The following is a 56,989-nucleotide window of genomic DNA, read 5'->3' as shown; positions in this document are numbered from 1 at the left end:
TTATACCCAATTGCATCGCAGTTAAGAGAACCGCCGTATGCCGAACGGCACGTACGGTGGTGTGAGAGGTCGGAAAACGAAAGTAGGAGGAAAACTTCTACTTCGTTTTCCTCCTACTCGATTTCTGTCATTTAGGCTGGATAGTGGCTAATCCGCATTCTTTATCTTTCTGTTTTCCATGTGCCGATAGTTCTTGTCGCACTATCAAAGTTTACCCCCACTTTTATTATTTTCCAGTCTCCTACCTGATAGGGAATGGCATACTCCTTACTATTAATCTGCGCCAATGCTTCTTCTGGTGTACCGTCCACTTTAAATTCAAAGACATAAAGGGTATCTTGTAATTTTACGATGGCGTCAGCCCTTCCGATAGCTGTATCTACTTCCACATCTATATATTGTCCCATCAGCCTGAAAAATAGATAAAAGATGGTTTGGTAATGTTTCTCTTCCTTATTATTTAACTTATTAGGGATAGAAGCGAAGAAGGACTTCAGTCTTTCCAAACATTCATCCAAATTTCCGGCACGTAAGTCTTTAATAAATGATACTATATAAAATGTATTCTCTCGTGCGGGTAAATGCACATAAGCAGGCATAAGAGATTCGAGAAATCCTTTCCTGACCTCCTTGTTGGGGTAAGCTAGTGTATAGAGCTGAAAACTCGGGTCATATCCTTTAATAGTGAGATAGCCGCTTTGATAAAGTACTGGAAGAGGGTCGGTAATTCTATTAGTGGGAGCATCAAATTGTTCTGCTGTTGCAGTAGTGTCATCCAACTCACGGATATCAAAGTTACTTTCTTGCAGGAGATCTATCAAAAAAGTGGGAGTACCGGTAGAAAACCAAAAATTGGAATACTTCTTTTGTGCGAAAGCATTGAACAGGCTGAATGGATTATAAATATCCTCGCTATTTTCACTAAAATGATATCCGTCATATTGTTGTTTCAGATGAGTACAAGCTTCTTCATATGTTTCGTTATTGGCTTGAGCCATCTGTTCAATATCGATTTGCAGTGTGTGTACCTCTTGTTCGGTAATGCCGCATATAGCGCTATATTCATCCCACATACTGATATTTTGCAAGTTGTTCAGTTCGCTAAAGATACTCATTTGACTGAATTTGCTGATACCTGTGATAAAAAGAAAACGGATATATTGGCCTTGCGCTTTCAAAGGGCTGAAGAAATCGCGCATAATATCACGAATTTCCATTTGCAATTCTGTATTGTTATTACTGTCCAGCATGGGAGCATCATATTCATCTACAAGTATCACAACCGGCTTGCCGGTCTGTGTATATGCGCGTTGTATAATCCCCTTTAAGCGAAGGCTGAAAGTCGTTTCTCCTTCTTCGCGTCCATATAATTTCTCCCATTGCAGTAACTGGTAATTAATGACGGCTGCTAACGCTTCGGCAGTCATATATTTACTCACACTGAAATCAATATGTAGCACCGGATAAACCGCCCATTCTTTTTCCAGAGTTTCCATTGCCAATCCGTCGAACAAGTCTTTCTTTCCGGAAAAATAAGCTTCGAGTGTAGACACTAGCAGACTTTTCCCGAATCGTCGGGGACGGCTTAAAAAATAAACCTTATTTGTGTTTGTCAAACGGTAAATTAACTCCGTTTTATCAACATACACATAACCATTATTTCGCAAATCTTCGAAATTCTGTATTCCTATCGGGTATCGTCTGAATCTCTCGTCCATCTAAATTACATTTTTATATGAAACATAGACAAAGATAGAACTAAATAGGGGAAAATCAAAGATCAAAAAGTATATTGTTGTTTTCTTCCATTTTTATTTTCGTATTTCTTTTCACATAACATATTCTTGGTATCTTCCCATATTAGGATACGTTCTTTTAGCTCCTCACCTGTTTTATTTCTATTTGTGTATATATCGGTCTTATGGTGAAAAAAGGATCTTCTTTAAAAAAAGAATATTTAAGCAGTCAGGAAGACGCTAATGCCAACATCATATAAATATAGAATGAAAAAGCTTCGGCATTTGTAACTATGATATTTACTCTTTTTATGAATTGGATGGTTTTGTGATTAAATTGAAGCTGTCTTGATCTTAAACTGGTTATTTGGTAACTTTATTGAAATTTGATGATTCATTATGCTATTGTTATCATGTTTGTTATTGTCGATAAACTAGAGAAAAATAGCCTCCCGATGCCTCTTTTATTACTTTTTTGCCGGTGATAAATAAGTTCCTCGGTGAGGAAAGAGTCGTTGGTTTAAAAGGAACATCCCGTTGGTTTTAAACCAACGAAGGTTTTGTTGGTAAGAAAAGATGCATATTTCACGTACCTTTATGTAATATTAGTCTATGTTTCTGCATATTATTACACTTATTTATGCGAATTATTTGCTGGTTCACTATTTTTTGATCAACTGAATTTCTAATATAATCTTAAAAATCGAACATTGCTGTCTCTTTTTCAAATTTGGTATCAGATGAAATAAGACAATTATTGAAAATTAATTGAAAAAGAATAAATCTTTAAACTTTTATTCCTTACTTTGTTATTTATACAGATATATATCAAACTTAAACTGGAAAGATTATGAAAATAAGGCAGATTTGTATGCTGGTGCTGTTATGTCTGGGAGTGATTCCGGCAGTGCAGGCACAAACTTACGACAAATTATGGAAACAAGTGGAGCAGGCAGAAAAGAAGAGCCTGCCTGAGACTGTGATAAAACTGACTGGCGAGATTTATCAGAAAGGGGAGAAAGAAAAGAACTCTCCACAAATGCTGAAAGCGTATATGTGGCGGATGAGATACCGGGATATGCTGACCCCAGATAGCCTGTATACGAACCTGAATGGTTTGGAACTGTGGGCAAAGCAAACTGACCAACCCATGGACCGAGCTGTATTACATTCGCTGATAGCCGAGATTTATTCAATGTATGCTTTTAACAATCAATGGCAACTCCGGCAACGGACAGAGATTGTAGGTGAAGCTCCTTCGGCAGATATGAGGGAGTGGACAGCAAACATGTTTGTAGAGAAAGTGAGAACAAACGTAAGGGAAGCAATGGCGGATTCCGTACTATTGCTTAACACATCTTCACGTACTTATATTCCTTTTGTTGAGTTGGGCGAAACAAGTGAATACTATCATCATGATATGTATCATCTGCTGGCTACCCGCAGTATTGTAGCTTTGCAGCAGGTAGCGGGATTGGATCGTGCCACTCCGGTGGAAGATATTTCGGAAGATTCGTCTGCTGAAAAAGAATCTTCGGTGAAACAGGATATTATAGCAATTTATGGAAATATGATTGCTGCTTATAAAGCATCCGGTTTGAAAGAAGGCTATGTGTTGACAGCGCTCAGCTATTTAGAGTGGAGACGGGATTCAGATAGAAACATCCGGTCTTTCGAACTGAAGAAAGGATTGTCGGGATTAACAGAAGATACCTACGTTACTGCACTGAATGAACTGAAAAGCAGATTTAAATCAGAGAGTATTTGTGCTGAAGTTTATTTGGCCCAGGCTCGCTATGCGATTGAAAAAGAACAGCAAACGTCAGCTTTGCAGCTTTGTGATGAGGCCATCCGTTTATACCCCGGTTATCGTAGAATTAATGCTCTGAAGAATTTGCGCGAAGACATCCTGTCACCGTTTCTGAATGTAACTGCGGCTGCAACAGCTTTCCCTGGTGAGGAAATCGAAATAAGAGCTTCGCACAAGAATCTGGATGGATTTACACTTCGTCTTTATCAGGCAAAGAAGTTGATAAAGGAACAGCACTTTGCAGTTCTTCGTCCCGAAGACTACCGGACGCAGGATACGGTATTTACCTTTAAAGCGCCGGAAGTCGGACAATATGTAATGCGTATCGTTCCGGATATTCGTGCCAAGAGAGACAGTGAAAGCAAATTCAATGTGACACGTTTCAAAGTATTGACCTGCCGTTTGCCGGGAAATCAATATGAGGTAGTGACGCTGGACGGGCAAACGGGACACCCTATACCGAACGCGAAAATAACTCTTTATACGAATGACGAAAAAGTATTGCAGGAATATACAACCGGGGCAGATGGCAAAGTTGTCTTCCCCTGGAAATCCGAATACAGATATTTGAAAGCTGCTAAAGGTATCGATACCGGTATGCCGTTTCAAAGCATTTACGGTGGAAGTTATGGATATTACGGAGATGAAAACAAGGTCTCCGAAGGAATGACTTTGTTGACGGACCGTTCTTTGTACCGTCCCGGTCAGACCGTATATGTGAAAGGAATTGCCTATGTACAGAAATCTGATACGGCAGATGTACTTCCGAACAAGAACTATACTGTTGTTTTGATGGATGCAAATAATCAGGAAGTTGGACAGAAAGCGGTTCGTACCAATGAATTCGGCTCGTTTACCGTCGATTTTGCATTGCCATTCGCTTGTCTGAATGGGATGTTTTCGTTGAAAGCCGGCGAGGGAAGAACGAATATTCGCGTGGAGGACTATAAACGTCCGACGTTTGATATTACTTTCGACAAGCAGCAGGGCAGTTATCAATTGGGCGATAAGGTAGAGGTGAAAGGTAAGATACAGTCTTATAGCGGTGTGTTGCTGCAAGACCTTCCGGTAAAATATACAGTGAAGCGTTCTGTTGTCGATCTTTGGAGACTGGCGGAAAGTACGCAGATTGCTTCCGGTGAGGTAATTGCCAATGAGGACGGGGAATTTACGATTCCGGTTTTTTTGGAAGAAAATAACGCCTATAAGAATAATACCAGAATCTATTACCGCTACTCGATAGAGGCTACTGCAACCAATGTAGCAGGTGAAACACAGTCGTCTACAGATGTGATAGCAGCAGGTAACCGTTCACTGATTCTACAAACAGAATTAAAAGAGAAGACCTGTAAGAATCAACCGTTTAACACAGTATTCAAGGTACAAAATCTGAATGGGCAGCCTGTTGAAGTGAAGGGCACATTCTCCCTCTATCAGGCGAAAGATGCGGACTTCAAGCAACTGGACGAGAATCCGGCTGCAACAGGTACATTTACTTCCAACGAAGAAATGACGATTGAGTGGGGAAACCTTCCTTCCGGACCGTATGTGTTGAAAGCAGTCGTAAAAGATGGACAGGGCAAAGAAGTGACGGCTGAGGCCAACACCATTCTTTTCTCCCGCGAAGATAACCGTCCGCCGGTAGAAACGACCGTTTGGTTCTATGAGGCAAATACGGAATTTGATGCAACGCATCCGGCCGTGTTCTGCTTCGGAACTTCGAAAAAAGATGCTTATGTGATGATGAATGTATTTTCCGGTAATAAGTTGCTGGAAAGCAAGACTATGAATCTGTCCGACACAATTGTACATTTTAAATATCCATATCAGGAAAGCTATGGTGACGGAGTACTGGTAAGTTTCTGTATGGTAAGAGACGGACAAGTCTATCAGGAACAGGCAAGGCTGAAAAAGCGTCTGCCGGACAAGACATTGACCATGAAATGGGAAGTATTCCGTGATAAGCTGCGTCCCGGACAGAAAGAAGAATGGAAACTGACTATTAAGACACCGCAGGGACAGGCTGCCGAGGCAGAAATGCTAGCAACTATGTACGATGCTTCGCTGGATAAGATATGGAATAGAAAACAGAATTTTAGTATTTACTATAATCAGATCATCCCTTATTCCAATTGGATGAGCGGATATTTCGGTAATAACTCCTTCAACTACTGGTGGAATCATAAATACCTTAAAGTGCCGGCAATGGAATTTGACCATTTTGTGACGCAGGGAACGATGTCGATGGACCAGGCGTTGAATGGAATGGTGCCGGGAGTGATGGTCAGAGGATATGGTGTGCAAAAGCAGGCCTCAATGACGGGCAGTATGATGATACGGGGCGTTTCGAGAAGTAAGGCGGAAGCAAAATATGTACCTGGTTTGGCTGGAAGTGTTGCTGAGGATGCAGTATTTGAATCAGAGCTGGTATCAGTAGAGGCAGGCAAGCCGGACGGCGCATCCGAGGAAGAAACCCTTCCCGAAGCTCCCGCCGACCTGCGTACGAACCTTGCGGAAACAGCCTTCTTCTACCCGCAACTTCGTACCAATGAACAAGGCGAAGTTTCCTTCTCCTTCACTATGCCCGAAAGCCTGACCCGCTGGAACTTCCGCGGTTACTCTCATACCAAAGGTATGTTGATGGGCACACTGGACGGTGAAGCCACTACAAGCAAAGAATTTATGCTGACTCCTAATCTGCCTCGTTTCGTACGTGTCGGAGATAAGACATCTGTTGCCGCCTCCATTTCCAACATGACCGGAAAGCCGCAGGTCGGTACGGTGAGCATGATTCTCTTTGATCCGATGACGGAAAAGGTAATCAGCACACAGAAACAGAAGTTTACCGTAGAGGCCGGAAAGACAATCGGCGTCAGCTTCATGTTTACCGTGAGTGATAAATACGAGATACTGGGATGCCGGATGATAGCCGACAGCGGTACCTTCAGTGATGGCGAACAGCAGTTACTTCCGGTGCTCAGCAATAAAGAGCATCTGGTAGAAACGCTTCCGATGCCTGTCCGTGGAGAAGAAACACGTACTTTCTCTCTCGACAGCCTGTTCAATCATCACAGTAAGACGGCAACCGACCGTAAGCTAACCATTGAATTTACCGGAAATCCTGCCTGGTATGCTATTCAGGCATTGCCTTCATTGAGCCTTCCGGAAAATAATAATGCCATTTCGTGGGCTACCGCTTACTACGCAAATACACTGGCTTCCTACATCATGAACAGCCAGCCACGTATTAAAGCTGTATTCGATAGCTGGAAGCTACAGGGTGGAACAAAGGAAACCTTCCTGAGCAACCTGCAAAAGAACCAGGAAGTGAAGAATATCCTGTTATCCGAATCTCCGTGGGTACTCGAAGCGCAAACGGAAGAACAGCAGAAAGAACGTATCGCCACTCTGTTCGATCTGAACAATATCCGTAGCAACAACATTGCCGCATTGACAAGATTGCAGGAATTGCAGAATTCAAGCGGAGCATGGTCGTGGTATAAAGGTATGACCGGCAGCCGTTACGTCACTACCTACATTGCCGAATTGAATGCCCGTCTGGCTATGATGACGGGTGAACAACCAAGCGGCACGGCGCTTGCCTTGCAGAAGAATGCCTTTACCTATCTCCATCAGGAAGCTCTGAAGGAATATAGAGAAATTCTCAAAGCACAGAAAGACGGTGTGAAGTTTACAGGTGTTTCCGGAAGTATCCTGCAATATCTGTATCTGATCGCTCTGTCCGGCGAACAAGTTCCGGTTTCCAATAAAGCCGCCTATACTTATTATCTGTCCAAGATAGGCGAAATGCTTCCGACCGCTTCGATGGATACGAAAGCGATTGCCGCTATCATTCTGGATAAGGCCGGACGGAAGAAAGAAGCTCAGGAGTTCATCGCTTCACTGAAAGAACATCTGACGAAGACGGACGAACAGGGAATGTTCTTCGCCTTCAATGAAAATCCCTATTCCTGGGGCGGAATGAAAATGCAGGCTCATGTAGACGTAATGGAAGCACTGGAACTGACAGGCGGAAATAACGATACCGTAGAAGAAATGAAACTCTGGCTGCTCAAACAGAAACAGACCCAACAGTGGAATTCTCCGGTAGCTACTGCCGATGCTGTCTATGCCTTACTGATGAAAGGCGTAAACCTGCTCGATAATCAGGGAGACGTGCGTATTGTCATTGCAAAGGAGGTGCTGGAAACTGTCTCTCCAAGCAAGACTACCGTACCGGGACTGGGCTATATCAAACGCTCGTTTACACAGAAGAATGTAGTGGACGCCCGTAAGATAGAAGTCGAAAAGAGAAATCCGGGCATCGCGTGGGGAGCCGTTTACGCGGAATATGAATCACCCATCAAGGATGTGAGACAACAGGGAGGAGAACTGAATGTGCAAAAGCAACTGTATGTGGAACGTATGGTGAACAATGCTCCTCAACTACAGCCTATTACAGAAAAGACCGTTCTTCAGGTAGGCGATAAAGTAGTTTCCCGTTTGAGCATTCGTGCAGACCGTCCGATGGACTTCGTACAGTTGAAAGACCAGCGGGGCGCCTGCTTCGAACCGATCGGCAGCGTATCCGGTTACAACTGGAGTAATGGAATCGGCTATTACGTAGACATCAAGGATGCTTCCACCAATTTCTTCTTTGACCATTTAGGAAAAGGAGTGTATGTGTTGGAACATAGCTATCGTATCAGCAGAGCGGGAACCTATGAGACAGGTTTGGCAACCATGCAATGCGCCTATGCGCCGGAATACGCTTCGCATTCGGCTTCGATGACAATTATTATTAAATAACGCACAGAGAAGATTTCTTCCCCACCGGTGAGCAGGGCACTCGCCACCGATGAGGAAGGTGTTCCCCACCGATGAAGGCTTCCTTCATCGGTGGGGAACTTTTTGTTGATGAATACCGCGTTGCAGGAGTTGTCACTGGGTAAAGTATTTTCTCAAACGGTGTTAATCTATGTAATCTGTGATGAAAAACTCATCTAAAACTCCTACATTTGTGGACCAAAATAAAATATATCACATGAAACGTACTTTACTATTGATATTTGCTCTGCTTACTGTCACTTTGGCGGCTGTTGCCCAACCCCGTATTTCCTCTAACAAGGAGACGCACAACTTTGGACAAATAGAATGGAAAAAGCCGGTAACAGTAGAATATACCATCACTAATACCGGAAACGAGCCGTTGGTGCTGACCAATGTCACGACTTCCTGTGCCTGTGCCGTAGCCGACTGGACAAAGGAACCCATTGCTCCGGGTGCCAAAGGAACTGTGAAAGCCTCTTTTGACGCGAAAGCGCTGGGACGTTTTGACAAGTCGATAGGCATATACAGCAATGCCACTCCGAATCTGGTTTATCTGAAATTCACCGGTGAGGTAGTGCAGGAAATCAAAGATTATTCAAAACTTCTTCCGTATGCCATCGGCAATATCCGCATTGACCGTGACGAGTTCTCCTTCCCCGATGTCTATCGCGGACAGCAACCGTCTATGACGTTCAGCATTGCCAATCTTTCCGACCGCCCGTACGAACCGGTGTTGATGCACCTGCCTCCTTATCTGAAGATGGAAGCGGAACCTAAAGTACTGCTGAAGGGTAAAAAAGGAACGATCAAGCTGACACTGGATGCCAGCCAGCTGCAGGACTTCGGGCTGACACAGACCTCTGTCTACCTGTCCCGTTTCTCCGGTGATAAAGTGAGTGAAGACAATGAGATACCCGTTTCGGCTATTCTTCTTCCCGATTTCTCGCGTATGACGGAGAAAGATTCTTTGAATGCTCCTTCCATCCACATCTCGGAGACGAATATTGACCTGAGTATTCCGTTGATCAAGAAGAATAAAGTCAGCCATGATATATTGATTGCTAATGCGGGCAAGACCCCGTTAGTCATCAGCAAGCTACAGGTATTCAACTCTTCTGTAGGAGTAAGACTGAAAAAGACGGTCATTCCGCCGGACGGAATGACCAAGTTGAAAGTGACGATCCACAAGCGGGATGTAGGTAATAAGAAACATCATTTACGTATCTTGATGATTACAAACGACCCGTTGCGTCCGAAAGTTGAAATAAATATCAAACGCTAACTCTTATTATCATGGAACATCCTGAAAATAACGAAGAATATAAAGGACTCATTGTCAATAAAGGCATCGAACAGCCCTCATCCGTGAATCCTTATTTGAAACGTAAGCCCAAAAAGCGTCAGCTTTCGGTAGCGGAATTTGTAGAAGGTATTGTGAAAGGCGATGTCACTATTCTCAGTCAGGCTGTGACACAGGTAGAGAGCGTGAAGCCCGAACATCAGGCTGTCGCCCAGGAAGTGATCGAGAAATGTCTGCCTTATTCCGGCAATTCCATCCGTGTAGGTATCAGTGGAGTGCCCGGTGCGGGAAAGAGTACCTCGATTGACGTATTCGGTCTGCATGTGCTCGAAAAAGGCGGGAAGTTGGCGGTGCTGGCTATCGACCCGAGCAGTGAGCGCAGTAAAGGCAGTATCCTGGGAGACAAGACACGTATGGAACAACTTTCCGTACATCCCCAATCGTTTATCCGCCCCAGCCCCTCAGCTGGTTCGTTGGGAGGAGTTGCCCGGAAGACCCGTGAAACGATTGTGCTCTGTGAGGCTGCCGGATTCGATAAAATCTTTGTGGAAACCGTCGGAGTGGGACAGAGCGAAACGGCTGTTCATTCTATGGTGGATTTCTTCCTGCTGATTCAGTTGGCAGGTACGGGAGATGAATTGCAAGGCATCAAACGAGGAATCATGGAGATGGCGGACGGTATTGTCATCAACAAAGCCGACGGAGATAATCTGGAACCTGCCAAGTTGGCTGCCAGTCAGTTCCGTAATGCGCTGCATCTGTTTCCGGCTCCCGAATCGGGATGGATTCCGAAGGTGCTGACTTACTCCGGTTTTTATAATATCGGCGTGAAGGAAATCTGGGACATGGTGTATGAATATATCGACTTCGTGAAGAAGAACGGTTATTTTGACTATCGCCGTAATGAACAGAGCAAGTACTGGATGTACGAAACGATCAATGAACAGCTCCGTGATAGCTTCTATCACAATCCTCGGATTGAAGCGATGCTTCAGGAGAAGGAACAACAAGTGCTGCAGGGAAATCTTACTTCGTTTATCGCTGCTAAGAGCCTGCTGGATACCTATTTTGACGAATTAAAACGATGATAAAGCAGAAACAGTGATGGATTAAAACGACCGAACATTTACCCCCGATAACTATACCCTAATTAATAACCAATTGTTAACTTTACACCTAATGAACAAAACCTTATTAACCGGGCTTTTGTGTTGTAGTTTGTCAATACAGAGCTTTGCAGACCAACCGTTAGAAGGATTCACCTATGGTTCGGTGAATGCTCCTACAGGAAAAGAGTGGGAATCTCCCGAAAACCTGGCGCTCAACAAAGAGCAGCCGCATGCTTATTTCTTTCCGTTCCAGCATTTGGATAATGCCCGCAAGGTATTGCCGGAAAACAGTAAGTTCTGGCAGTCACTCGACGGTGACTGGAAGTTCCACTGGGCACCCGACCCCGACTCCCGCCCCAAAGATTTCTATCAGACTGAGTATGATGTCAGCTCATGGGATGCGATTCCCGTACCTTCAAGCTGGAATATTTATGGCATTCAAAAGGACGGAAGCCAGAAGTACGGAACGCCTATCTACGTCAACCAACCGGTCATCTTCCAGCACAGCGTGAAAGTGGATGACTGGCGCGGAGGTGTGATGCGTACTCCTCCTGCCAACTGGACTACTTACAAGGATCGGAACGAAGTAGGTTCCTTCCGCCGTGATTTCGAAATCCCGCAGGACTGGGACGGACGCGAAGTCTTTATCAGCTTCGTTGGTGTCGATTCATTCTTCTACCTGTGGATCAATGGTCAGTACGTAGGCTTCTCCAAGAACTCGCGTAATACCGCTAATTTCAATATCACTCCCTATTTACAGAAAGGCAAGAATACCGTAGCCGCCGAAGTGTATCGTAGCTCGGACGGTTCCTTCCTCGAAGCGCAGGATATGTTCCGTCTGCCGGGCATCTTCCGTACGGTTGCCTTGTACTCGGTTCCCAAAGTTCATTTCCGTGACTTGGTTGCCACACCCGATTTGGATGCGACTTATACGGACGGTTCGCTGACTGTCAATGCCGAAATCCGTAATCTGGATAAGAAAGCCATCAAAGACTACAAGGTATATTACTCTTTATATGCCAATAAATTGTACTCTGATGAGAATACCTTAGTAGACGGATTCTTATCTCCTGTGATCGACAAAATCGCTCCGAATGAAACCGGTAGTGTTCAGACTGTTCTTAAGGTAAAGGCTCCTAATAAGTGGTCGGCTGAATTTCCTTATCGCTATACGTTGGTAGCCGAACTGAAGGATAAGAAGAACAGAACTGTTGAAATGGTTTCCACCATTGTCGGTTTCCGCAAAGTGGAGATTAAGGATACTCCTGCTTCCGAAGATGAATTCGGACTTGCCGGACGTTATTATTATGTGAACGGAAAGACGGTCAAACTGAAAGGAGTGAACCGCCACGAATCCAATCCGGGAGTAGGGCACGCCATTACCCGTGAGATGATGGAGAAAGAGATTATGCTGATGAAGCGTGCCAACATCAATCATGTACGTAATTCACATTATCCGGATGATCCGTATTGGTATTTCCTGTGCAACAAATACGGTATTTATCTCGAAGATGAGGCGAATATAGAATCGCACGAATATTATTATGGTGCTGCCTCCCTCTCTCATCCGGTGGAATGGAAAAATGCGCACGTGGCACGTGTGATGGAAATGGTGCATGCCAATGTCAACAATCCTTCTATCGTTATCTGGTCGTTGGGCAATGAAGCCGGACCGGGCAAGAACTTTGTGGCGGCTTATGATGCTTTGAAGGAGTTTGATGCTTCCCGCCCTGTGCAATATGAGCGTAATAATGACATTGTAGATATGGGTTCCAACCAATATCCGTCTATCGGCTGGGTACGTGGAGCCGTGCAGGGGAAATATGATATCAAGTATCCGTTCCATATATCCGAATATGCCCATTCAATGGGGAATGCCTGCGGTAATCTGATAGATTACTGGGAAGCTATGGAGTCGACCAATTTCTTCTGTGGCGGTGCCATCTGGGATTGGGTAGACCAGTCTATGTACAATTATGACCCGAAGACAGGTGTCCGTTATCTGGCTTACGGCGGCGACTTTGGCGATACTCCCAACGATGGTCAGTTTGTAATGAACGGCATCGTGTTTGGTGACCTTGAACCGAAGCCTCAGTACTATGAAGTGAAAAAGGTATATCAGCACATCGGCGTAAAGGCGATAGATACTGAAAAGGGTGTGTTTGAGATCTTCAACAAGTACTACTTTAAGAATTTGGCGGAAGATTACCAGTTGGTATATTCGCTTTATGAAGACGGCAAACCGATAATGACCGGTAAACCGATGGATATCAATGTAGCTCCGCGCCAACGCACACAGATCACTCTGCCGTATGATCATGCCTCTCTTAAGAGAGATGCGGAGTACTTTATGAAGCTGCAGTTTATACAGAAAGATCAAAGACCTTGGGCTGCCAAAGGCTTCCCGATGGCAGAGGAACAGATTTTGATAAAGGAGGCTACAGATCGTCCGTCCATCAGTGAAGTAACTGCCAATGCAGCAAAACTGGATGGATTTGTGCTGGACAAGGATACGAAGCACATCCTTATAAAGGGAACTGACTTTGAAGCCATATTTGACCCGCAAACCGGAAGTATCTACAGTCTGAAGTATGGCAACGAGACTGTTATCGCCGATGGCAACGGGCCGAAGCTCGATGCTCTCCGTGCTTTTACAAACAATGATAACTGGTTCTATGCTCCCTGGTTCGAACATGGTCTGCACAATCTGATTCATAAAGCAACTGAATATAAAGTACTGAATAAAGGCAATGGCACTTTGGTGTTGAGCTTTACGGTAGAATCTCAGGCACCGAATGCCGCACGCATTAAGGGCGGTACAAGCTCCGGTAAGAATAGCATCGAAGAACTGACCGACAGAAAATTCGGTAGCAATGACTTTAAATTTGTCACTAACCAGATATGGACAGTGTATCCGGACGGTTCTATCGAATTGCAGTCCAGCATTACTTCCAATCGTTCAAGTTTGGTTCTGCCACGTTTGGGTTATGTGATGAAAGTTCCCCAACAATACAGTAACTTCACTTATTACGGACGCGGACCGATAGATAACTATGCCGACCGTAAGAGCGGACAGTTTATCGAACAGTATACGAATAGCGTAGCAGGTGAGTTCGTAAACTTCCCGAAACCTCAGGATATGGGCAATCACGAAGATGTTCGCTGGTGTGCATTGACCAATCCGGCAGGGAATGGAGCTGTCTTCGTAGCTACCGACCGTCTTTCGGCTTCGGCACTTCAGTATTCGGCTCTCGATCTGATTTTGGCTTCCCATCCTTATCAGTTGCCGAAGGCAGGCGATACCTATCTGCATTTGGATTGTGCAGTGACTGGTTTGGGTGGTAACAGTTGTGGTCAGGGAGGTCCTCTTGTACACGACCGTGTGTTTGCCAATCAGCACAGCATGGGCTTTATCATTCGTCCTGCCGGTAAGGAACTGAGTGTCGTTGCCAATGTTGCTCCTGCGGGAGATCTTCCTCTGTCTATCACACGCACCCCTGCCGGAATGGTCGAATTGACTTCGGCAAAGAAAGATGCTGTCATTTGTTATAGCATTGACGGAAGTAAGAAAGTGCAGGAATACACAGAGCCTGTCCCTATGCGTAACGGAGGTACGATCAAGGCATGGTATAAGGATAGTAAGGATATCAGCAGCACAATGAAATTTGATAAAATAGAAAGCATTCAGACGCAAGTCGTATACGCCAGCAGTCAGGAATCGGGTGAAGGCGATGCTTCTCATCTGACTGATGGTGATCCGAATACCATCTGGCATACCATGTATTCGGTGACAGTTGCCAAATACCCGCATTGGGTAGATCTGGATGCCGGTGAAGTCAAGGAAATCAAAGGCTTTACTTACCTGCCACGACAGAATGGAGGAAACGGTAATATCAAGGATTACTCTATTCAGGTCAGCATGGATGGAAAAGAATGGGGAGAGCCTGTTAATAAAGGAACGTTCGCAAGGGACTCCAAAGAAAAGAGAGTCTTGTTTGACAAACCGGTGAAGGCACGTTATATCCGTTTCACGGCTTTAAGCGAACAGAACGGACAGGATTTTGCGTCTGGTGCGGAGATAACGATTCTGGCTAACTAAGAATTATTGAATATATAGCAGAAAGAGACTGACTCAAAGTCAATAATATCTCAAATGAGGCTGACTAAAAAGTCGGTAGTATCTAAAACTCTCCTCCTTCTGGAAGGAGGAGTACCCGTAGGGGGAGGTGGTAGGTGAATGCATAATCCTGTCATTTACAAAGAAATAGGAACAAACATTATTTCTCCTACCACCTCGGTCTCCTACCACCTCGGTCTTCGACCACTCCTCCTTCCCGAAGGAGGAGATTTGAGATACTACCGACTTTTTAGTCAACCCCATTTTAGATACTATCAACTTTTTAGTCCGCCTCTTTTTTTTAATCGGTATGAGGAAACTCCTACAACTCTTTTCCCGCCTTCTCAAAATCCGCCTTAGACTTACTCTGAGTCACAATATACACACCCAGAAACACAAGTGTAATGGCAATTCCTTTTTCCCAGCCGAAACTCCCGATTCCCATGAGGATTGCTGCAATCGTAGCCACAATCGGCTGCATATAATTATACATGCTAACCACTGTAGGGCGGAGTAATCTCTGAGCTGTCATGATACAGAGATAAGCAAGGAAACTTCCTCCCAGTACGACATACAATACCTGCAAAATGGCAACCGTCGGAATGCTGCCCCATTGAATGACCGAAATATCTTGATAAGAGAAAGGAATATAGCACATCGAAGCATAGATAAACATCCACTTATTGATGGTCACTGCCGAATATCGCTGAGACAACCCCTTGAACACCGTCAGATAGATGGAGAAACTGATTTGCGCAACCAGACAAAGCAAGTCGCCGATCAGACTTCCGTTACCGCTGCTCGCTGCCTGACTGCTCATAATAAGGATAAGCGCTCCCATAGCTCCCACGAAAATACCCAGTACCTTTTTATTCGTAATCGGTTCTTTCAGATAAATAGCTGCCACAATCATGGTGACTATCGGCAGAGTAGTCGTTACGATAGAAGCATCGATAGGCGAAGTCATGGAAAGCCCGAAGATAAATACCCCCTGATTGAAAACCAGAGCAAAGAGGGAAGCGAAGAAAATCTTCAGCATATCACGGTGGTCCACATGCTCCTGTTTGCAGAAGATGGAAAGTATCCAGAATGCCGCTGCCGCACCTACCATACGAAACGTGGTGACGGAGATAGCGGAAAACTCTTGAAGTGCCGATTTGCCGATAGGAGACATCAGTCCCCACATGACATTTGCCGTGAGCGCAAAGAGATGCCCATGCAGATTCTTGTTATTGCCCATAAGTTCGTGTATACCTTTTAATTGTTACAAAGGATGAAAACTGCTGCAAAGGTAACCAATTTGTCGCATGATTTGTTTATATTTGCCTTGATTAAAATTGAATATTATGGAACAACAGGCAGACTATATCCGGCGGATCGAGATCAAAGGACTCTGGGGCCGCTTTAATATACAATGGGATTTGCGTCCGGATGTGAATATCCTTTCTGGCATCAACGGAGTGGGAAAGACCACTATTCTGAACCGTTCGGTGGGATACCTCGAACAGCTTTCCGGCGACATACAGCTCTCCGGTGAAATGAAAAGCGACGCGAAGAACGGAGTACACCTCTTCTTTGATAATCCCGCAGCGACTTATATCCCATACGATGTGATCCGCAGCTACGACCGCCCCTTGATTATGGGTGACTTCACGGCACGCATGGCAGACAAGAACGTGAAGTCCGAACTGGACTGGCAACTGTATCTGTTGCAGCGCCGCTATCTCGATTATCAGGTCAATATCGGCAATAAGATGATCGAAATGCTTTCCAGCAATGACGAGGAACAGCGCAGCAAAGCCGCCACCCTGTCCCTTGCCAAACGTCGTTTTCAGGATATGATTGACGAACTTTTCAGCTACACCCGCAAAAAGATAGACCGCCGTCGGAATGACATAGCCTTCTATCAGGACGGAGAATTGCTGTTTCCATATAAGCTCTCGTCCGGTGAAAAGCAAATGCTCGTGATTCTGCTGACAGTGCTCGTGCAGGACAACAGTCACTGTGTCCTTTTCATGGACGAACCGGAAGCCTCCCTGCACATCGAATGGCAACAGAAACTGATTTCAATGATTCGTGAACTGAATCCCAATGTGCAAATCATTCTGACCACCCATTCGCCTGCCGTCATCATGGAAGGCTGGCTGGATGCAGTGACAGAGGTGAGCGATATTTCCACCGAAGCGGACGGATTCAGACTCACCCCGACTATTAATTGTTAATGACAACTTCTACATGGCAACTTCACTACGCGATAATCTGACTTCTTCTTACTTCAATGCTGCCCACAAGCTGTATTCCAAAAAGGCTCGCCGGCGCATCATTGCTTACGTAGAGAGCTACGATGATGTTGCCTTCTGGCGCACATTACTCGAAGAGTTTGAAAATGACGAGCATTATTTTCAAGTGATGCTCCCTTCGGCCACCTCATTGGCAAAGGGTAAGAAGATGGTACTCATGAACACGCTGAACACCGCCGAACTGGGCAGAAGTCTGATTGCCTGTGTCGACAGTGACTATGATTTCCTGTTGCAGGGAGCCACGAACACTTCCCGAAAGATCAACCGGAACAAATATATATTCCAGACCTACACATACGCCATCGAAAACTATCACTGCTTTGCCGAAAGTCTTCACGAAGTATGTGTGCAGGCCACATTGAACGACCGTTTTATACTGGATTTCAACGCTTATCTGAAACGGTATTCGGAAATTGTATACCCGCTTTTCCTGTGGAACGTGTGGTTTTATCGCCAACGGGATACGTATACTTTCCCGATGTACGACTTCCATACCTATACCTCTTTGCGGGAGATCAGTCTGAAACATCCGGAACACAGCTTGGAAGCATTGCAACACCGGGTTAATCAGAAACTTTCTGAACTGAAGAAACGTTTCCCCGGTTCTGTCAACCAAGTGAACGGATTGCGGTCGGAATTAAAGGAACTGGGGCTCGTCCCCGAAACCACCTATTTATATATGCAGGGACATCACGTGATGGATAATGTCGTGATGAAACTTCTGATTCCCGTCTGTACCGCCCTGCGCCGGGAACGGGAACAGGAAATCAAACGACTGGCGGAACATAATGAACAATTCAGGAATGAATTGACTTGTTATCAGAACAGTCAGGTGAATGTCGAAATCATGTTGAAGAAGAACGTCGCCTATAAGCGACTTTTCCACTATGACTGGCTGAGGCAGGACATTCAGGAATATCTGGGCAAAGGAGAATAAACAAAAGGGAACTAACTAATAAGGGAATAAACTAAAAGAGATACTATTTTATGAAAGAAGTGATTGATACAGTGAGTGTGGCATTGGCAAATGGAGATACGGAGAATGTTGGCAATGCCGTGATGCAGGAGGTCAACCGTACGTTGCTCTCGGCAGGTGTGGATGAAGTATGGGCGGACAAAATAGATAATCTGATCGTATTGCTGTTTATTATCGGAATAGCTTTCTTGGCTAACATAATCTGCCGTAAAATCATATTGCGGGTGGTAGCCAAGCTGGTGAAGCAGACCAAAGCTACTTGGGACGATATTGTATTCAACCATAAAGTGATGGTGAATGTCAGCCGGATGGTAGCGCCTATCCTGATTTATATTGCCATTCCTATCGCATTCCCCGAACACGCGGATTCTGACTTGCTCGATTTCCTGCGGCGTCTCTGTCTGATATATATCATTGCCGTTTTTCTTCGTTTCATCAGCGCTTTGTTTACGGCTGTCTATCAAGTCTACAGTGAGCGGGAGCAGTATCGGGACAAACCGTTGAAAGGACTTTTGCAGACGGCGCAAGTGATTCTTTTCTTTATAGGAGCCATCATTATTATAAGCATTCTGATCAATCAGAGCCCGATGGTCTTGCTGACCGGGTTGGGAGCGTCTGCCGCTATTCTGATGTTGGTTTTCAAAGACAGTATTATGGGATTTGTATCCGGTATTCAGCTTTCTGCCAACAATATGCTGAAGGTGGGCGACTGGATCACCATGCCGAAATATGGTGCGGATGGTACAGTGATAGAAGTTACGCTGAATACCGTTAAGGTGCGTAATTTCGATAATACGATTACGACCATTCCTCCTTACCTGCTGATCAGCGACTCTTTTCAGAACTGGCAGGGAATGCAGGAGTCCGGCGGACGCCGGGTGAAGCGTTCCATTAATATCGATATGACAAGCGTGCGCTTCTGTACTCCCGAAATGCTGGAGAAATATCGCAAGATACAGTTGCTGACAAATTACGTAGATGAAACGGAGAAAGTGGTAGAAGAATATAATAAGGAGCATGATATTGATAATTCCGTGTTAGTGAACGGGCGGAGGCAGACCAATCTGGGAGTTTTCCGTGCCTATCTGACCAGTTATTTGCGGAGCCTGCCCACCGTTAATCAGGACCTGACCTGTATGGTACGCCAGCTTCAGCCTACAGAAACCGGCATTCCGCTGGAACTTTATTTCTTTTCTGCCAACAAAGTATGGGTTGCCTACGAAGGCATACAGGCAGACGTGTTCGACCATGTACTTGCCATTATTCCGGAGTTCGGCCTGCGCGTCTTCCAGAATCCGTCGGGTGAAGACCTGCGGCGGATAGGAGTGAAGATAGAACACTGATTTAAAAGATAGAATACTATATATTTTAAGAACGATACATACTGTTAACCATTATTGATTATGAACACACCTATACCCAACCAGATTATACGTGAAATTACACCTTTGTCCGACAAAGACTGTTTCTATATTGCAGAACGTTATAAGACGGAGTTTACCTATCCGATTCATAATCATTCTGAATTTGAACTGAACTTTACGGAAAAGGCTGCCGGAGTCAGGCGTGTAGTAGGAGATTCCTCCGAAGTGATAGGAGATTATGATCTGGTTCTGATCACGGGCAAAGACCTGGAACATGTATGGGAACAGAATGAATGCCGCTCCAAAGAGATACGGGAGATCACCATCCAGTTCTCTTCCGACCTGTTCTTCAAGAGCTTTATCAATAAGAACCAGTTCGACTCTATCCGCCGGATGCTGGATAAAGCTCAGAAAGGACTTTGTTTCCCGATGTCCGCCATACTTAAGATATATCCGTTGCTGGATACGCTTGCTTCCGAGAAACAAGGGTTTTATGCGGTGATCAAGTTTATGACGATCCTGTATGAACTTTCTCTCTTTGAGGAAGAGGCCCGGACATTATCCAGTTCTTCTTTTGCCAAGATTGATGTTCATTCCGATAGCCGCCGGGTACAGAAGGTGCAGGAATATATCAATCTCCATTATCAGGAAGAAATTCGATTGGGACAGTTGGCAAGCATGGTCGGGATGACTGATGTGTCATTCAGCCGTTTCTTTAAGTTGCGTACAGGGAAGAACCTTTCCGATTATATCATTGACATCCGACTGGGATTCGCTTCGCGGTTACTGGTAGATTCTACCATGTCTATCGCAGAAATCTGTTATGAGTGCGGGTTCAATAACCTGTCTAATTTTAATCGTATCTTTAAGAAGAAAAAGGATTGTTCTCCGAAGGAGTTTCGCGAGAACTACCGGAAGAAAAAGAAACTGATTTAATTTCTCTGTCTCCTCGCATACTTTACTAGTCTGTACCTAAATTGTTTCATTCAGATCCGTGTTGAATTTAGAGTCTTGTTCCCTAAGATTTACTCTTCGGGGGGCTGACATCTATTCTCCGTTAGGCACAAAACTAATCGTCTGACAGTTGTTGTTTTTTCGTCTGACTACTGTCAGACGAAAGTTCAACAGTAGTCAGACGCAAGTTTAACTATAGTCAGACGATTAATTCTGTGCATGACGGGAGATAAATTCTTTCGATATGCGGATTAAATCTTACCTGGAAGAGGACTAAACCTCACCCGAAAGCGGATTGAAACAGTGTGGTAAATCATTGATAACAAGTTTGTAACACGATGTAACAAACCTGAAACGGCTATTTCAAACCATTGTATCTGATTCGTATTCATATTGTAATCTCCCAGGTCTACCTTTGCCGACGTAATAAAAACGTAGAGCGAAGTTCGATGAAAAAACTATTTCTTTTAAGATTTTCAGTTGCAGCCTTCTTTTGTTTGTTGTGTGTTCTTCCTGCATTGGCTGCCAATATTAAGATTAAAGGTGCTGTGAAAGATAAACTTTCCAAAGAGCCTTTGATTGGAGCAACGATACGGTTGGTAGGAACTCCTGCCGGAGCCGTGACCGATATGGACGGTAATTTTGAATTGAACAGTACCGGTGTTTTGGAAGGTTTGTATGATATAGAGATTAAATATGTAGGATATAAGACGGAAGTACGTCGTAAGGTCCGTGTCGAAAACGGAAAACTGGCGATTCTGAATCTGGAATTGGAGACGGATGCGCACGAACTTTCGGACGTTGTGGTGGTAGCAAAGAAGAATCGTGAAAATGAGAATATGTTATTGCTCGAACAGCAGAAAGCGGTCATTGCCGTGCAGGCTGTCAGCGTCAAAGAGCTTTCACGCAAAGGTGTTTCCGATGCGGAAGGGGCTGTAATCAAAGTGGCGGGAGTCTCCAAACAGGATGGAGTGAAGAATGTTTTCGTCCGTGGACTGGGCGACCGCTATAATGCGACTACCTTTAACGGATTTGCCGTTCCTTCGGAAGATCCGGAATATAAGAATATCTCTCTCGACTTCTTCGGAACGGATATTATCCAGTCTGTTGGCGTCAATAAGGCATTTAATGCAGGAGGTATCAGTGATGTCGGCGGTGCGACAATCGACATTGTTTCCAAAGAACTGATTGGCAGCGGAAACCTGAATATCGGCCTTTCCGGAGGACTGAACACGCAGACTGTGACAGCCGACTTTCTGAAACAGGACGGAGTAAACCTTCTGGGCTTCGCCACTACAACAGAACCCGCCGATGAAAACAACTGGGGATTCAAGAATAAGCTGAACCCCTCCAAACAGAGCTTGCAGATAAACCGGAGTTATAGCATTTCCGGCGGAAAGCGGTTTCATATAGGAAAAGACAGGAATCCGCTCTCTTTCTTCCTCACTGCCGGACATACTACTGATTATCAATATACGGATGAAACCATCCGCAACACAACGACGAGCGGTACGATCTACAAAGATATGACAGGCAAGAAGTACACTGAGAATATCAGCCAACTGGCACTGGCCAATGTGGATTATGATATGCAGAACCGTCACCACGTGAGTTATAACTTCATGATGATTCATGCCAATGTACAATCCGTAGGAGACTATACCGGTAAAAACTCCATCTTCAGCGACGATTATGAGAACCAGGGATTTACCCGCCGCCAGCAGGCGAATGACAACTTACTGATCGTTAACCAGCTGATGACTAACTGGGGACTGACCAAAACATTGAGTCTGGATGCCGGTGCTTCTTATAATATCGTGAAAGGCAATGAACCCGACCGCCGAATCAACAATATAACCAAAGCGGAAGAAGGGTATACCTTACTCAGAGGCAACTCCCAGCAACGGTATTTCTCCACTTTGGACGAAGATGACATCAACGTGAGGGCAGGACTCGTCTACCGTCTGAAAGATAACGTAGAAGAAATCTCTAATATACGTTTGGGCTATACAGGCCGATTCGTAGACGACAATTTCAAGGCGACTGAATACAACCTCACAGTAGGACACGCTTCTTCCATCCCCTCATTAGATAATTTCTCACTCGACGATTATTATAATCAGCAGAATCTCTCTTCCGGATGGTTTGCCGTTCAGAAGAACATCGATAAGTATTCGGTCACCAAGAATATCCATTCCGCTTATGCGGAAGCCACCTACCAGTTTACTCCCCGTTGGATTGTAAATGTAGGAATGAAGTATGACAATGTGGATATTCAGGTAGACTACAATGTGAATAAAGGCGGATCGGAAGGAAGTAACACGATTCAAAAGGACTTCTTTCTCCCGAGTCTGAATCTGAAATACAATCTGAGTGAAAAACATTCCTTGCGTCTCGGAGCGAGCAAAACATATACGCTGCCGCAAGCAAAGGAAATTTCTCCTTATCGCTACGTAGGTGTGAATTTCAACAGTCAAGGGAATGCGAACCTGAAGCCTTCGGACAACTATAACGTCGATTTGAAATGGGACTTTAATCCTACCCCCACTGAACTGATCTCTCTGACAGCTTTTTATAAGCTCATCAAGAATCCGATCTCACGCATTGAAGTGGCAAGTGCCGGAGGATACCTTTCGTATGAAAATATAGCCGATAAGGCAACAGTGGCCGGAGTGGAAGTAGAGGTACGTAAGAATCTGTTTGTCCGTCCGCTAAGCAGTGCGGCAAACGGAATGAACAAGCTCTCTTTCGGCTTGAACGGATCGTACATCTATACAAATGCGAAAATGCCTCTGGCAACGGTTACCACCGGATCGCAACTGGAAGGGGCCGCTCCCTGGATCGCCAATTTCGATTTGTCCCACAACTTCACGAAAGGAAATCATAGCTTCATTAATACATTGGTACTCAACTATGTCAGCGATAAGATTTATACCATCGGTACGCAAGGCTACCAAGACATCATGGAGCAGGGAATGATGACGCTTGACTTCGTTTCGCAAGCCAAACTCAACAAGTATGTCTCACTTACGCTGAAAGCCCGCAATCTGCTGAATCCCTCTTATAAGTTGAGCCGTAAAGCCAACGAAAGCGGAGAGAAGGTAGTACTCAGCGATTATAAAAAAGGAATAAATATCAGTCTGGGAGTGTCGTGCACATTTTAAACCGGATAATGAAATAAGATTATTAACTAATTATTAAAGCAAAATGAAAAGATTGTTTGTAAACTTTATGACATTTGCCGCTATGGCAACTGCACTGACATTCACTGCATGTAGTAGTGATAGTGACGGAGATGACAATGGAAACGGTAACGGTGGAAATGGCGGAGGAACAGGTAGCTCTATCGTGGTAGGCGAAAATATCCTGTCCGGTACACTGACCGGTGAACAGACACTGGATGCCAAAGAATACATTCTGAACGGAACGGTTATCATCGCCGACGGCGGTCGCCTGAATATCCCTGCCGGAACTACCATCAAGGCGCGTGAAGGTTTCAGCAGTTATCTGCTGGTAGCGCAGGGAGGTAAACTCTATGCTGACGGTACGGCCGACAAACCAATCGTCTTTACGGCAAATACCACCAGCCCGGTATCCGGATATTGGGGTGGCGTGATCATCAATGGTAAAGCACCTATTTCCGGTTCAAAGACCGACAAGAGCGATACGGCACTGACGGAAATCAACAATGACTATAAATACGGCGGCAGCGCAGCTGATGACAACTCCGGTTCATTGACTTACGTGAAAATCTGCTATGCAGGTGCACGCTCCACAGCAGACATCGAACACAACGGACTGACCTTGAACGGTGTCGGCAACGGAACAAAGATTGAAAATATCTACGTACTGGAAAGTGCCGACGATGCAATCGAGTTCTTTGGCGGAACAGTAAATGTAACCAACCTGCTGGCTGTTAATCCGGATGACGATATGTTCGACTTCACACAAGGCTATTGCGGTACGCTGAAGAACTGCTATGGCGTTTGGGAAAGAGACTACACAAGTACGGAAGCCGATCCTCGCGGCATCGAAGCCGACGGTAACATGGACGGTCTGTATCCGGATCACCTGCGTCAGTCTGACTTTAAGGTAGAAAACATGACTATCGTGAATAATGCTGCCAACACTGCCGATAACGTAGACCGTATGCAAGATGTAATCAAGATTCGTCGCGGAGCAAAAGCTACCATCACCAATGCATTGGTTAAAGGTACAGGTGGAGCTATCGACCTGGTTGATATGAAAGACAGTAAAGGTGCAGGAAACATCGAATCCAGCATTCATATCACCAATACATTGAGTTTCACAGGGTTGAAGCAGAACGGCGAACTGAATACATTTGTCGAATCGGCAGACAATACAGGTGCAGACGCTTCTCTGTTCGGCTGGACAGGCTATAATTTATCAGCATTCTGATGAAGTAGCCAACGGTTCTTTTTCACAGTAGGTATTACTTTTCGGGCACGGATTGCACGAATTGCACGGTTATGATTTACTAAAACCGTGTAATCCGCGTAATCCGTGCCAAATCATATAATAATGAGATGCGTTTATTACGCTTTTACCTCCCTGGCTATCCCTGCTACTATCCTCTCTCTTCTATTATGAATTATTTCAGATATTATATGTTTCGCTGATTTTCTTTTTCGTATATTTGCTATTCATTATTATATGATCAATCACTTATGCAAACAAACTACGAGCGATACTGTAAAATGTCTTCTCTGGCTCAGATAGGATGGTGGGAAGCGGACTTTTTGGCTGGGCATTATGTCTGCTCTGATTTTCTTTGTGATCTTTTGGGACTGGAAGGAGATACCATCTCTTTCATGGATTTCCAGAATTTGATACGTGAGGATTACCGCGAACAGATAGTACAGGAATTTCGTGCTAACGCAAATATTCATAAAGACTTTTATGAGCAAACTTTTCCCATTTGTTTAAAAAATGGTGAAGTTTGGCTGCATACCCGTCTGGCTCTTCGTGAGAAAGGTACCGGAACCAATGGAGGTGACAAATCTTTTGGCGTCATCCAGCGTGTTGAGGCGCCTAAAGAAGTGGAACAGAAAAATACCCTCCGGCGTGTAAACGACCTGTTACGCCGGCAAAACTATATATCACAGTCTTTGCTTCGCTTCCTCCATGATGACGATGTAGATTCTTGTATTATGGAGATATTGAATGACGTGCTGAGCCTCTATCAAGGCGGTCGTGTGTATATCTTTGAGTATAACGAAGACTATACGCATCATAGTTGCACGTATGAAGTCGTTTCGGAAGGTGTTTCCAAAGAGAAAAACAAGCAGCAGTCCATTCCGGTTAATGAAACCCGATGGTGGTGTGAGCAGATTCTATCTGGCAAACCCATCATACTGACTTCCTTGAAACAGTTGCCCGAAGAAGCGGAGGATGAATATAAATTCCTTGACGCTCAAGGCATTTGTTCGTTGATGGTCGCTCCTTTGATGGCAGGTGACCGTGTATGGGGATTTATGGGTATAGATCTGGTCGAATCGTATCGTGAATGGAGCAATGAGGATTTTCAATGGTTCTCTTCATTGGCGAATATCATCAGTATTTGCATCGAATTGCGCAAGGCCAAAGATCGTGTTGTCCGCGAACAGTCTTTTTTAAGCAATCTGTTCCATTTTATGCCGTTAGGTTATATACGGATGTCTGTCGTCCGTGATGAAAACGGTCAGCTTCTTGATTATAAGATAACGGATGTCAACAAGGCCTGTTCCCGCTTCTTTGCCCGACCTGCCGAAACGTATATAGGAGTCTTGGCCTCTGAAATATATCCGGATTTTTCTTCACAGCTCCTCTTTCTGAAAGAAGTGCTGGATAACAATTCATACAGGGAAAAGGATATCTTTTTCCCGCAGACAGAGCTTTATACCCATTGGATAGTTTATTCTCCGGAAAAAGATGAAGTGGTAGGTCTGTTTACAGATTCCACGGAGGCCGTGAAGACCAATAGGGCACTGGACCGTAGTGAGAAGCTTTTTAAGAGTATCTTTGCCAATATCCCGGCAGGAGTGGAAATCTATGATAAGGATGGATTCCTGATTGACCTGAATAATAAGGATCTGGAAATATTCGGTGTAGAAAATAAACAGGATGTGATAGGAGTCAACTTCTTTGAGAATCCGAACGTACCGCAGCATATCCGTGACCGTGTGCGGGATGAAGATTTGGTAGACTTCCGTCTGAATTACTCTTTTGAACGGGCAGAAGGTTATTATCACCCCGATCGTCGGGATACGATAGATATATATACGAAAGTCAGCAAGCTCTATGATAACGAAGGAAACTTTAACGGCTATATCCTGATTAGCATTGATAATACGGAGCAGATTGATGCGATGAACCGTATTCGTGATTTTGAGAATTTCTTCCTGCTCATATCGGATTATGCAAAGGTGGGATATGCCAAGTTGAATCTGCTGAACCGGAAGGGATATGCCATTAAACAATGGTATAAAAATTTAGGTGAAGAAGAGGATACTCCATTGGCGGACGTGGTGGGAGTCTATCGTAATATGCATCCCGAAGACCGTGAACGTATTTTTGATTTCTATCGGGAGGTCAGAAAAGGAAACCGGAAGCACTTTCAGGGAGAAATGCGAATCTACCGTCCCGGCAAGAAGAATGAATGGAACTGGATACGTATGAATGTAGTCGTTACGACATACAATCCGGAGGAAAACGAAGTGGAAATCATCGGTATCAACTATGATATTACCGAACTGAAGGAGACGGAGAAAGAATTGATCCTGGCACGTGACAAAGCCGAAATGATGGACCGTCTCAAAAGTGCTTTCCTTGCTAACATGAGCCACGAAATACGTACTCCTCTGAATGCCATCGTCGGCTTCTCCGACTTGCTCGTCGATACGGAAAATATAGAGGAACGACGGGAGTATATTCAGATTGTGAAGGAGAACAATGACCTGCTTTTACAACTGATTTCGGATATACTCGACCTGTCTAAGATTGAAGCGGGTACATTTGAGTTTACCAACGGAGATGTAGACGTGAATATGCTCTGTGAAGATATTGTCCGCTCCATGCAAATGAAGGTGAAGGAGAATGTCGAACTGATGTTCGATCCGCATCTTGCGGAATGCCGCATTATTAGTGACCGTAACCGACTGCACCAGGTAATCTCCAATTTTGTGAACAATGCGATTAAGTTTACCTCGGAGGGAAGTATCCGTGTGGGATATAAGCAGAAAGGAGAAGAACTGGAGTTCTATGTACAAGATACGGGAGTTGGTATTGACGCAGAGAGTCAGGCACATATTTTTGAACGTTTTGTGAAGTTGAACTCCTTTGTACACGGCACGGGCCTGGGGCTCTCCATCTGCCAAAGTATTGTGGAACAAATGGGCGGAAAGATAGGGGTGGAATCCGAACCGGGAAAGGGTTCGCGTTTTTGGTTTAGCCTTCCCTGTTTTGTGGTGATGTCGGAAGAATAGACAAGAATGATGGGGCTGACTAAAAAGTCAGCCCCAAAGAGTCGGTTTCTTATATTCCGAATGATAGTTTATCGATAGACTGATATACGATACTTGCAATACCCAGTCCGATGATGCCCAGTGTGCAGAGCGCCAGTCCCCACTTCGTACAGCGGTCGCTGCGGAAAGCCGGAATCGGATTATCGGAAGGCGTGATATACATTGCTTTTACAATCAGCAGATAATAGTACAATGAAATCACGGTATTAACCAGTGCAATGAATACCAGCAAGTGGAAACCTGCCTCGAAAGCTGCCATGAAAATAAAGAACTTCGAGAAGAATCCGGCAAACGGAGGAATACCTGCCAGTGAGAACAGGGAGATAGTCATCAGGAAAGCCATTTTCGGGTTCGTCTTATAAAGTCCTGCATAGTCTTCGAGGGTAAACTTCTGACTGCGTAATGCTACGATAGTGATGACGGCAAATACTCCGAGATTGGCAGCGGCATATACAAGTATGTAATATACCAGAGCAGTCATTCCCTGTGCCGTTCCTCCAATCACACCCAGCATGATATATCCTGCCTGCGAAATACTGGAGAACGCCATCAGGCGTTTCAGATTCTGCTGGCGGATAGCGAATATGTTGGCGATGGTGATAGAAGCGATAGTCACCCAGTAGAGTACTTCCTGCCAGTCATGTATCATCGGTGCAAATACTTTGATCAGAATAGCCATCAGCACAAATGCTGCCGAACCTTTGGAGATAACACTCAGATAGGCGGTAACCGTACTCGGTGCACCTTCGTAAACGTCTGCCGTCCATAAATGGAACGGAACCAGAGAGAGCTTGAACGCCATACCGGTAAAGAAGAATACAAAAGCCATGATTTGCAACGGATTTCCGTCGATATGAGCAGGAAGATCATCGAAATACAGTGTTCCTGCGGAACCGTAAATCATTGACAGACCAAACAGTAACAATGCGCTGGAGAAGAGTGCGGTAAGGATATACTTGGCACCGGCTTCAGCGGAGTTATGGCGGTATTTGTCGAAAGCGATCAAGGCTGCCATCGGGATGGAAGCTGTCTCCAGTCCGATGAAGAACATCAGGAAGTGGCCGGCGGAAATCATGAGATACATACCGAACAGGGTAGAGAGTATAAGTACATAGAATTCACCTTGCTTGAATGAAGTATCGTCGCGTTTCATCCATTCGTGTGCCATCAGGAAAACAATCAGCGTGCCTATGTTCAGGATTGATTTGACAACCGTGTGCATGGGTACATAATGATACATACCGCCAAAAATGTCGGCAGCCGTGCCGGGAACCAGATTGATCGCCGTATGGATGGCCATCAGGATCACTGGCAGCATGGTGTTCAAGACAGGTCTCGTCCCTTTTTGCTTGTGTGCATCCGGACTCATGAAGAGATCGGCAAGGAACAGCAATAGTAAAACTGCTACGAGCGACAGCTCTTCCCGCATATGTAGAAATTGTGAATAATCCATCTTTATAAATTAAGAATTAAAGATTAAAAAATAAAGGTTATGGGATGAGTTGTGAGACTACAGGGAGTACACTTTCACCAATCATGTGGCTTACCCAGAAAGGAGCCATACCCAGTCCGGCTACACAAACGATGAGGCAGATAACAGCTACCCGTTCATCCCAGGTCGCGTCTGTCAGTGCGAGATGATGTTTGTTGGTGCAGGTACCGTACAGAATCTTGCCTACCAGACGCAGGATATAGACTGCCGTGATCACGATGGATGAACAAGCGATGATGGTCAGTGTACGGTGGAATACGTCGTTGTTCTGGAAAGAACCTACGAAGATAGTCATTTCGGCAATGAACCCGCTTAATCCCGGCAAACCGAGATTGGCAAGACCGGCAATCACATAACATACGCTGAGGAACGGCATTACTTTCATTAATCCGGCAAGCTCGCGGACATCACGTGTGTGTGTACGTCCGTAGATCATACCGATCAGGGCAAAGAACAAGGCTGTCATCAATCCGTGAGAAAGCATCTGAAGAATGGCTCCTGTCGCAGCAGTCTGATTCAGCATCAGAATGGCGAAAAGTACCAGTCCGCAGTGAGAAACGGAAGAGTAAGCATTGATGTATTTCAAGTCTGTCTGTACGCAAGCGGAGAATGCTCCGTAAACAACGGAGATGCCTGTCAGTATCAGGAATATCCATGAAAGCTCGTTAGCGGCTTCCGGCATCAGATACATGGCGATACGGAAACATCCGTAACCTCCCAGTTTCATCAGTACCCCGGCGTGAAGCATGGATACGGCTGTCGGGGCGGAAGCGTGACCGTCGGGACTCCATGTGTGGAATGGGAAAAGAGCACCCAGCACACCGAACCCGAGGAAGGTAAGCGGGAACCAGATACATTGCTGTGCAAAAGGAATATTATGTAGCTGCGCTATTTCCAGCAGGTTCATGGTGGTAGCTCCCGAACCGAAATAGATTCCGAGAATACCGATCAGCAGGAAAGCGGAACCGCCCATCAGCATAAGGGTCAGCTTCATGGCTGCATATTCTTTACGTCCCGAGCCCCATACACCGATCAGCAGGTACATAGGAATCAGCGCGATTTCGTAGAACATAAACATGGTGAATAAGTCGATGGATATAAAGAATCCGAAGACTCCCATAGACAACAGTGTGAACCAGAGGAAATATTCTTTTGTCAGAGGTTGCAGACGCCAAGAGGCGAAAGTACCTGTGAATACAATAATGGCAGACAATAACAGCATGGCCACCGAAATACCGTCAACGCCTACCGAGTAGGAGATGTGAAGCGGTGCATACCAGAGTGTATCCGCACGGAATAGCATTTCTGCCGTGTTGCCGGCACTGCGTTCTCCCAAATACATAAAGGTAAGTACGACGGAGGCAATCAGAAGTGCCGATGCGCCGGTAACCATAACCCCCCGAATCGCTTTGATTCCCCGTGCTGCCCAAAGTCCGGCAAGCATCAGTAAGGGGATGAGTACGAAGATTGATAAAAAAATCATAATTGAATTATTAAGTTTTAAGTATTAAGTATTAATTCGCAGCGACTTGTTGCGCAGCTTAATATCTAATACTTGATAGTTAATACTTGCTATAGAACTAACAGCAGGATAAGCGCCAGCGCTCCGCAAAGGAACACGTATGCGTATTGCTGTACCTGACCGCTTTGAAGACCACGTATCTCGTCGCTTGTCGTATTCGTAGCCCATGCCAGGAAATTAAAGAACCCATCCACTACATGACGGTCGAACCATGCGATAGGAGTCGAAATGCAACGGAAGATGATCTTATGCGTAATAAACTGGTATATATCATCAATATAAAAACGATGATAAGCAGCTGTCCACAATCCATTGAACCGTTTGGCAAGTGCATTGGCAACAGGCTGTTTGGCATTCTTATACATCCATGTGGCAATCCCGATAGAAATAATCGCAATTACAACGCTTGTGACAGCTACCGACAGATCGAGATGGATAGAGTAAGACTCCCCGTTCGAATTGATAAAGTGTCCGAAAGGAATGAACCCTGCAAGGCAGGTAACAACCGCCAGAAACATCAACGGAAAAGTCATAGCCAACGGACTCTCATGCGGACGGCAAGGTGCCGCTTCCAAGTTTCCGTGCGGCTCGGCCCCCCAGAAGATGCCGTAGTAGAGGCGGAACATATAGAAGGCGGTCATTGCGGCGATTACTGTCATCACCCAACCCATTGCAGGGCTATATTGGAAGCAGGCAGCCAGAATCTCATCTTTCGAGAAGAAACCGGAGAACGGAGGAATACCGGCAATGGCGAGACAGGCAATCAGGAATGTCCAGTGAGTAATAGGCATATATTTGCGTAGTCCTCCCATAGCTGACATTTCGTTGGAATGTACTGCATGGATAATGCTGCCGGCACCCAAGAAGAGTAATGCCTTAAACATGGCGTGTGTGAAGAGGTGGAACATGGAAGCCATGTATCCCAGTCCTCCGTGGTGTGGGGCCATAGAAGTACAAACGCCCAGTGCTACCATCATAAAGCCAATCTGTGAAATGGTCGAGAAGGCCAGCACACGTTTGATATCCGATTGTACGCAAGCCACGCTTGCTGCATAAAAGGCGGTGAAGGCACCTACCCAGGCAATCATGTGCAAGGTGTCCGGCGCATAAGCGATGAAAAGCGGGAACATACGCGCTACCAGATAAACACCGGCAACTACCATCGTAGCCGCATGAATCAAGGCACTGACGGGAGTAGGACCTTCCATGGCATCGGGCAGCCAGATATGCAACGGGAACATGGCACTCTTTCCGGCGCCACCGATAAACATCAGTCCCAAAGCCAATGGAAGCATGGAAGCGCCGCCACTGATCAATGATACCGTATCCGGTGTGAAGCCGAATGTGCCACCGTAGTATCCGTAAATCAGAATACCGATAAGGAAGCCTAAGTCTGCAAAGCGGGTGACAATGAACGCTTTCTTGGAAGCGGCAATGGCAGCAGGCTTTGTATAGTAAAAACCGATCAGCAGATAAGAACTGACACCCACCAGTTCCCAGAAAAGATACATCTGGAAAATGTTTGTGGCAACAACCAGTCCCAGCATAGACATCGTAAACAGGGACAGGAAAGCGTAATAACGTTGAAAGCCCGTCTCACCTTTCATGTAGCCGAAGGAGTAGATATGCACCATCAGTGACACGGTAGAAATGACAATCAGCATCATCACGGATATAGGATCTAGCAGAATGCCCAGATCAAATCGTAAAGTCTCGGTGAAAGGAAGCCACGTAAAATTATAAGGTATCAATGTGGCAAATGTTCCGTCTTCCAAACGAGGGGCGGAGAAATATTGGAAAGCCGTAACGTACGATAGTACTGCTACTGCTCCCAGTATCAGTGTACCGATAGCACCCGCTGTCCGATGAGACATCCATTTTCCTCCGATTCCCAGAATGAGGAAGGAGAGGAAGGGAAGAAGGAGTATTAGAATTGTTAGTTCCATACAGTTTATTTTAATTACTTGTTTTATTATTGTTCATATTTATCACGATATCCATCCGAATGGAAATTGGGTCGTGCCGCTTTGGCACTACCACTTCAGATCGTCCAGATTGCGGACTTGAATGCTTCGGAGGTTGCGGTAAATGTTAATCATGATGGCGATAGCTATAGCCGTTTCCGCAGCCGAAATGGCGATGGAAAAGAGTGCAAAGAAATAGCCTTCCATGCCTCCCGGAAAGAGAAAACGGTTGAACACGGCGAAGTTGATGTCCGTGGCGTTCAGCATTAACTCTACAGAAATCAGGATAGCCAGCGTATTACGGCGGGTAAAGAACCCATAGATTCCTGCAAACATCATGATGGTAGAAACTACCAGATAATATTCCATGTGTATCATATCTGAAATTATTAGGTTTTAAGTAATAAGTATTAATTCCTTGCGGTTCATTGCGCAGCCTAATACCTGATACTTAATAGTTAATACTTACTTATTTATCTCTTTCGGGCGATCATGATACCACCGATGATACAAGCCAGCAATAAAATACTGATTGCTTCGAAAGGCAATATATAACCATATTTGTCACTGCTTAATAAAGCATTACCAATGGTGTGGATGTTTATTTCCAGCGGAACCAGGTTGGTCGTTTGCAGGAAGTTATGCTTCAGGGTGATAAACAAGATAATCGCTAAACCGGCAATCATCGTAAAGAGTCCTGCCAGAAACCTGCTTCGTTTCAGTTTCTCGGCGCGGTCACCTTCTCCACTGGTCAGCAGGATGGAGAATACATAAAGGACGACGATACCACCGGCATAAACCATAATCTGGACAGACCCCAGAAAGGTGTAACCCAGCAGGAAATAGATGCCAGCCGTGCCGAAGAGCACGAAGAGCAGATAGGTGGCTGAGCGGACAATACGTTGGGTAGTCACCGTCATGATGGACATTGCAATAATAAATGCTGCCAAAAAGTAGAATACTACTGTTTCAAGTGTTGATCCCATATCTAAACTTCTTTTTTCTTTTCAATTACTTTACTACCGGTATGATTCAGTTGCAGGACAAGCTTCGTCCGGTCAAAGACGGCATGTTCGAAGTTCTGGTCGAACGTGATGGCATCATGCGGACAAGCGTTGACACACAGTTGGCAGAACATACAAGCTCCGAGGTCATATTCATATTTTGCCAGGATTTTCTTCTTCTTGCCGTCTTCAGTCTCGATCGTTTCGCTGGTTACGGTGATTGTATCGTTCGGACAAGCTATCTGACACAATCCGCAGGCTACACAGCGGTGTTCGTTATTCTCATTGTGGGGCATTGCCAGTGTACCACGGAACCGGTCGAACATTTTCAGCTCTTTCCGGTTTTCAGGATACTGTTCGGTTACTTTTTTGCGGAAGTATACCTTGATACTGGTTTTCATACCCGTTGCCAGAGTGCTGATACCATGTATCAGTCCTCCCAAATACGTATATTTTTGATCTTTATATTCCATAATTCTTATTTTAGAAGTGGAAGCCAAAGGCAACACAACATGCCATTAATAATAGGTTTACCATAGAAATTGGAACCAGATATTTCCATTCCAGATTCAGAATCTGGTCGATACGCAGGCGTGGGAAAGTCCATTTGATCCACATTAAGAGGAACACAACGAAGAATGCTTTGGCAAAGAACCAGATGAAGCCGGGAATATAGTCCATAACAGCGTTGAATCCGTCCAAACCGATGATATGCAATGGCATCCAGCCTCCCAAAAAGATGGTAGCGGCCACGCTGGCTACGATAAACAGATTCAGATATTCCGCCAGATAAAAGAAACCGAAGTGCATACCGGAATATTCCGTATGATATCCGGCCGTCAATTCACTTTCCGCTTCGGGAAGGTCGAACGGGCCACGGTTACATTCTGCATTTCCGGCAATGAGATAGATGATGAAAGCGATAACGGCAGGAATATGTCCTTTGAAGATAAACCATCCGTCAGCCTGTCCTTCTACGATTTCGGAGAACTGCATGGTGCCCATCAGTACGACCATCGTCATGATGCTCATACCCACTGACAACTCATAACTGATGATCTGTGCGCCACTTCGCATGGCACCGATCAGCGAAAACTTGTTGTTACTACCCCAACCGGCAAGCAGAATACCTACCACACCGATGCTGGAAGCAGCCAGCAGGAAGAATACGCCCACATTAAAATTCAGAATTTCCGCTCCTTTATTAAAAGGAATACAAGCGAAAGTGAGGAACGAGGCGATAATCACCATGAATGGAGCCAGATTGTAGAGGAAGCGGTCGGCATCCTTCGGAGTGAAAATCTCCTTGGTCAGCATCTTGAGTACATCGCATATCACTTGAATAGAACCCCATTTACCGACACGGTTCGGACCGAGGCGGCACTGGAAGAAACCACAGACTTTGCGTTCCATGTAAATCAGTACGATAGCCAGAATAGCATATAGTGCAACGATGCACACGCCGACAGCTATGCACTCTATAAAGATGGCCCATCCCTCCGGCATAACGGAGAGCAGCAGCTCATGTATCCAGTTTGTTACTATACTAAAGTCGAACATATATATTTTAATTATTAGGTTTTAAGTATTAAGTATTAATTCCATGCGGAATATAGCGTATATCATATTGCATAGTCGGTTAATACTTACTACTTTATACTTAATACTTGTTTTTTATCTCTTGTTTATCGGTCGATGTCCGGAACTACATAGTCCAGTGTTCCTCCGATGGCAATCAAGTCGGCAATTTTCGCTCCGCGGCAAATCGTGTCGATTGCAGCAACAAGTGGCAATCCCGTAGCACGATAGTGCAGGCGATAAGGCATCTTGTCACCCTGACTTTCGAGAAAGACTCCGAATTCTCCGCGGCTTCCTTCTACGGCGGCATAATAACTGCCTTCGGGAACGCGGATGATCGGTTTCATCTTTTCCTGATACGGGCCTTCGGGAATGTTGTCTATCAACTGCTCTATAATCTTCAGACTCTCCATGATTTCGTCCATACGTACCAGATAACGGGCGAAACAGTCTCCTTCCGTATAAACAATTTCCTGGAAGTCTACCTTGTCATATACACCGTACGGTATCCGCTTACGTACATCGCAAGCCCAGCCAGAAGCACGGCCTGTACCCCCGGTGCAACCGAATGAGATTGCATCTTCACGGCTTAACACTCCGACGCCCTTCATACGGCTCTGAGCGATAATGTTGCCGGTAAATATGTCGTGGTATTCGTGAATGATACCTCTCATATAAGGGATAAATTCTTTTACCCGCTTGACGAAGTTAGGATGAAGGTCGGCCTGTACACCGCCGATGGTATTGTAGTTCATGATCAGACGTCCGCCGCAAGTCTCTTCAAAAATATCGAGAATCTTTTCACGGTCACGGAATCCGTAGAAGAAAGCAGTAAGTGCTCCAAGGTCCATGGCGAGGGCGGAGTAGAACAGTAAGTGAGAGTCGATACGTTGCAGCTCATCCATAATTGTACGAATGTATTTGACACGGTCGCTCACTTCGATGCCCATCGCTTTCTCGATGCACATACACAAAGCGTGACGGTTCTGATGTGCGCCCAGATAGTCGAGGCGGTCAGTCAATGCCAATGTCTGCGGATATGTAAGACTCTCGTTCATTTTCTCGATACCCCGATGGATATAACCGCAGTTAGCATCGATCTTACGAATAATTTCACCTTCAAGAGAAACGCGGAAGCGCATTACACCGTGAGTTGCAGGGTGTTGCGGGCCAATGTTGACTACATACTCTTCTTCTCCAAAGAGTTTCATTTCTCTGTTTTTAATCGTTCCGTCCGGATTAAGTTCTATTTCCTGTGTTGTATCGAACGTCTCTTCGTTAGCCATACAAAGCGGATTATCTTTCTCCGGATCATTATCTTTACGCATGGGGTATCCTACCCAGTCATTACGTAAGTAAAGGCGGCGCATATCGGGATGCCCTACGAAAACAATGCCATAGTAGTCGAACACTTCACGTTCGTAGAAGTCGGCTATTTTCCATATATCGCTGACTGACGGAATTTCCGGTCGTTCACGGTCGGTAACGGCTGTTTTCAGTGCTATCCGTTCTCCCGTAACAGTCGATTCCAGATGGTAGACAACGCCTAAACCACGGAGTTTCTCCGGTGCGTCTTTTTCGTCTGCTACTCCCCAGTCCATACCAGTGAGGCTTTCAAGGAAGTCTATCTGTTTTTCATTTCGCAAGCGCAGCATTTCGTCGTGTAACGCTGCAGGGACTATAAATTGTATTTCTTGCATAATTCTTCGTTCCTCATTCTTCATTTCATAAATTCCGGTTTCTTCTCTTTTCTGTTCGTTCCACCAAAGAATTTCTCTATTTTCACTTTGCGTTGTAGTTGCATCATGCCGTAATAGAAAGCTTCCGGGCGGGGCGGACATCCGGGGATATATACATCGACCGGAAGAATCTTATCTACTCCATTCAGCACATGATAAGACTTCTTGAAAGGCCCTCCGCTGACAGCACATCCGCCTACGGCAACTACATATTTCGGATCGGGCATCTGATCGTACAAACGTTTCAGTACCGGTGCCATCTTGTTGGTGATTGTTCCGCAGACCATGATCATATCAGCTTGGCGCGGACTGGCACGTGCTACTTCGAACCCGAAGCGGGCCATATCATAACGCGCGGCACCCAGTGCCATGAATTCGATGCCGCAACAGCTGGTTGCGAAAGTAAGCGGCCACAGTGAATTGCTGCGTCCCCAGTTGACAAGGTCGTCCAGAACCCCAAGAAAAACGTTCGCTCCTCCGGCATTAAGTTCCTTGACCAACTTTTCCAATGACTCATTGTCGATGAACTCATCATACGGAATTGATTTTATTTTCGGTTTTTTGGTTATTTCCATTCCAAAGCTCCTTTCCTCCAGGCATAAGCAAGGCCCAGAACCAAAATAATAAAGAAGAAGAGAATACTAACGAGCCCCTGAGGTCCCATGTCATGCATTACTACTGCCCAAGGGAACAGAAAAGCTGTTTCCACGTCGAACATCAGGAACAGGATGGCAAACAGGTAGTAACCTACACGGAACTGCATCCATGATTTACCACGCGTTGGTATACCACATTCATAAGCTTCAAACTTTTGTACATTGTACGAACGTGGTGAAATAGCTCGTGAAAGGGCTATTACTACACCGACAAAAGCGAGCGCTGTCAGTAAAACAACAACTAAAAATGTAAAATTCATAATTTCAATAGCTGTTTAGATTGAATATTATATAGAAATAAACAATTAGTTTCTCCACACCCGGATGAAACCAACTGTAATGAATTGACGAATAAGATAATGGATTGTACCGTCTAAATGACGATCTTCCTTAAACCATATATATAATATGTAATAGGATCGTAAAAGTACTTGGGAATATGGAGTGAATGAGTCTGAGACGTGTTTTGCTGGCTTTTGTATTCACGGAAATAAGTAATCAGCAATTGCACGCTTTTATCTGTAGGGATGTGTGCAACATCCGCATGACTCATATCACAAGACTGGGTAGAATAGAAATAATGAAGACGTTCAAGAGCATTATGAACAGGATGATCCTGAGATACGTAGCACTTCTCCTGGCGATATGTCGGGGGGGATACTCTGCAGTTATCTTCCATTGCTTCATTGGAAACAACATGGATCAGCAAAGCAAGTACCAGAAATAGTCCGTATTTTAAGCTTTGTTTCATCTTTCTCTTTTAACGGCTGCAAATATAGGATTAATATTCATGTTTTTTGCAAAGTCGGGGTTACAAAAAAGTATTTTTTAACTTGCTTTATTTCAAGTCCGTTCTTATTTCAGTGCTACTCTGGAGAATCTTCTTCTTTTATGGTATACATCCGTTCTTGTTTGGTTAAAAGATGTAATAAAAAGAACGATTTACGTTCTTTTTGACGAATTACCCAAAGAAAATTCATTTTTTTGCAAATTGTATATAACACATTGATATGAAACACACACTTTGCTTTATAACAATCCTACTGGGTTCTTTGTTGAATCTTTATGCAAATAACGAGAATGATTCTCTATTGAAAGTTTTAGATAAAGTGATTTCTGAGCGTCTTGTGTATACAGAAAAGAAGGAAGCTACTATCAAAGAGCTGAAAGCAAAAAAGAAGGAACAAAAGACCTTGGACGATATGTATCGTCTGAATTCCGAGATTATTAGCCAGTATTCAACATTTGTCTGCGATTCGGCAGAACAGTATATCAATGAAAATATTGAAATAGCCCAAAAAATGGGTAATAACACCTACTTACTGGAAGGCAGACTGCAATTAGCTTTTGTTTATTCATTATCGGGGTTGTTTGTTCAGGCTACCGATATCTTCAAGTCTATTAAATGCGATACATTACCTGATTATCTGAAGGCTTTATATTGTTGGAATCATATCCGCTACTATGAGAACCTTATTAAATATACGGATGATGCCCGGTTCTCAAGTGAATATATGGTACAAAAAGAAGCCTATCGGGATACTGTGATGACTATTCTGTACGATCAATCAGATGAATATTTTAAAGAAAAAGCTGTCAAGCTTCAAGATGAAGGAAAATTTTCGGAGGCTCTTGAGATATTAATTAAGATATATGATAAGCAGCAACCGGAAACTCATGGCTATGCTATGATGGCTATGGGGCTTTCAAGAGCCTATAAGCTGTCTGGGAATCTTGAACTGGAAGAAAAGTATCTGATATTAGCTGCTATGACAGATACCAAACTGGCAGTCAAGGAGAATGAGGCATTACTGACTCTGGCGGTTAATCTGTATCATAAAGGTGACATTGACAGAGCTTATAATTATATAAAGGTGGCTTTGAGTGATGCTATCTTTTATAATTCCCGATTCAAGAATACGGTGATTGCGCGTATTCATCCTATTATAGAGAGTACTTATCTCTATAGACTGGAGAAGCAGAATCTTCGCTTTTACATTTTGCTGACCAGCTTATTGGTCGTAGCTCTTGCCCTTGCATTATATTTCACTTACAAGCAGACGAAGATTGTTTCCCGGGCCAAGAAGAATCTAAAGTGTATGAATGAGGAGTTGGTGGCATTGAATAAAAATCTGGATGAGGCCAATCTGATAAAGGAAAGGTATGTCGGCTACTTTATGAATCAGTGTGCCGTATATATAAATAAACTCGATGAATACAGAAAGAATGTCAACCGGAAAATAAAGACCGGACAAGTCGACGATCTTTATAAGTCTTCCTCCCGTCCTTTTGAGAAAGAGCTTGAAGGACTATATACTAACTTTGATAAAGCATTCCTGAAACTGTATCCTAACTTTGTCGAAGAATTTAATTCCCTGTTGAAGCCCGAAGAACACTATAGACTGGAAAAGGACCAGTTGAATACGGAGCTACGCATATTTGCCTTGATACGAATGGGGATTACAGATGTTGGACAGATTGCTGTATTTCTGCATTACTCCGTACAAACAATTTATAATTATAAGAGTAAAGTGAAGCGAATGTCTGTCCTGGATAGCAATCTATTCGAAGAAGAGGTGAAAAAGCTCGGTTCTTTGTCTCAAAAATGATTCTATTTAGTTTACCAAAACATGATAATGCTTATTTTTCAATATGTTGATTTATAAGTTGTTAATTAAAATAAAGTCTTAAAAAAGTCTACTTTACAGCCTACTTCCCATCAGAAGTAGGCTTTTTTCATCTCTATATTTGCATCACAAGATTTTTGATAACTGAATACTAATTCTAAAGAAACACAACTATGAGCTTTTCAGAAATGTATCTCACTTATTATTCAAAACTGGTTCGGTTTGCAAGAGAATTTGTAATACTGGAAGAGGATGCAGAAAACATAACGCAAGATGTGTTCACAGACCTGTGGGAAAGACGAGATTCTATGGATCACGTTGAGAATATGAATGCATATCTTTTTAGATTGGTAAAGAACAGATGTCTGGACCATTTGAAACATAAAATATTCGAGCAAAAATATGTAGAAGTTATGCAGACTTCTTTTGAAATAGAGTTAAATTTAAAGCTACAATCTTTAGACAGGTTTGATGGTTCTGATATGTCAGTGGGGAATGACACTGAAATACTTGTTCGGGCTGCAATCAACAGTTTGCCGAAACGGTGTCGTGACATATTCTTGTTGAGTCGTATGGAAGGACTGAAGTATAAAGAAATCTCCGAACGCTTGGGAATTTCCGTCAATACAGTTGAATGTCAGATGGGAATAGCGCTCAAAAAATTAAGAGTAAAGCTCAGTATGTGTCTGGCTGCATAACTTTTAATTAAATTATAGATATTCTTTTAGGGGTATTTGTTGAGTTAATCGTTCTTTTGTAAAAAGTACGTATAAATGAAAAATAATATAAATAAGTATTTTGCAGGTGAATTGACTTCCGGAGAAAAAAATGAATTTCTGTTGGAAGTAATCCATGACGGGGGACTACAAGAGGACTTTTTAGAATATCAGCATCTGGTAGCACTAATAGACTGGTTGGCTCCGAAAGAGGATAAGGAACTTGCTCAGCGTAAGTTATCTGAATTTATGAATCGGATAGAAAAACGCAAAAATAAATAGGCATTAGATACCATGAATAAAATTAGTATCCTGTTATTAGCTGTTTTTATTTGTTCGTATGTTCATTCGCAGCAGCCATCTTTCGTTGACGGATATCATGGAGGGATATACGGGCACTATCCGGTGAAGTGGAAAACCCAGTTTATCGTAGACCAGCTGACCATGCATCCCGACTGGCGAATCTGCATGGAGATAGAACCTGAGACGTGGGATACGGTTCAGGTACAAACCCCCGAAGCTTATCGTCAATTTAAAAATCTCGCAGCCGGCGAGCAAGTAGAATTTACGAATCCGACCTATGCGCAGCCATACTGCTACAATATTTCAGGTGAAAGTATTATTCGTCAGTTTCAATATGGTATATCCAAGATAAATAAACATTTTCCGGAAGTAAGTTTTCTGACTTATTCAGTGGAAGAACCTTGTTTTACAAGCTGCTTGCCGCAGATACTCAAGTCGTTAGGATTTAAGTATGCTGTTCTCAAATGCCCGAATACGTGCTGGGGAGGCTATACCAGTGCTTATGGTGGAGAACTGGTCAACTGGATAGGAACCGATGGAACTTCCATACTAACCGTACCCCGTTATGCTTGCGAGAAACTGGAACGGGGATCTACTTGGCAGACGACTGCCTGGGGAAATTCAGAGGAATATTTAAACGCTTGCCGTGATGCAGGAATCGAGCATCCGGTAGGTATGTGTTTTCAGGATGCTGGATGGAAAAACGGACCGTGGCTGGGTAGTGGAAAGAAAATCAAAAATAATTCCAAATATGTAAGATGGAAAGATTACATAGAGAATATTTCCATTGGTAAAACAGATGATGATTATCGTTTCTCGCAAGAAGATATGCGTGTCAATCTGATGTGGGGCAGCCAAGTGATGCAAAGGATTGCACAGGAGGTACGTACTTCCGAGAATAAGATAGTGATGGCAGAGAAAATGTCCGTCATAGCTCATTTGGAGAATGGCTATAGCTATGCTCAGGCGGATGTGGATGAAGCCTGGCGCACATTGATGCTGGCACAACATCATGATTCATGGATTGTACCGTATAATGGTTTACATAGGTATGGTACATGGGCAGATGCAATCAAGCGGTGGACGGATCAGACCAATACCATTGCTGATAAGATAACGGAAGCATCCGTACGGAGCTTTGATCAGGGAAATACGCCTGTGGACGGTCAGCAGGGATATATACGTGTTTATAATACTCTGGGAATTCAACGAACAGAGATGATGAATATCCTGCTTCCAGATGAGTATGCAGATGACGAATTGGAAGTTTGTAACTGGAAAGGAAAGAAGATAGGTTACTCTATAGAAAGAGAAGGTAAAAAAACAAGATTGTTTTTTGAAGCAGAAGTTCCCCCCCTCGGCTACTCCACGTATCGTATCAAACAAAAAAGGTTAGGTAAAAGAACGGTTTCAGGAGGTCAGTGTGCAGTGAACGAACGGGAATATATAGTCGAAAATGAATTGTATAAGATTGTTTTTGACTTGTCGAAGGGAGGAATTATTAAAAGCTTGGTTGCAAAGAAAGAGGGAAACAAAGACTTTGCCAAACAATCCGGTGAGTATGCTTTAGGTGAACTGCGGGGATACTTTTATGAAGAAGAAAAATTCCGTTCTTCTACGGAGACACCTGCAAAGATGACTGTTCTGAGAAATAATTGCTATGAGACAAAGGTAAAGATAGAAGGCGAAATCGCTACACATCCTTTTACGCAGATTGTGACTCTTGCCCGCGGGGATAAGCGTATTGACTTTGACCTTACCATCAATTGGAGAAAGAATGTGGGAATCGGTGAATATCGCGAAACGCACTGGCGGGACAATCGCAGAGCATATTGTGACGACCGGTTTAAACTGAGTGTCTTGTTTCCGGTAGATCTTGGTTCGTCTCGTATTTATAAAAATGCGCCGTTTGATGTTTGCGAAAGTAAACTGGATAATACTTTCTTTAATACCTGGGATCAGATTAAGCATAATATTATTCTTAACTGGGTGGATTTGGCGGAACAAAAAGGAGATTATGCGCTGGCATTATTGTCAGACCATACTACTTCTTATTCTCACGGAGAAGATTACCCGTTAGGTTTGACGGCACAATATTCCGGTCCGGGACTTTGGGGACCTGATTATAAGATTACAGGTCCGTTGAAAATGAAATATGCTATTATCCCTCATCGTGGGAAGTGGGATAAAGCTTGCATTGCTACTAGCAGTGACTGTTGGAATGAACCATTGTTAGGTTCTTATCATTCGTCGGCAGAACTGGAATCAAAATCATTTGTTGATTTGCGCAATACCGGTTATCAGATTAGTGCAGCTGGACTGCAGGACGGGAAGATCATGCTGCGTCTGTTCAATGCGGAAGGAGACAATGCACAGCGAAAAATTACTTTAAACATGCCTTTATCCCGGATAGAGGAAGTAGATCTGAATGGAAACTGCCTGGAACAAAAGAAGATAAAAACACGTGCCGGGAAAACTGAAATGATTGTTTCAATGCCCCGTTTCGGTATAAAGACTTTCGTACTGAATTGATTTATAAATATATTCTATTAATAGTAAACTGAAATATTTTTATGTATAAAGCTACTGCTAATCTTTTAATTGCTTGCTCTTTTTTATGGATGACCGCTTGTTCATCGACGGATACAGCTACAGCAGATCTGGTTCCGACTGATTATGTAAATCCGTTTATCGGCGCCAGCACCAGTGTGGGGGCTGCAGGTGTTTATCATGGATTGGGTAAGACTTTTCCGGGAGCGACCACTCCTTATGGTATGGTGCAAGTGAGTCCGAATACAATAACAGGAGGTGATAACGGCTCCGGTTATAGTGATGAACATAAGACAATTGAAGGATTTGCTTTTACTCAGATGAGTGGTGTGGGGTGGTTTGGTGAATTAGGAAACTTCCTCGTCATGCCTACCACCGGTGAATTGCTGAAAGTAGCGGGTAAAGAGAATAATGACAGTATCAAAGGATACCGTTCTGCCTATGATAAAGCTACCGAGACTGCGAAAGCGGGATATTACTCTGTAGAGCTGACTGATTATAAGATCAAAGCAGAGACTAGTGCTACACCCCATTGTGGAATATTGCGGTTTACTTTCCCTTCGAATGAACAGTCGCGTATTCAGATCGACCTGGCACGCAGAGTGGGCGGTACTTCTACAGTTCAATATGTGAAGGTGGTAAATGAAAATACGATTCAAGGCTGGATGAAGTGTACTCCTGACGGTGGCGGATGGGGTAATGGAGAAGGCAGTGCCGATTATACCGTTTATTATTATGCGCAATTCAGCAAGCCGTTGAGTAATTATGGATTCTGGAGTGCGGATATCCCTGATAATTGGGTCCGGAAGCGTGATGAAGTCGTTAGTATTCCTTATCTGACACGTGTTTCACAGACTCCGGTGATAACAGGTAAGAAAGAACTGGAAGGCAAACATCTGGGTTTCTTCACCGAATTCCCGACTACGGAAGGAGAAGAAGTAGAAATGAAAGTAGGCATCTCTTTTGTAGATATGGAGGGTGCTGCCAATAACTTTAAAAAGGAAATAGCTTCTAAAAACTTTGATCAGGTGAGACAGGAGGCGAATGATTTATGGAACAAAGAACTTAGCCGTGTACAGATATCCGGAGGTACGGATGAAGAGAAAACGGTGTTCTATACCGCTTTGTACCACACAATGATCGATCCACGAATCTATTCGGATGTAGACGGCCGCTATGTAGGCGGAGATAAAGAGACACATGCAGGTGACAGTACATTTACCAAACGTACTATATTCAGCGGTTGGGATGTATTTCGTAGTCAGTTCCCTTTGCAGACGATTATCAATCCGCGTCTGGTAAGTGACGAACTGAACTCGTTGATTACTATGGCTGAGCAAAGCGGACGCGAATATTACGAACGTTGGGAACTGCTGAATTCTTATTCAGGATGTATGCTGGGTAATCCTGCATTATCCGTATTGGCTGATGCCTATATAAAGGGAATCCGCACTTACGATGCTGAGAAAGCTTATCAATACGCAGTCAATACATCACGCAAATTCGGCAATGATTTGTTAGGTTATACTCCTGAACCATTAAGCATTTCATACACTTTGGAATATGCTTATGCAGACTGGTGTGTTTCTCAATTGGCTAAAGCACTGGGAAAAGAAGATGAAGCCCGACGTTTTTATGAAAAAGGACAGGCTTATCGCAATATATTTGACAAGGAGAAAGGATGGTTCCGCCCACGAAATGCGGATGGTTCCTGGGAACCTTGGCCGGAGAATGCACTGACAAAGGAATGGTATGGTTGCATTGAGTCCAATGCTTACCAGCAGGGATGGTTCGTGCCGCACGATGTGACGGGCATGGTCGAACTGATGGGAGGCAAAGAAAAAGTGATAGCGGATCTGACTAATCTGTTTGATAAGACTCCTTCCAACTTGTTGTGGAATGAATATTATAATCACGCCAACGAACCGGTACATTTTGTTCCTTTCCTCTTCAACCAGTTGGGTGCGCCATGGGATACGCAGAAGTGGACACGTCATATTTGTGAAAAGGCATATGCCAACAAAGTAGAAGGGATTGTAGGAAATGAGGATGTTGGACAGATGTCGGCGTGGTATATTCTGGCTGCTTCCGGCATTCATCCTTCTTGTCCGGGGAACACGCGGATGGAAATAACAAGTCCTGTTTTTGATAAGGTAGAGTTCCGACTGGATCCGAAGTATTATTCAGGAGAAATATTTACAGTGATTGCACACGATAACAACGCAAATAATCTATATATACAGAAGGCTTTGCTGAACGGCAAGGAATACAATAAGTGTTATCTGGACTTTGCAGATATTGCAGCCGGAGGAACATTGGAGCTGTTTATGGGTGATAAGCCTAACACTGAATGGGGGATCTGATTAAATAAAGATCCCCAAAACTAATTGTTACTTTAAAATCTTGATAGCATGATGAATAAACTTGGTCTTTTTATAGTATCGGCAGTATTTGCTCTTATCCAGACGGGATGTGCGGAGCAGAGTACAAAGATGTCGTTGAACAGTTCGAACCCGCAGATTCTTTGGGAAGTGAAACCCCAGGCGGATTTGGAGAATATGACCGGAGAACAGATATCTACTCCGGGATTTGAAATGTCCGGTTTTGTCAAGGGTGTAGTACCGGGAACTGTTTTTACTGCTTATGTTGAAGCAGGAATTGTTCCCGATCCTAATTACGCTGATAATATTTATAAAGTAGACGAGACGTTTTATAACCGTCCGTTCTGGTATCGTACAGAATTTGAGCTTCCGGTATCTTATTCGGAAGGAAAGCGTGTATGGCTCCATTTTGACAATACCAACCGCTTTGCTGATTTCTATTTTAACGGAGAGAAGATATCAGGAACGAAAACATCTGTGAAAGATGTAAGCGGTCATATGTTGCGTTCAAAATTTGATGTGACTGATTTGGTTAAGAAGTCCGGCAAGAATGCGATAGCCGTCTTGATCACCGATCCCGACCAGAAAAAGACGCGTAAAGCTAAAGACCCGTATGGAGTTGCTTGCAGCCCCAGTTATCTGGCAGGTGCCGGTTGGGACTGGATGCCTTATATACCAGGACGTTTGGCGGGTATCACAGGTAATGCCTACCTTGCTGTTACCGGAGATGTAATTATGGAAGACCCGTGGGTACGTTCCGAGTTGCCGACTTTACAGCAAGCTGAGATATCCATTTCGACAGATATCAGAAATGCTTCTTCTTCTCCGAAGGAAGTGGTTGTTGCTGGAGTTATTCAGCCGAGAAACATTTCCTTTTCTAAAGATATACGGGTAGAGGGAGGAACGACAGCCAAATTATTTATAGATAAAGAAGAAATAAAACAGCTGGTCATTGATAACCCGAGACTTTGGTGGCCGAATGGTTATGGTGAACCTAATCTCTATACCTGCCAACTGACTTGTTCGGTTGACGGACAGGTGTCGGATGTAAAGGAAATGACATTCGGTATCAAGAAGTATGAGTATAAGATGGTAGATAACGTAGTGGGATATCCTGTACTGACATTCTTTATCAATGGGCAGAAGATTTACCTGAAAGGTGGAAACTGGGGAATGAGTGAGTATCTGCTTCGTTGCCAGGGTGAAGAATATGAAACGAAGATCCGTCTGCATAAGGAGATGAATTACAATATGATTCGTCTGTGGACAGGTTGTGTGACCGATGATGAGTTTTATGACTATTGTGATAAATACGGAATAATGGTATGGAATGACTTCTGGCTGTATGTGGCATATAATGATGTAGCCCAACCGGAAGCGTTCAAGGCGAATGCCCTTGATAAAGTCAGACGTCTCAGAAACCATCCTTCCATCGCTATCTGGTGTGGAGCCAATGAAACGCATCCGACACCCGATTTGGATAATTACCTGCGTGAAATGATTGCCAAAGAGGATAACAATGACCGTATGTACAAGTCATGCTCCAATCAGGACGGATTGTCCGGAAGTGGCTGGTGGGGAAATCAGCCTCCAAGACATCATTTTGAAACATCAGGCAGCAATCTGGCATTTAATACACCGGCTTATCCGTATGGTATTGATCACGGTTACGGTATGCGTACAGAGATAGGTACGGCTACTTTCCCTACATTCGAAAGTGTGAAAGAGTTTATCCCGCAGAAAGACTGGTGGCCTCTGCCTACTGACGAGCAGTTGAAGAATGATGACGATAACGTATGGAACAAGCATTTCTTCGGTAAGGAAGCATCCAACGCCAATCCTATAAACTACAAGAATTCAGTGAACACCCAGTATGGAGAATCATTCGGACTGGAAGAGTTCTGCGAGAAGGCACAGTTGCTGAATATCGAAGTAATGAAAGGAATGTATGAGGCTTGGAACGACAAGATGTGGAATGACGCCGCTGGACTTCTCATCTGGATGAGCCATCCTGCCTATCCTTCGTTTGTATGGCAGACTTACGATTATTATTACGATCCTACAGGTGCTTACTGGGGGGCGAAAAAGGCTTGTGAACCTCTGCATATCCAATGGAATGCTTCCAATAACAGCATAAAAGCAGTCAACACTACGGCGAAGGACCTGAAAGGGGCAACAGCCAAAGCTACCATCTACGACCTGAATGGAAAGGAAGTTACTGTATACGGCCAGACAAAACAGGTAGACGTGGCAGCCAGCGATATAGCTGAAGCATTTACGTTGAACTTTAACCCCTTCAATCTGGCTTACGGAAAGAATGTCATTGCATCTTCCTCAACAAGTGCTTCTAAAAGTGCTTCGATGGTGGCTGACGGAGGTGCCGGAAGCCGTTGGGAAAGTGCATACAGCGATCCTCAATGGATATACATTGATCTTGGCAAAGAGGAGAAAATAGAAAAAGTAATTTTGAAATGGGAAGCGGCTTGTGCTAAGAGATATGAGCTGCAAGTTTCGAATGATGCGAAGGAGTGGAAAACCGTTTATACCAATAAGGAAGGAAAAGGCGGTACGGAACAGATTGAGCTGGAACCGGTTGCTGCCCGTTATGTAAAACTGGCAGGTATCAGTCGTGCCACATCATTCGGATATTCATTGTTTGAGTTCGAAGTCTACGGTGAGAAGCCGAAGGGAATAGAAGAACTGACTCCGCTTCATTTCATTAAACTGGAACTGACAGATGCTAAGGGTGATCTGCTCTCCGAAAACTTCTATTGGCGGAATGGCGTGAGAGACCTTGATTATACCTTGCTGAATACACTTCCGGAAGCTGATTTGTCTTGCCGGTTGGTCGATAAATCGATGGCTGACGGAAAGATGAAAATAGCTGTGAAGAACAATTCCGGTATGGTGGCTTTTGCCAATCGGATGAGACTTGTCAATAAGACTACACAAGAACGCGTGCTTCCTGTTATCATGTCCGATAATTATGTAACGTTGATGCCGGGCGAAGAAAAGGTGATCAGTATGGAGGCAGCACCCGAACTGCTGAAAGGTGGCGTGAGTGTATTGGTGAAACAGTACGGAAAAGTAGAGCAGAATAAACTGGATATATAAAAGTAGAGATGAAGATATTCTGGTTGTTATCTTTGATTTGTCTGAGTTGTGGCTGCCTGCAGGCACAGACTGCAATTCCCCGGTTCGAAAAGGGGGAGCGTGTGGTATTTGTGGGAAACAGCATTACTCATGGCGGACATTATCATTCATTTATCTGGCTATATTACATGACCCGCTTTCCCGACCAGCCGATTACTATCATGAATGCCGGAATTGGCGGAGAGAGTGCATGGGATATCAAAGACCGGCTGGATTATGACGTTTTCGACAGAAAACCGACTTATGTGACACTGACTTTCGGTATGAACGATACCGGTTATGATGTTTACATGAAAGACAATGCGAAAGAACTGTCGGAAGAACGGATTGCAAAGTCGTTGGAGAGCTATCGGGAAATAGAAGAACGATTGTTGGCTAAAAATAAAATAACCAAGGTGCTGATAGGTGGCTCTCCTTATGATGAGACCTCCAGGTTCAATCATTTTATTTTGCACGGAAAGAACGACGCTATTCTTAAAATAATAGACGCCCAACGGGCATCGGCAAAAAAGAATGACTGGGGCTTTGTTGATTTTAATCAGCCAATGAGAGAACTAAGTCTGAAGGAACAGGAGAAAGACTCTACATTTACTTTTTGTAGGATAGATCGAATCCATCCGGATAATGATGGTCAGATGGTCATGGCTTATCTGTTTTTGAAAGCGCAGGGATTGGCGGGAAATGAAGTGTCGTCAGTCTCTATTGATGCACATCGTTCATCTATAATGGCTCGTAAGAACTGTAAAGTTTCAAAATTGAAGAAGAACGGAAGCAATTTAACTTTCGACTATCTGGCTGAGGCTCTTCCTTATCCGCTGGATTCTGTATCGAGAAGTGGCTGGGGTAGTAAAAGGTCGCAACGTGATGCCATGCAGCTCGTTCCGTTTATGGAAGAGTTCAATCAGGAACGCTTTCAGGTGACGAATCTGGAGAAAGGAACTTATCGGCTGACGATTGATAATCAGTTTATTGATGATTTTTCAGCGGAACAATTGGCGGATGGGATCAATCTGGCAGATTACCCGAATACTCCCCAATATCAACAAGCTATGAAGATTATGTATCTGAATGAGGAACGGTTTGAAATGGAGAAACGTTTCAGAGAATATTTGTGGACAGAATATTCTTTCTTGAAAAAGGAGGGACTGTTATTTGCAGATAATCAACAGGCTATTGATAAACTTAAAGAATATTTGCCCAAAGATGTTTTCCTTCGGATGAGTTATGACTGGTATGTCAAAGCGATGCATCCTGAGGTACGTGAAGTCTGGGGTAATTATATGAAAACCATTGTTGAAACCATTTATAAAATCAATAAGCCTGTCACTCATACAGTGAGTCTGACAAAGATTGAATAATGGTCATGATGTGTAGATTGCAAAAAACTCTTTAATTGGACAATATGAATAGATTAATTGGAACTCTCTTGCTGTTGATCGCATTTTCTTCCTTTACCTATGGAAGAGACAATGCCCATGTCGTGAATCTGCGTTGTGACAAGATGGAGAATCCGATAGTTATTGAGAGCCGGCAACCGGTACTTCAATGGCAACTGGCGTCAGATGAAAGAGGAAAAAGGCAGACGGCCTATCGTATCATTGTATCTGGCAGTCTGAAACAGCTCAATAAAGGAAAAGGTGATTATTGGGATTCCGGTAAAGTCAGTTCATCAGAGTCTGTCATTAACTATCGGGGGAAACCTTTGTCATCCGGAGCGCAGCTTTATTGGAAAGTGATGGTTTGGGATGAAAATAACACTCCTACGAAATGGAGTGAGGCATCGAGCTGGAATATGGGATTATTGAAACCATCCGACTGGAAGGCAAAATGGATAGGGCAGACAGAAGATTTATATCCGGATTCGACGCTGACATATCCGGCACCGTATTTTCGTAAGGAGTTTACTGTTAAGAAAACCGTCAAAAAGGCTGTGGTATATGTCTGCGGATTAGGTTTCTATGAAATGTCTTTCAACGGAAATAAAATAGGCGATCAGGTATTGGCTCCTGCCGTTACGAATTATGATAAGAGATCGTTGAAAAAACTTTTGTATCATTATGATGACCAGTCGACGCAGAGAGTACTTTATAATGTATTTGATGTCACTTCCTATTTGAAGAAACAGAACAATGTGATTGGTGTCGTATTGGGTAATGGCTGGTATAATCAGCGGGACCGTATTGTGGAAGGTCATATGTGGTATGATGTTCCTAAACTGATACTGCAACTGGAGATTGAATACAAAGACGGAAGCAGGGAAACAGTGGTGTCCGATCCTTCATGGAAAACGACTACGGGGCCGATTCTGCATGATGCCATATTTACAGGTGAAGTTTATGATGCCCGTCTTGAACTTGGTTCCTGGAACCGGGAAGGTTATGATGATTCTGCCTGGAGACCGGCTTTGGCAGTTCGTCCTCCTACGGGTGCTTTGCAGGCACAAACGATTCCATTTACGAAAGTGATGGGAACGGTAGATACCCATTTTGAACAGGCAAACGACTCTTTGTATATCTTCACTCTGCCCGAAACCGTTTCGGGCTGGTGCGAACTATCTGTGAAAGGTAGGGCAGGAGACTCTGTGAAACTGCGTTTCATCAGTGATGAGGGCTTGAACTATGGGCAGGAAGATGTATATATACTGAAAGGCGGGCAGGAAGAAAGATGGGAACCCAAGTTTACCTGGCATGCGTTTAAAAAGATAGAAGTGATTGCTACAGAAGGAGTTGCAATCTCCGGCCAAAGCATACAGGTGAAATCCATCTATACGGATATCAGGAATACAGGAAGCTTTGAATGCTCTAACGAACTTTTTAATAACATCTGTGAGGCTTATAACCGTACGATGCATGCTAATTTCAAAGGCATAATAAGTAGCGACCCGCACCGCGAACGATTGGCTTATACCGGTGACGGACAAGTCATCACGGAAAGCCTGCTCTATTCGTATGACATGACTCGTCTTCTCAGAAAGTTTGTTACTGACATTAGTGATGCAAGCAATAAGAATACAGGCTATGTTCCTCATACCGCACCTTTTGGCGGTGGAGGCGGAGGACCTGCATGGGGATCGGCTTATGTAGTTATACCCTGGAATTATTTCTGTCACTATGGTGACACTACACTCTTACGGGAACATTACCAGGGAATGAAGCATTGGGTTGAATATCTTCAGACCCGTACAGATGATAAGGGGATAGTCGTGAGGGAGGAACCGAACGGATGGTGTCTGGGTGAGTGGTCTACTCCTCACAACAGAATTGAAATTCCTGCCTCATTGGTGAATACGGCATACTTCTATCATGTCACTTGCATCATGGCGGATGTTGCGGGTATTCTGAACAAGAAAAATGACGAGCATCATCTGCGTACACTTGCCGAAACGATCAGAAAGAACTTCAACGCTGCATTTTACAATGAAGCAACCCATCATTATGGGGAGGGAAAACAAGGGGCCGATGTATTTGCGCTGGCATTCGGACTTGTTCCGGATGGTAAGCGGGAGAAAGTGTTCGCAGCTTTACTCGGACATTTGGAAAAGGTCAATTATCACTTTGATACAGGTATACTTGCCACTCCACTTTTACTGCAGGTGCTGACGGAAAATGGAAGGGCAGACCTCGCTTATAAGCTGATGAACCAGCGTGACTTTCCAAGTTATGGTTATCTGGCTGACAAGAAGAATAATACACTTTGGGAAACATGGAATGGAGATGGAAACGATGAAGGTTGCGGACATTGCCATCCGATGTTCGGAAGTGTCGTGGCATGGTTCTATCATTCACTGGCAGGCATCAAGCCCGATCAGTCTGATCCGGGGATGAAGCATTTTTATATTGAGCCGATGATAGTGCCCGATTTGAAATATTGCAGAGCTACGTATGACAGTCAGTATGGCAAGATTAGTTCGGATTGGAAGATAGATGAGAACGGAAATCTGAATATTAAGATAGAAGTACCTGCAAATACATCCGCTACGGTGATAATTCCTGATTGGGGTGGCAGAACGGTGCTGGAATCCGGAAAACCGGTAAGTGAAGTCAGTAATATTGTAATAGATAAAGTGGATTCTGCCTGGATGGAGGTATCATCGGGCGTCTATCACTTTGTCATTCTTAAGTAAGTCATTAAAAAATAGAAGATGAATAGTATGAAACGATTGTTATGTTTAGGTTTGATTTTGAGTTTCTGTTGTCTGTCATTGACGGCGTATGGAAATGAGAAGACTCCGCCTTTCCATCTGGTGGAGCTAAAATGTGAGAATCTTATTGACCCGTTGGGGATTGATAATGTAACCCCTCATTTCAGTTGGAAATTGAAAGGTGACGGAGTGAAGGGCGGGCAAGCCTATTATGAAATACAGGTGGCTTCGGACAGTATTTTGTTGTTGCAGGGTAAGGCAGACTTGTGGAACACCGGGAAGTTGAAATCCGATGCTTCGGTAATGGTGCCTTATCAGGGAAAAGCGTTAACTTCCCGTTCCTTATGTTATTGGAGGGTACGTGTATGGGATTCCAAAAAACAAGCTTCGGTGTGGAGTCCGGTTGCCCGTTTTGGTGTAGGTATTTTGGATAAGTCGCAGATGCAAGGCGAATATATCGGGTCGTCTGCCGAAGGTGGTAAGATTTGTGCTCCTATTCTACGCAAGAAAATCAATATGACGAAGGGAGAGACTTCTTTTTTGCATATAAATACGTTAGGTTATCACGAAATTTACGTCAATGGAAAGAAAGTAGGCGAAGACGTCCTTACACCTGCTGTTTCACATTTGACCAAGCGTTCGCTGATTGTCACTTATGATATCACTCCTTATCTGAAAGAGGGAGAAAACGACTTGCTCATCTGGCTCGGTCGGGGATGGTACAAGACAACTACTTTCGGAGCGGCTTATGAAGGTCCGCTGGTAAAAGCAGAGCTGGATGTGTTGAGAAATGGTAAATGGGAAGTAGTGGCGAAGACAGACCGTTCATGGAACGGGCGCGAAAGCGGCTATTCGGATACAGGTACTTGGCGGGCTTTGCAGTTCGGCGGTGAGAGGGTGGATGGAAGAATTCTTCCGAGAGATCTTTCGTCACAGGCGTTGGATAAAATGAAATGGGCTCCTGTGGTGACAGTGAATGTTCCCGATCATATCGTTTCGCCTCAAATGTGTGAAGTGAACAAGATACATCAGATTTTGCAAGCTGTTTCGGTCAAAAATCTGGGCGAAGGTACATGGTTGGTAGATATGGGGAAAGTTCAGACCGGATGGTTTGAAATGCAGATGCCTGTGTTGCCGGCAGGTCACGAAGTCACGATGGAATATAGTGACAATCTGACGAAAGACGGTGAATTTGACAAACAAGGTGAAAGTGATATATATGTATCCGGTGGCAAGCAGGGAGAATGTTTCAGAAATAAATTCAATCATCATGCCTTCCGGTATGTGCGTATCTCCAATCTTCCGCAAAAGCCGGAAACGGGTGCTATGAAATCTCTGCAGATTTATGGAGATTACAAACAGGCTGCTACTTTTGAATGTTCGGATGCCGACTTGAATGCTATCCACGATATGATTCAGTATACGATGAAATGTCTGACGTTCAGCGGCTATATGGTAGACTGTCCGCATCTGGAACGTGCCGGATATGGGGGTGACGGAAACTCGTCAACGATGTCTTTGCAGACGATGTACGATGTAGCCCCGACTTTCGAGAACTGGATACAGACATGGGGAGATTCTATGCGTGAAGGAGGAAGTCTGCCGCATGTTGGTCCTAATCCGGGTGCCGGTGGCGGTGGTCCGTATTGGTGCGGATTCTTTGTACAGGCTCCGTGGAGAACATATGTCAACTATAATGATCCCCGACTGATCGAGAGATATTATTCTCAAATGAAAGAGTGGTTCAAGTATGTGGATAAATATACGGTAGATGGTTTGCTGAAGCGTTGGCCCGATACCAAATATCGCGACTGGTATTTGGGTGACTGGCTGGCACCGATGGGGGTAGATGCAGGCAATCAGGCTTCAGTGGATTTGGTTAGTAACTGTTTCATCAGCGATTGTCTGGGCACTATGTATAAGACGGCCTTGACATTAGGTAAAAAAGAAGAAGCGGAAGGTTTTGCTGCCCGTAGAGAGAAGCTCAACAAGCTGATTCATGAGACTTTCTATCGTGCGGATGAAGGAATTTATGCTACAGGTTCGCAGTTGGATATGTGCTATCCTATGTTGGTAGGTGTTGTGCCCGATTCTTTGTACGATAAAGTGAAAGAGAATGTGGTCGCCATGACCGAAGAAAAGCATAAAGGACATATCGCTGTCGGTTTGGTGGGAGTACCTATCCTGACAGAATGGGCTGTTCAGAACAAAAAAGTGGATTTCTTCTATCAGATGATGAAGAAACGAGACTATCCCGGCTATTTGTATATGATCGATCATGGTGCAACGGCAACCTGGGAGTACTGGAGCGGAGAACGTAGCCGTGTACATAACTGTTATAATGGTATTGGAATCTGGTTCTATCAGGCTTTGGGAGGAATACGTCTTGATGAGGCTGAACCGGGATACCGCCATTTCTATGTCGATCCTCAGATACCGAATGGTGTGACTTGGACAAAAGCGACGAAAGAATCGCCCTACGGCACTATTGCTGTCAATTGGGAATTGAAAGGTAACCAACTGAACCTTCAGCTGACGGTTCCGGCGGGAACAACTGCCACAGTTTGCATTCCTGACGATGCGGTTTCATGCAAGATGGGAACGAAAAAGGTGAATATCAAGAAGAAAACAGTGTTGGTAAAGGAAGGAAACCATCATTTTGTATTTGGACTGAATAAGTTGTAATGGGGGAATCTGTGGTGCTTCTTCTATAGAAATAAAAACTATTATTTGCCGTCATCTGTCACATTATGGGGCATAATGGTTTGAATATGAATGGTTAATGCTGTGACAGCAGTATGTGATGACAGTGTGATGGCAAATCTTGCCGTCACACTGTTTTGCATTAACGGCTTCTTATGTTCGGTTCTATATAGAGCTTTTTAGTTTCTGGAGCTTGAAACTAGAGTTTCGACCGTTTGAAACTAAAGTTTCATCAGCTTGGAACTAAAGTTTCCTCTATTTGAAACTAGAGTTTCAGCCGCTTGAAACCATCGGTTCCGGCGTAGGAAACCAAATAGATCTTGTACTTCCCTAATAATGGTTGACTTGTTTATCTCTAATAGCTGCTATGTGTTGACTAGAAATATTACTAACCCTGGCAGCTGTTTACTTTATTATTTATTATTCCTGCCTCCGGTTTAC

At 44.2% G+C, this 56,989-nt stretch carries 33 protein-coding genes; 20 read left to right on the top strand and 13 right to left on the bottom strand.

Annotation, left to right across the window (positions count from 1 at the left end):
• Positions 1-161: 161 nt before the first annotated feature.
• Positions 162-1,718 (bottom strand): PD-(D/E)XK nuclease domain-containing ATP-binding protein, encoded by a 1,557-nt coding sequence (locus NBH01_RS21810; protein ID WP_225679566.1) that lies wholly within the window; start codon positions 1,716-1,718, stop codon positions 162-164.
• A gap of 868 nt (positions 1,719-2,586) precedes the next feature.
• On the opposite strand from NBH01_RS21810, the gene NBH01_RS21805 reads away from it, so the two are divergent.
• The 4 genes from NBH01_RS21805 (at position 2,587) to NBH01_RS21790 (ending at position 14,884) form a co-directional block, all read left to right on the top strand.
• Entirely contained in the window at positions 2,587-8,355 is a 5,769-nt protein-coding gene (locus NBH01_RS21805) for an alpha-2-macroglobulin family protein (protein WP_225679568.1), read from the top strand.
• A 235-nt stretch (positions 8,356-8,590) separates the two neighbouring features.
• Positions 8,591-9,658, top strand: coding sequence for a DUF1573 domain-containing protein (locus NBH01_RS21800; RefSeq protein WP_225679571.1), 1,068 nt, complete (start codon positions 8,591-8,593; stop codon positions 9,656-9,658).
• Between the two features lie 11 nt (positions 9,659-9,669).
• Positions 9,670-10,764, top strand: a complete 1,095-nt coding sequence (gene meaB, locus NBH01_RS21795) for a methylmalonyl Co-A mutase-associated GTPase MeaB (RefSeq protein ID WP_225679573.1) — start codon at positions 9,670-9,672, stop codon at positions 10,762-10,764.
• Between the two features lie 91 nt (positions 10,765-10,855).
• The gene (locus NBH01_RS21790; RefSeq protein WP_234141742.1) at positions 10,856-14,884 is read left to right on the top strand and encodes a glycoside hydrolase family 2 TIM barrel-domain containing protein; all 4,029 of its coding nucleotides are present in this window, start codon (positions 10,856-10,858) and stop codon (positions 14,882-14,884) included.
• Positions 14,885-15,224: 340 nt separating this feature from the next.
• Here the strand turns inward: NBH01_RS21790 and NBH01_RS21785 are convergent, their stop codons facing one another.
• Positions 15,225-16,142, bottom strand: coding sequence for a DMT family transporter (locus tag NBH01_RS21785; RefSeq protein ID WP_225679578.1), 918 nt, complete (start codon positions 16,140-16,142; stop codon positions 15,225-15,227).
• Positions 16,143-16,248: 106 nt separating this feature from the next.
• On the opposite strand from NBH01_RS21785, the gene NBH01_RS21780 reads away from it, so the two are divergent.
• The 7 genes from NBH01_RS21780 to NBH01_RS21750 all read left to right on the top strand — a co-directional run bounded on the left by NBH01_RS21780 (position 16,249) and on the right by NBH01_RS21750 (position 27,980).
• Entirely contained in the window at positions 16,249-17,124 is an 876-nt protein-coding gene (locus NBH01_RS21780) for an AAA family ATPase (RefSeq protein WP_008760936.1), read from the top strand.
• 13 nt (positions 17,125-17,137) lie between these two features.
• Positions 17,138-18,139 (top strand): DUF4435 domain-containing protein, encoded by a 1,002-nt coding sequence (locus tag NBH01_RS21775; protein ID WP_151209906.1) that lies wholly within the window; start codon positions 17,138-17,140, stop codon positions 18,137-18,139.
• A gap of 50 nt (positions 18,140-18,189) precedes the next feature.
• A complete protein-coding gene (locus NBH01_RS21770; protein ID WP_195364932.1) occupies positions 18,190-19,521 on the top strand; it encodes a mechanosensitive ion channel family protein in 1,332 nt (443 codons plus the stop codon).
• Between the two features lie 60 nt (positions 19,522-19,581).
• Positions 19,582-20,478 carry an AraC family transcriptional regulator gene (locus NBH01_RS21765; RefSeq protein WP_008760939.1) on the top strand — a complete coding sequence of 299 codons (897 nt, stop codon included), beginning with the start codon at positions 19,582-19,584 and terminating at the stop codon, positions 20,476-20,478.
• Between the two features lie 467 nt (positions 20,479-20,945).
• Positions 20,946-23,660: a TonB-dependent receptor gene (locus tag NBH01_RS21760; protein ID WP_250700296.1), complete on the top strand. Its 2,715-nt coding sequence runs from the start codon at positions 20,946-20,948 to the stop codon at positions 23,658-23,660.
• A gap of 43 nt (positions 23,661-23,703) precedes the next feature.
• A complete protein-coding gene (locus NBH01_RS21755; RefSeq protein ID WP_143919436.1) occupies positions 23,704-24,915 on the top strand; it encodes a beta-helix domain-containing protein in 1,212 nt (403 codons plus the stop codon).
• A gap of 269 nt (positions 24,916-25,184) precedes the next feature.
• Positions 25,185-27,980: a sensor histidine kinase gene (locus tag NBH01_RS21750; protein ID WP_165360414.1), complete on the top strand. Its 2,796-nt coding sequence runs from the start codon at positions 25,185-25,187 to the stop codon at positions 27,978-27,980.
• A gap of 49 nt (positions 27,981-28,029) precedes the next feature.
• Here NBH01_RS21750 and NBH01_RS21745 read toward each other — a convergent pair whose 3' ends face one another.
• The 11 genes from NBH01_RS21745 to NBH01_RS21695 all read right to left on the bottom strand — a co-directional run bounded on the left by NBH01_RS21745 (position 28,030) and on the right by NBH01_RS21695 (position 38,725).
• Entirely contained in the window at positions 28,030-29,472 is a 1,443-nt protein-coding gene (locus NBH01_RS21745; protein ID WP_195364935.1) for an NADH-quinone oxidoreductase subunit N, read from the bottom strand.
• 37 nt (positions 29,473-29,509) lie between these two features.
• Positions 29,510-30,994 (bottom strand): complex I subunit 4 family protein, encoded by a 1,485-nt coding sequence (locus NBH01_RS21740; RefSeq protein ID WP_234141679.1) that lies wholly within the window; start codon positions 30,992-30,994, stop codon positions 29,510-29,512.
• Positions 30,995-31,083: 89 nt separating this feature from the next.
• Positions 31,084-32,979, bottom strand: a complete 1,896-nt coding sequence (gene nuoL, locus NBH01_RS21735) for an NADH-quinone oxidoreductase subunit L (RefSeq protein WP_234141680.1) — start codon at positions 32,977-32,979, stop codon at positions 31,084-31,086.
• A gap of 87 nt (positions 32,980-33,066) precedes the next feature.
• The gene (nuoK, locus tag NBH01_RS21730; protein WP_007764713.1) at positions 33,067-33,375 is read right to left on the bottom strand and encodes an NADH-quinone oxidoreductase subunit NuoK; all 309 of its coding nucleotides are present in this window, start codon (positions 33,373-33,375) and stop codon (positions 33,067-33,069) included.
• Between the two features lie 95 nt (positions 33,376-33,470).
• Positions 33,471-33,983, bottom strand: coding sequence for an NADH-quinone oxidoreductase subunit J family protein (locus tag NBH01_RS21725; protein WP_008760947.1), 513 nt, complete (start codon positions 33,981-33,983; stop codon positions 33,471-33,473).
• Positions 33,984-33,985: 2 nt separating this feature from the next.
• Positions 33,986-34,474 (bottom strand): 4Fe-4S binding protein, encoded by a 489-nt coding sequence (locus NBH01_RS21720; protein WP_008760948.1) that lies wholly within the window; start codon positions 34,472-34,474, stop codon positions 33,986-33,988.
• Positions 34,475-34,484: 10 nt separating this feature from the next.
• Positions 34,485-35,561 carry an NADH-quinone oxidoreductase subunit NuoH gene (nuoH, locus tag NBH01_RS21715; RefSeq protein ID WP_008760949.1) on the bottom strand — a complete coding sequence of 359 codons (1,077 nt, stop codon included), beginning with the start codon at positions 35,559-35,561 and terminating at the stop codon, positions 34,485-34,487.
• A 125-nt stretch (positions 35,562-35,686) separates the two neighbouring features.
• Positions 35,687-37,279 (bottom strand): NADH-quinone oxidoreductase subunit D, encoded by a 1,593-nt coding sequence (locus NBH01_RS21710; protein WP_129655019.1) that lies wholly within the window; start codon positions 37,277-37,279, stop codon positions 35,687-35,689.
• A gap of 20 nt (positions 37,280-37,299) precedes the next feature.
• A complete protein-coding gene (locus tag NBH01_RS21705; RefSeq protein ID WP_008760951.1) occupies positions 37,300-37,893 on the bottom strand; it encodes an NADH-quinone oxidoreductase subunit B in 594 nt (197 codons plus the stop codon).
• On the bottom strand, positions 37,884-38,234 hold the full coding sequence (locus NBH01_RS21700) for an NADH-quinone oxidoreductase subunit A (protein ID WP_008760952.1): 351 nt from the start codon (positions 38,232-38,234) through the stop codon (positions 37,884-37,886). The genes NBH01_RS21705 and NBH01_RS21700 overlap by 10 nt, the downstream gene beginning before the upstream one ends.
• A 113-nt stretch (positions 38,235-38,347) precedes the next feature.
• Positions 38,348-38,725 carry a hypothetical protein gene (locus tag NBH01_RS21695; protein WP_008760953.1) on the bottom strand — a complete coding sequence of 126 codons (378 nt, stop codon included), beginning with the start codon at positions 38,723-38,725 and terminating at the stop codon, positions 38,348-38,350.
• A 259-nt stretch (positions 38,726-38,984) separates the two neighbouring features.
• Here NBH01_RS21695 and susR point away from each other — a divergent pair, with 259 nt between their 5' ends.
• The 9 genes from susR to NBH01_RS21650 all read left to right on the top strand — a co-directional run bounded on the left by susR (position 38,985) and on the right by NBH01_RS21650 (position 56,530).
• Positions 38,985-40,583, top strand: coding sequence for a SusR family glycan utilization regulator (gene susR / locus NBH01_RS21690; protein ID WP_250700295.1), 1,599 nt, complete (start codon positions 38,985-38,987; stop codon positions 40,581-40,583).
• A gap of 191 nt (positions 40,584-40,774) precedes the next feature.
• Entirely contained in the window at positions 40,775-41,299 is a 525-nt protein-coding gene (locus tag NBH01_RS21685) for an RNA polymerase sigma-70 factor (protein WP_074856138.1), read from the top strand.
• A 75-nt stretch (positions 41,300-41,374) separates the two neighbouring features.
• Positions 41,375-41,599, top strand: a complete 225-nt coding sequence (locus tag NBH01_RS21680; RefSeq protein ID WP_074856140.1) for an anti-sigma factor — start codon at positions 41,375-41,377, stop codon at positions 41,597-41,599.
• A gap of 12 nt (positions 41,600-41,611) precedes the next feature.
• Positions 41,612-44,152 carry a glycoside hydrolase family 38 N-terminal domain-containing protein gene (locus tag NBH01_RS21675; RefSeq protein ID WP_074856142.1) on the top strand — a complete coding sequence of 847 codons (2,541 nt, stop codon included), beginning with the start codon at positions 41,612-41,614 and terminating at the stop codon, positions 44,150-44,152.
• Between the two features lie 41 nt (positions 44,153-44,193).
• Positions 44,194-46,533, top strand: coding sequence for a GH92 family glycosyl hydrolase (locus tag NBH01_RS21670; RefSeq protein WP_074856143.1), 2,340 nt, complete (start codon positions 44,194-44,196; stop codon positions 46,531-46,533).
• A gap of 48 nt (positions 46,534-46,581) precedes the next feature.
• Positions 46,582-49,665, top strand: coding sequence for a galactose-binding domain-containing protein (locus NBH01_RS21665; protein ID WP_250700294.1), 3,084 nt, complete (start codon positions 46,582-46,584; stop codon positions 49,663-49,665).
• Between the two features lie 8 nt (positions 49,666-49,673).
• Positions 49,674-51,062, top strand: coding sequence for an SGNH/GDSL hydrolase family protein (locus tag NBH01_RS21660; protein WP_074856147.1), 1,389 nt, complete (start codon positions 49,674-49,676; stop codon positions 51,060-51,062).
• Between the two features lie 44 nt (positions 51,063-51,106).
• Entirely contained in the window at positions 51,107-53,827 is a 2,721-nt protein-coding gene (locus NBH01_RS21655) for a family 78 glycoside hydrolase catalytic domain (RefSeq protein WP_074856149.1), read from the top strand.
• Between the two features lie 18 nt (positions 53,828-53,845).
• Positions 53,846-56,530 carry a family 78 glycoside hydrolase catalytic domain gene (locus NBH01_RS21650; RefSeq protein ID WP_250700293.1) on the top strand — a complete coding sequence of 895 codons (2,685 nt, stop codon included), beginning with the start codon at positions 53,846-53,848 and terminating at the stop codon, positions 56,528-56,530.
• Positions 56,531-56,989: the final 459 nt, after the last annotated feature.

The organism is Bacteroides sp. B1-V-101 (genome assembly GCF_023656585.1).
Taxonomy (GTDB): Bacteria; Bacteroidota; Bacteroidia; order Bacteroidales; family Bacteroidaceae; genus Bacteroides; species Bacteroides thetaiotaomicron.
This window is presented reverse-complemented; position numbering and strand designations above follow the sequence as displayed.

Bases quoted from the DNA above. Each gene is read 5' to 3' on its own strand.
- NBH01_RS21810 (WP_225679566.1), bottom strand. From the start codon at position 1,718: ATGGACGAGAGATTCAGACGATACCCGATAGGAATACAGAATTTCGAA.
- NBH01_RS21805 (WP_225679568.1), top strand. From the start codon at position 2,587: ATGAAAATAAGGCAGATTTGTATGCTGGTGCTGTTATGTCTGGGAGTG.
- NBH01_RS21800 (WP_225679571.1), top strand. From the start codon at position 8,591: ATGAAACGTACTTTACTATTGATATTTGCTCTGCTTACTGTCACTTTG.
- meaB (WP_225679573.1), top strand. From the start codon at position 9,670: ATGGAACATCCTGAAAATAACGAAGAATATAAAGGACTCATTGTCAAT.
- NBH01_RS21790 (WP_234141742.1), top strand. From the start codon at position 10,856: ATGAACAAAACCTTATTAACCGGGCTTTTGTGTTGTAGTTTGTCAATA.
- NBH01_RS21785 (WP_225679578.1), bottom strand. From the start codon at position 16,142: ATGGGCAATAACAAGAATCTGCATGGGCATCTCTTTGCGCTCACGGCA.
- NBH01_RS21780 (WP_008760936.1), top strand. From the start codon at position 16,249: ATGGAACAACAGGCAGACTATATCCGGCGGATCGAGATCAAAGGACTC.
- NBH01_RS21775 (WP_151209906.1), top strand. From the start codon at position 17,138: ATGGCAACTTCACTACGCGATAATCTGACTTCTTCTTACTTCAATGCT.
- NBH01_RS21770 (WP_195364932.1), top strand. From the start codon at position 18,190: ATGAAAGAAGTGATTGATACAGTGAGTGTGGCATTGGCAAATGGAGAT.
- NBH01_RS21765 (WP_008760939.1), top strand. From the start codon at position 19,582: ATGAACACACCTATACCCAACCAGATTATACGTGAAATTACACCTTTG.
- NBH01_RS21760 (WP_250700296.1), top strand. From the start codon at position 20,946: ATGAAAAAACTATTTCTTTTAAGATTTTCAGTTGCAGCCTTCTTTTGT.
- NBH01_RS21755 (WP_143919436.1), top strand. From the start codon at position 23,704: ATGAAAAGATTGTTTGTAAACTTTATGACATTTGCCGCTATGGCAACT.
- NBH01_RS21750 (WP_165360414.1), top strand. From the start codon at position 25,185: ATGCAAACAAACTACGAGCGATACTGTAAAATGTCTTCTCTGGCTCAG.
- NBH01_RS21745 (WP_195364935.1), bottom strand. From the start codon at position 29,472: ATGGATTATTCACAATTTCTACATATGCGGGAAGAGCTGTCGCTCGTA.
- NBH01_RS21740 (WP_234141679.1), bottom strand. From the start codon at position 30,994: ATGATTTTTTTATCAATCTTCGTACTCATCCCCTTACTGATGCTTGCC.
- nuoL (WP_234141680.1), bottom strand. From the start codon at position 32,979: ATGGAACTAACAATTCTAATACTCCTTCTTCCCTTCCTCTCCTTCCTC.
- nuoK (WP_007764713.1), bottom strand. From the start codon at position 33,375: ATGATACACATGGAATATTATCTGGTAGTTTCTACCATCATGATGTTT.
- NBH01_RS21725 (WP_008760947.1), bottom strand. From the start codon at position 33,983: ATGGGATCAACACTTGAAACAGTAGTATTCTACTTTTTGGCAGCATTT.
- NBH01_RS21720 (WP_008760948.1), bottom strand. From the start codon at position 34,474: ATGGAATATAAAGATCAAAAATATACGTATTTGGGAGGACTGATACAT.
- nuoH (WP_008760949.1), bottom strand. From the start codon at position 35,561: ATGTTCGACTTTAGTATAGTAACAAACTGGATACATGAGCTGCTGCTC.
- NBH01_RS21710 (WP_129655019.1), bottom strand. From the start codon at position 37,279: ATGCAAGAAATACAATTTATAGTCCCTGCAGCGTTACACGACGAAATG.
- NBH01_RS21705 (WP_008760951.1), bottom strand. From the start codon at position 37,893: ATGGAAATAACCAAAAAACCGAAAATAAAATCAATTCCGTATGATGAG.
- NBH01_RS21700 (WP_008760952.1), bottom strand. From the start codon at position 38,234: ATGAATTTTACATTTTTAGTTGTTGTTTTACTGACAGCGCTCGCTTTT.
- NBH01_RS21695 (WP_008760953.1), bottom strand. From the start codon at position 38,725: ATGAAACAAAGCTTAAAATACGGACTATTTCTGGTACTTGCTTTGCTG.
- susR (WP_250700295.1), top strand. From the start codon at position 38,985: ATGAAACACACACTTTGCTTTATAACAATCCTACTGGGTTCTTTGTTG.
- NBH01_RS21685 (WP_074856138.1), top strand. From the start codon at position 40,775: ATGAGCTTTTCAGAAATGTATCTCACTTATTATTCAAAACTGGTTCGG.
- NBH01_RS21680 (WP_074856140.1), top strand. From the start codon at position 41,375: ATGAAAAATAATATAAATAAGTATTTTGCAGGTGAATTGACTTCCGGA.
- NBH01_RS21675 (WP_074856142.1), top strand. From the start codon at position 41,612: ATGAATAAAATTAGTATCCTGTTATTAGCTGTTTTTATTTGTTCGTAT.
- NBH01_RS21670 (WP_074856143.1), top strand. From the start codon at position 44,194: ATGTATAAAGCTACTGCTAATCTTTTAATTGCTTGCTCTTTTTTATGG.
- NBH01_RS21665 (WP_250700294.1), top strand. From the start codon at position 46,582: ATGATGAATAAACTTGGTCTTTTTATAGTATCGGCAGTATTTGCTCTT.
- NBH01_RS21660 (WP_074856147.1), top strand. From the start codon at position 49,674: ATGAAGATATTCTGGTTGTTATCTTTGATTTGTCTGAGTTGTGGCTGC.
- NBH01_RS21655 (WP_074856149.1), top strand. From the start codon at position 51,107: ATGAATAGATTAATTGGAACTCTCTTGCTGTTGATCGCATTTTCTTCC.
- NBH01_RS21650 (WP_250700293.1), top strand. From the start codon at position 53,846: ATGAATAGTATGAAACGATTGTTATGTTTAGGTTTGATTTTGAGTTTC.